Here is a 57671-nt window from a genome sequence, read left to right on the forward strand (position 1 = left end):
GGTTATCACAGACCATTTCCCAGCGATGTTATTATCAGCGGCCGAACCACCAATAATTGGAATTAGAGTTCCAAATCTTTCATCTATAGACGCAATGATTGATTCCTCTTGCCCTGGTGTAGCATGAAGTAGAATTAAGTTTGGTACTTCTCCTACACGGTTTGCGTTCTCAAGGGCCATATCCAAAGCCTTGGTGACGCTGTCACCTGAGTTGTGATTAGAAATACCAGTACCATAAGCATGAGGACCTGTATCATAAACAGCAAGTGCCGCAATTACTGGGCCTGTATGAAAGCCCTGATCTGTCATTACGGCTTGACATGAACTGGCGCCATGAAAAGGCACACCAGGAAAATGCGCAAGAAACGCTTCTCGAATCAACTCAAAATTGTATTCTTCCGTGTAGTAACACATCACGTAAGACAAGCTCTGTTGTGTCAATTCGGACCTGAGCGTTCTTATCGCTGAGTCTTCATCTTTAATATGAGTAAAAACTGATTGGCAATGCATACGATTTTATAATTGGATATCACTCTGCTGTTATACCATTCCAACCAATTTTCTCTAGGTAAGAAGGTGTTAATTTCATTAATAAGTTACGATTATCTCGTGATAGATCGTATTTATAATTGAACTACAACAATGTTTTCACCTTTTTTAAAGGTGATTTTTTTCGATTCAGGCATGATGTCCCATTCTACTAATGACTTATGCTTCTCGTTGAGATTGATAAAATTACCAGATTGATTTAGATCAATTTTTAGAGTGCTACTTTCTGTCGTTTCGAGCGAAATTCCCATTGAATCACGATTAATCGTGATTATTTCTCCTTCAATTGTTACATCGCATCGTTCTTTTTGTGAACAGTCAACGCTATTAACACTCTCGTGTGTAAAGGTACGCCAGAAAAATGCGCCTATTAAAACACTGAGCATGATTAAGATTTGTGCAAGTCGCGCCTTTGTTAACTTTTGTGCAGGCATAATTACTAATATCCTTGTTACAAACTTCAAACTTTTTAAATAAAAAATGATTTCCAGAGGTCCAGTAAGGTTACTACCCTGTCATTGAATTGTTAATTCAAGTATAGTGTCACGCTGAAAATGCCACTTTTTATTAAAGTCAGCAATGGAAATAAGGTGATGATAACACTTGAATTCTAGAGTTTACTTGGGTGGTGTTACGACGCAAGTCGTGTTGGAAGTAAAAGTGTAGTTAATTAGAAATTGGAAGCATGCAAATGAGCCAAGTAAAGCAGCTTGAACAAAACTACAACTATACAGTCGTTCGCCAATTTACCCTTGTGACCATTTTATGGGGCATAGTTGGTATGGCTGTTGGTGTTTTGATTGCCGCTCAATTAGTTTGGCCACAGCTAAACTTTGATACGCCGTGGTTGACGTACAGTCGCTTACGTCCACTGCATACTAATGCGGTAATTTTTGCGTTTGGTACCAGTGCTCTGTTCGCAACGTCTTATTATGTTGTACAGCGCACATGTCAAACACGTCTTTTTGGTGGCCCACTCGTTGCCTTCACCTTTTGGGGTTGGCAAGCAATCATCCTGGCAGCAGCCATTACTTTGCCTCTCGGTTTAACATCGGGTAAAGAGTATGCTGAGCTAGAATGGCCTATTGATATCGCAATTGCGCTAGTATGGGTATCATATGCGGTGGTGTTCTTCGGCACACTAGTGAAGCGAAACACGTCACATATTTATGTGGCAAACTGGTTCTTCGGTGCCTTTATTATCACAGTAGCAGTACTTCACATCGTGAACAGCATGGCTATTCCTGTGTCACTTGGTAAATCTTACTCGATTTACTCGGGCGCAGTGGATGCGATGGTTCAGTGGTGGTATGGACACAATGCGGTAGGTTTCCTACTGACCGCTGGTTTCCTAGGTATGATGTACTACTTCGTTCCTAAACAAGCTGAACGTCCTGTTTATTCTTACCGTCTATCTATCGTTCACTTCTGGGCACTTATTTCTCTATATATTTGGGCAGGCCCTCACCACCTTCATTATACAGCGCTGCCAGACTGGACTCAGTCTCTAGGTATGGTTATGTCGCTGGTTCTATTTGCTCCTTCTTGGGGTGGTATGATCAACGGTATTATGACGTTATCTGGTGCATGGCATAAGCTTCGTTATGACCCTATCCTACGTTTCCTAATCGTTTCACTGTCGTTCTACGGTATGTCTACCTTTGAAGGCCCGATGATGTCGATTAAGACGGTTAACGCACTTTCTCACTACACAGACTGGACCATTGGTCACGTTCACTCTGGTGCGTTAGGTTGGGTTGCGATGGTCTCTATCGGCTCTGTATATCACTTGGTACCTCGCCTATTTGGCCAAGAGCGTATGTACTCTGTTGGTCTAGTTAATGTGCATTTCTGGCTAGCAACAATCGGTACCGTTCTTTACATCGTTGCGATGTGGATCTCTGGTGTAATGCAAGGTCTTATGTGGCGCGCGGTTAACTCTGACGGTACGCTAACTTACAGCTTTGTTGAATCTGTAGAAGCGTCTTATCCTTTCTACTTTGTACGTTTCCTAGGCGGATTTATCTTCCTATCAGGTATGTTCCTAATGGCATACAACACGTACAAAACGGTAAGTGCACCTAAAGAAAGCCTAAAAGCTATCCCACATCCGGCATAAGGAGATTTAAGAATGAGTAATAATTCTAATAATCGCCATGAAATCTTAGAACGTAATGTCGGTTTGTTGGCTATTTTTATCGTGTTTGCTATCAGTTGGGGTGCTCTTGTAGAGATCACTCCTCTGATTTTCCAAAAGCAAACGACTGAACCTGTAGAAAATCTGCGCGCTTACACTCCTTTGGAGATGGAAGGTCGTGATATCTACATCCGTGAAGGTTGTAACGTTTGTCACAGCCAGATGGTTCGTCCTTTCCGCTCAGAGACTGAACGTTACGGTCACTACTCTGTTGCTGGTGAGAGTGTTTGGGAACACCCATTCCTTTGGGGCTCTAAGCGTACAGGCCCGGATTTAGCTCGTGTTGGTGGTCGTTATTCTGACGAATGGCACCGTGTTCACCTGTTAGATCCTCGTGAGCTTGTACCTGAGTCAAACATGCCAGGTTTCCCGTGGCTAGCTGAAAACGTTTTAGACGGTAAGCTAACTCAGAAGAAACTTGAGCTATTTCGTGATCAGTTCGGCGTTCCATACACTGATGAAGAGATCGCGAATTCGGCTAAAGAAGTAGAAGGTAAAACAGAGATGGATGCAATCATCGCTTACCTTCAGTCTCTTGGTCATGCAATGAAGTAAGGGGATCATATGGATTTCGGTACAATTCATAGTATTTATACCGTTGTACTCTTCGCTAGTTTTATTGGCATCGTATGGTGGGCATTTAGTAAAAAGCGTAAAGCACGCTTTGAAGAAGATGCCAACTTGGTGTTTGCTGACGAAGAACAAAAGACCCCTAATAACCAAGGAGTGAAGAAGTAATGACTACATTCTGGAGTCTCTGGATTATCGTGATTACTGTCGGTACGCTAGTAGGCTGTGCGATTCTCCTGACTTGGTGCGCTAAAGATAAAATGGGCGTCGAGGAAGGGGAAGACATGGGCCACGAGTACGATGGTATTCGCGAGCTAAACAACCCTCTACCAAAGTGGTGGACTTACCTGTTTGTAAGCACATTTGTGTTCTCAGCAGTTTACCTTGCCCTATTCCCAGGTCTAGGTAGCTTCAAGGGCTTTTTAAACTGGCAGAGTTCGGCTCAAACCGTTCGCTCACTAGAAGAGTCAAAAGAAGCCATCGCTGCAGCACAAGAGAACAAGCAACTAAACCAATATGCAAAAGAACTGGATGATGCCGACGCTTACTTCGGCGAAGCATTCCGTAAACTTGCGCACAATGACAGTGGTCTACGCCCAATTCCTGAAATTGCGCAAGATCCTGAAGCATTAAAAGTTGGTCAGCGTTTGTTTTTGCAAAACTGTTCTCAATGCCATGGCTCTGATGCACGTGGTCAGAAAGGCTTCCCTAACCTGACTGATGATGCATGGCTATATGGTGGCGAGCCAGCAGCGATCGTTACAACCATCATGCACGGCCGTATTGGTCAAATGCCAGCATGGAAAGATGCCCTTGGTGAGCAAGGTGTTCAAGAAGTTGTAAGTTACACACTTAGTTTATCTGGTCGTAAAGTAAATGCTCGTGAAGCCGCGGCAGGTAAAGCACGCTTCGTAGTGTGTGCTGCTTGTCATGGTACCGATGGTAAGGGTAACCCTGCAGTCGGTGCGCCTGACCTTACAGACCAAGACTGGTTATTTGGTGACTCTCGTGCAGCTGTAACAGAAACCGTAATGAACGGACGCTCAGGCGTAATGCCTGCGTGGAAAGACATTTTGGGTGAAGATAAAGTTCAGCTCGTTGCCTCATATGTCTGGAGTTTAAGTAACTCAGAGAGTAAGTAACTGAGATATTACGTAACATAGCAATAACAGCCCCTTTCATAGGGGCTGTCTTTCCTTTAAATTTAACGCCTTACATTTTTTCATTTAGCTGTTGAGAACTTTTTTATGGTAAAGCCTTGGTATAAACAATTTTGGCCGTGGTTCCTAATCATCCTTCCTCTTACTGTCGTAGTTTGGACTGTGATTACTGTGGTCGTTTTCTCGAACAACTCTGTTTCTTTAGTCGCCGAGGATTACTATAAAAAAGGCAAAGGCATTAATATCGACATTAGTAAAATGAATGTCGCTCGTGACCTAGGTCTTAACGCTGAGATTTCCTCTGAAAATAACAATGTTGTGATTGTTTTCGCTAAAGGGAAGCTACCTCATTACCCTGCTCTAACGGCCACTTTCACTCATCGTACTCTTCCTGATCGTGACTTCACAAAGCTTGTAACAGCGGATGCATCTGGTAATTACCGACTAAAAGCTGAGGAATCTATTCAAGGACCATGGTTTGTTGAACTACAACCACACGACAAGCAATGGATGATCCAAGGTAAAGTTGAGTTTCCTGCCTCTTCAACACCGTTAATGAAGTAAGCATATGTGTAAATCCTGTTATCACTGCGGTGAAGATGTACCAGCCAACACGGATTTCAAAGTAGAAATATTGGGTGAAATTCGCGACATGTGTTGTCCGGGCTGCGAAACTGTGGCGCAGACTATTGTCGATAGTGGTCTTGTATCATATTACCAATACCGCACTGCGCCTGCAGAAAAGGCAGATCTAGTACCAGAGCAACTCCAAGCTTTAATTCATTATGACAATGCGGATGTACAATCTGAATTCGTACGAAATCGCGAAAATGTTTCTGAAGTAACCCTTTCTTTGGAAGGCGTTTCATGTGCCGCTTGTGCGTGGTTAATCGAAAAGCAAGTTTCTAATACGGCCGGGTTGGTATCTATCCGTGTTAATACAACCACCAATCGAGCGTTACTAGCATGGGATAAAACTCAGGTACGGTTAAGCGAGCTCCTTTCCGTTATTCATAAACTTGGTTACAAAGCTGCACCTTTTGAAGCAGATAAGCAAGAAGCCTCTTACCATCGAATGATGAAGCAATATCTATATCGGCTAGGTATTGCAGGTTTAGCAACCATGCAGGTCATGATGCTCGCCGTTGCACTGTATCTCGAAGTCTTTGGTGATTTAGAGCCAGAGTTTAAAAGTTACTTTCGTTGGGTAAGTTTGATTTTTGCTACTCCTGTTTTGCTTTATTCCGCTCTTCCATTTTACTTAAACGCATGGCGCAGTATCAAAGGCCGAACCCTTGGTATGGATGTCCCGGTTTCTATTGCGTTGATCTTTGCCTATGTTGCAAGTTTAGTTGCAACAGTAACTGAACAAGGCGAAGTCTTCTTTGAATCTATCTCGATGTTTACCTTCTTTTTGTTAGTAGGTCGATTCTTAGAGATGCGCGCTCGTCGCAAAGCTGCTGCAGCGAGTGGTAACCTTCTTAAGTTGATTCCGGCAATTGCTACAACGCTGGACGGTGATCAGATACCCGTGAAGACGCTAAAAGTTGGCGTTCGTATTCGCGTTCTACCTGGTGAACATATCCCCGCTGACGGTAAAGTTATTTCAGGCCGTATTCATATTGATGAATCCATGCTAACGGGTGAGTCAGTGCATGTTGTGAAACGAGAAGGCGATATTGTTTATGCGGGAACGCTAAACGGAGACGAATCATTTGAACTTGAGGTAGTAAGCTCAAAGGCCGATTCAATGATTTCTAACATCGTGCGTTTACAAGATGAAGCTCAACACTCCAAACCTAAAATTGCGGAAATTGCAGACATTGTCGCCCGTTACTTTGTTGGTGTGATTCTTATTATCTCTGCTGGTACTTGGTTTTACTGGCATCAAACAAAACCAGATGATGCGTTTTGGATCATGCTGTCTGTGCTAGTCGCTACGTGTCCATGTGCGCTATCTCTGGCCACACCGACCGCACTCACTTGTGCTACCTCTAGAATGGGTAATTTTGGCATTTTACTTCGTAAAGGCCATGTGTTTGAGACACTATGTAAGATCAACCACTTAGTTGTAGATAAAACAGGCACTCTAACGAAAGGTGATATTGAGATCTGTGAAACAAAGATACTTAGTGATCTCCCACAGAAAGATTGTCTATCACTAGCTGCAGCTTTAGAGGCTCATGCAAACCACCCTATCGCTCGTTCTTTTGCAACTTACACCAATGATGACTTTATCGTGTCTGACGTGCAAAACGTGATTGGTTCAGGGATTGAGGGTATGTGGAATGGCAAAATCGTTAAGATAGGTAGTGCTGCTTTTGTTCAAGGCAAAGAAAGTGGTGAAAGCCAGGCGGTCTATCTGTCGGTTGATGGCAAGCATGTCGCTAGCTTTTACTACCGCGACCCTATCCGAAAAGAAAGCAAAGCCTTTATTCAACGTTTTGCTGACGCTGGAATTAAGACAACCCTGCTAACTGGTGATTCTCTCTCAAACGCCCAACCAGTGGCGAATGAAATTGGTATCGATCACATCGTCGCGTCAGCAAAGCCAGAAGATAAGCTTGCATACCTTAAGAGCTTGGACGAAAACAGTATCACTATGATGGTTGGTGATGGAATCAATGACGCGCCGACTCTCGCCGGAGCTCACCTTTCTGTCGCAATGGGCGGTGGTACAGATGTCGCTAAAGCTTCTGCAGATATGACGTTACTTGGGGATAATCTCGAAAAGCTACTAGAAGCACGTTTGCTTGCACTGCGTACAAGAAAGATTATTCGAGAAAACTTGGCTTGGTCTTTGGGTTACAACCTGTTAATTTTGCCTTTGGCGGTCGCAGGTTTAGTGGCTCCCTACATTGCAGTAGTTGGCATGTCTGCAAGCTCAATTATCGTTGTATCTAACTCTTTGCGCCTGCTCAAAGAGAAATAAGTAGAGAAAGCAAACATGGAAAGTCTTTATATATTGATTCCCATCGCTATCGTTCTCGTTTGTGTTGCTGTCGCCGTTTTTCTTTGGGCGGTAAGAAGCGATCAGTTTGAAGATCTTGAACGGCAAGGGCACAACATTCTTCTCGACGAAGAAGACCAATCTAATAGTGATAAAAAGTAGCGACCTTTATGACTCCTGATTTTATCGGTGCGTTGATGATCGGCTTAGTAGGAGCCGGTCATTGTATGGGTATGTGTGGTGGTATCGCGTCTCTACTTACCATGGGCTCTTCTGCTAAAAATAAAACTACCCCTCTTATCCCCCTCTTCTACAACCTCGGACGATTGATCAGTTATACCTTAATAGGTGCATTAGTGGGTGGTGCTATATCAGGTTTATCTGAGCTTAGTGGGTTAACGCACTCTCTTGCTTGGTTAAGGCTGATTGCTGCGTTATTCATGTTCCTGGTCGCGCTGTATATTGCTAAATGGTGGCAAGGCTTACTTTTAATAGAAAAGCTAGGGCAGTATATCTGGCGCTTTATCTCGCCGGCAGGGAAGAATCTGTTGCCACTAAAGCATCCTCTTCACGCGTTGCCATTTGGCTTTATTTGGGGTTGGTTACCATGTGGCTTAGTTTATTCAGCGCTTACTTGGTCGGCGGTTTCTGGTAGTGCGATGAACGGCGGCCTAATTATGCTTGCGTTTGGGCTCGGAACGCTACCTGCAATGCTTATTATTGGATACGGTGCCAATCATTTTCAGAAATTACAAAAATCATTAATATTTAGAAATATTTCAGCATTAATCCTTATTGGCTATGGTACGTATACCGCTGTAGGAGCCTTAGCGTTACTCGGTTTCATATAACGTTAAACTCTATTGAGGTGACATTTTTGCTACCCTTTAGGATTAAGCGATGCTAAAATATTGATGTATATCAAATAGTGAAAGGTTGTTATGATTTCTGAAAAACCTGCAACAAAGCGTATCCAATCAGGCGGTTGCGCCATTCATTGCCAAGATTGTAGCATTAGTCAACTGTGTATCCCGTTCACTCTAAATGAGGCAGAACTTGATCAGCTTGACCAAATCATCGAACGTAAGAAGCCTATTCAAAAAGGACAAGAGCTTTTTAAGGCCGGTGATGAGCTAAAATCGCTATACGCTATCCGCTCTGGTACCATCAAGAGCTATACGATCACAGAGCAAGGTGATGAGCAAATCACAGCGTTTCACTTAGCTGGAGACTTAGTCGGTTTCGATGCTATCACTGGTGACTCCCACCCTAGCTTTGCTCAAGCACTCGAAACGTCGATGGTATGTGAAATCCCATACGAAATTTTAGACGATCTATCGGGTAAAATGCCTAAGCTTCGCCAGCAAATCATGCGTTTGATGAGTAACGAAATTAAAGGTGATCAGGAAATGATTTTGCTTCTTTCTAAAAAGAACGCAGAAGAGCGACTAGCTGCTTTCCTTTACAACCTATCAACGCGTTTTTCTCAGCGTGGCTTCAGCCCTAGAGAGTTTCGTTTAACTATGACTCGTGGTGATATTGGCAACTACCTTGGTCTTACAGTCGAAACGATCAGTCGTTTGTTAGGTCGTTTCCAGAAATCTGAGATCCTAAGCGTAAAAGGTAAATATATCACTATCTTAGACCACGATGCATTGATGGAACTTGCTGGTGTAACTAAAGAATAATACACCCTAATTATTGATGTAGCTCGAAAATGAGCTACATCATATTTCTCATAAATTCCTTTCGAAAGTCCTCAAAAAGTTCTCCAAACTAAGCTACAGTAAAAATGTACGGTGAGTACTCCAAAATACTGATTTAATTTACATTCAGTATCTGGTTTTGCAATAGAAGTGGGCTTAGTTATGAGTATATACAGTAAGATCCTTGTTGTAGCTGACATCAATAATGATGAGCAGCCCGCACTTGCAAGAGCTGTTCAATTAGCTCAGAAAAGTGTATCTAGAAGCCGAATCACTTTCTTTTTATCCATTTACGATTTCTCGTATGACATGACGTCAATGCTATCAGTGGATGAAAGAGATGCTATGCGTCGAGGTGTCATTCATCAGCGTGAGCAGTGGATGCGTAAAATTGCTCAACCATACCTAAACGATGGCTTCGACTTTGATGTTTGTGTTGTCTGGCACAACCGCCCTTATGAGGCGATTATTGCTGAAGTCTATGCAGGCAATCATGACCTAGTCATCAAAGGCACACGTAAGCATGATGTTTTAGAGTCTGTCATTTTCACACCGACAGATTGGCACTTGTTGCGAAAATGCCCTATTCCAGTGCTTCTTATTAAGAATGCTGCTTGGCCGGAACAAGCAAGTATCCTTGCCTCAGTACATGTGGGCTCAGAAAACCCGACTCATATTGATCTCAACGATACGATGGTCGAGCGATTAAAAGAAATCACCACTCGGCTTGAGGCCAAGCCATATCTTGTTAACGCCTACCCCGTTACACCGGCGAACATTACGATTGAACTTCCTGAATTTGACCCAACGACTTATACCGATGCAGTGCGAGGTCATCATTTAACGGCTATGAAAGCACTACGCCAAAAACATGGTCTTGATGAAGAACAAACGATAGTTGAGCAAGGTTTACCTGAAGATGTCATTCCGGCAGCTGCAGAGCGCTTGAACGCAGCAATGGTTATTTTAGGTACCACAGGGCGAACAGGGCTTTCTGCTGTCTTTATTGGTAATACAGCGGAGCACGTAATTGATAAAATAAATTGCGACGTGTTGGCTCTAAAACCAAAAGGCTACATTAGCCCTCTCGACCCAAATACAGCAACCTAATCTCTCTTTAGTATTGCTATGTATTGAGCGCTTTCAAATAAGCGCTAATAAATCCCCCGAATACAGGGGGATTTTTGTTTGGGAACAGTTAAAGCGTTGGGTACAAAAAAGGAGGTCTAATTAACCTCCTTTTTTACGAGTTAGATGTTCGTAACATCGATGAACATCGATTCATCAATATTCGTCGAAGAAACGACAGCCTCATTAAATTCATACTCTTCGCGGTTACCTTCACGATCTAGCGGTAAGTTAACAAAGTCGAACAATTCGCGGTCTGCTAGTTGGCTTGGGCTTACGTTTTGAATTGATTTAAAAATTGCTTCCACACGCCCTGGCGTCTTCTTATCCCATTCAATCAACATTGCTTTTATAGATTGACGCTGAAGGTTCTCTTGAGAGCCACAAAGGTTACACGGAATTATTGGGAAATCCTTGTGCTCAGCGTATTTGATCAAATCTTTTTCACGACAGTAAGTCAATGGACGAATGACCACGTTACGGCCATCATCAGAGCGTAGCTTTGGTGGCATCGCTTTAAGGCGAGAGCCGTGGAACATATTCAAGAACATTGTTTCGACGATGTCATCCATGTGATGACCTAGCGCAAGCTTAGTTGCACCAATCTTCTCTGCAAATGAATACAGCGTACCACGTCGCAGGCGTGAACACAGACCACAAGTGGTTTTGCCTTCTGGTACCTTCTCTTTTACGACGGAATACGTGTCCTTATCGACGATATAGTAAGGGATATTCAGTGTTTCGAAATACTCTGGCAGAATGTGCTCAGGGAAGCCCGGTTGTTTTTGGTCTAGGTTTACCGCAACCACTTCAAATTTGATCGGTGCGGCTTTTTGAAGATTCAGCAGGATATCAAGCATCGCGAATGAATCTTTACCACCGCTAATACATGCCATTACAACATCGCCTTCTTCGATCATGTTGTAATCAGTAATGGCATTTCCAACATGTCTTCTTAGGCGTTTCTGAAGCTTGTTGAATTCTAGGGTTTCTTTTCTTGTATCTATTTGGTTCATTGCGGGCTCTCACATCGCCGATAAATCGACTAGGACTTCCTAACATGGGTTTCTTTGGGGCGTGGATTATACGAGCTTTTTACGCAGGATTAAATGCTTGTCTTATTGAGTCTTTAAGAAAAGAGTGTGAAAGATACTTTAGTTACGGTCAAAATTAAAAAAGAGCTGCGATTGCAGCCCTTTCTAAACGTTCAGTGTTCATTTCTTTGCGTTAGGTAGATAAGGTAACACTCGCATCGTCGGTTCTGGTAGTGTCATTGTGCCACCTTGCCCTATTTCACTTAGTGCGACTTGTATCTTGCCATTGACAATTGGCTTTTCGGTTCCGTTTGAGAAAATCACTTTATCATTCAGTTGATTTGCAAACTCCATCGTCACACCTTGAACTTCCGGTGTAAACCAACCCGCAAACATACCGCCTAAATCTTCCAGCATCGTCTGCATTTGAGGTAGAAGAGGCTTAAGTTGCTCGTAAGAAACGTTACCCTGTAATGGTTCTTTGGTCATCACGACAAGTGAGTAATCGCAACGTGTATCTTTTGGGGTATCGATAAAAACCAACGGATTCGCTGACTTTAAGTTTTTATCAACAGGTAAAGGCAACTCTTGTGAAGCAGGGATAACAAACTCTTCATAGTGCTCTTCTTTTTCCATCCAAGCTTTTTCTATCGTACAAATTTGTTTAGTTTTTGCGTCCACAAAAAAGACACCAACTTTCACATCGTCATGCCCTTCTTTATTGTTGTTTTTTAGTTGAGTGTATAACTTTGAGTACGTGAACATGTACTCTTGAGCTTGGGTTATCGGCGATACAAGAATTAGCGCCGCACTTCCCAATAGACTTAGGCTTAACTTTTTCATTTTATCCGTTATTTTATTGCGTCCAGTAGGCGTTGTTATGACGAATCATAGCGCGAAGATCGTGTACATAGGCGATGCCACGTTCAGAATAGGCTAGCAACCCATGCGTTAACTCTGACGCGGTTGCAACCGTTAACAAGCCCTTGTTCTTTTCAGCCAGAGATGTTCTGATTTCACGCAGGTCTGCATACGCTGGGTTTCGATTAACATTCATAAAGTAGCCATGAACAGACTGTTGTACAGAATCGAATTTTTCAACTTCATGAACTTTGTTAGCGCCACGTTGCGCTGGAACAATTCCACAGCCCTTTTTATAACACCATTGGCCGAACAAGTTGTTTGCTTGAGTAGCAAAACGAGAAGTGCCCCACGCAGATTCATTTGCCGCTTGAGTTAGAACCAAGGCTTCAGGTAAGACGTTCACTCGCACAAGCATCTCGTCTAGCCATGCTTGATCAATCTTATCGTTACTCAAGGGCAACGAATACAGAGATGATAACCGCTGAGCATACTCTTGTTGTTCTTGCGTCACTTGTCCCACCTTTAAAGAGGTAAGAAAGGCCCGCTCATGACGAATTCGTTGATTCTCAAGAGCAATTTTAGGCCTTAAAAAATCAAAAAAAGCAGCTTTTTTCTCTTTCGTATCTTTTATTGAATTGAAGTCTGGGATATCACCGATGTATGGCAAGTGTGATAAATCGACATGCTTAATCTTGCCAGAGAGTACGTCAGGATTTTCCACATATTTAAACTGTTTCTCGTAGTGTAAATATGGGCCTATAGAAATAAAAGTGGCGGCTATACAGGTTGCCGCCACTCGTAAACTTATTGATTTCAAAGAATTAGGCATCAAACACCTGTGAGTTACCATCGTGATCATTATCGTTTTTCTGTGTTGTAACGATCTTAAGCTTAATTCCAAACATTTCGCGGTAGAGTATGCCTTTCAAATGGAAGAAGAATGGCAGCACAAAAATCAAGCCAATACCGTAGAACATTGCTGCAATAATAAACATTAACATCACGCCTAAGTAAAGCCCCGCGACCACAAAAATCTTCTTGTTGATTGCGCGAAGTGATAACAGCAACGCTTGCATTGGTGGCACCCTTTTCTCACAAATCAACAAAATAGAGTGACTAAATGCCAAGGAAAGATACAGCGACAGTAAAGGAAAAATCATACCAACCACACCTTGTAGCATTAAGCTCATGAGCGTTGCTAGAATAACAGGAATGGTGAACTGCAACCCCTTTCCAACATGGCGCAACTTAGTCTTCAGGCCGGCGACATGGCTCATAGCCATCAAGCTGATCCCCGCATAAATTGGTGCGCTAATCACCTCATAACTGAAATTCGCGACATAAATAGAAGACACAATATCGTTTGTGAACGACTCTGGGTTCTCAAATGCATCAAGAATAACGCTCAAATCGCCCAACTGCAGTTTTAATGCAATATAGAAAATACCTAACTGGACAAAAAGCAATACAATAATGGCAGGAGAAAATGATAAAAAGTGCTGGATGGTTGCTCGCCAAGCTTCGTTAAAAACCGCGCCAGCTTTAAGCTCGTAGTTGCCAGACAAAGCTCGCTCTACACTCCCCCCAAGATTGAAATCTTTCTCAAAATCGTCGTTCATAGTTTATCCAAGACTAACTTGTAAAATTTTGACTGGAATTCCAGTCAATTAATGTAATCGTCATTATAAAGAAATCTTTCCACATCTAACATCACAACTCACCTACAATCCTTGCAATCTCAACTGTATGGTTGATAATTAACCACTTTCAAGGTCATGAAATTGAAACAATTGTTGAACAAAGTTTAGTGCTATCAAACTGTGTCTAGATGCCAATTAATCTCATAAAAACAGTATGGTAAGGAATGATGGCTTTTTCCTGCAAAATTATTTCTGTTTCAAGATAAGAAAATGCTTTAATTTCACACTTTTGGTGATTATGATGCGCGCCTCAAAAGTGAATGGTTAGTGTCACATCAGCTGGGATAATCCCGGCTTGAACGTGGGGGAAATACAGACGTTGAACGCAAAACCGCAAGCAGGAAAGCCAGTTATTCGTTTATCTGGTATTAGTAAAAGTTTCGATGGTAAGGAAATCATCGGTAATTTAAATCTGGATGTTAATCATGGTGAATTTCTGACGATTCTCGGGCCTTCTGGTTGTGGTAAGACAACAGTTTTACGCATGATTGCAGGTTTTGAAACGGCAGATAACGGTCAAATTATTTTGGATGACCAGGATGTAACACAGGTTCCTGCAGAGCAAAGGCACGTCAACACGGTATTTCAAAGTTACGCATTGTTTCCACACATGACCGTATATGAGAATGTCGCTTTTGGTCTTCGTATGCAGAAAACGCCTACTGCGGACATTGAACCACGAGTAATGGAAGCACTGCGCATGGTGCGCCTAGAAAAAATGGCACAGCGTAAGCCTCATCAGCTTTCTGGTGGTCAGCAACAACGTATCGCCATTGCGCGTGCGGTTGTTAACAAACCAAAAGTACTGCTGCTAGATGAATCTCTATCGGCACTTGATTACAAACTGCGTAAGCAAATGCAAATCGAGCTTAAACAGCTTCAGCGTCAACTTGGTATTACCTTTATCTTCGTTACGCACGATCAGGAAGAAGCCCTATCGATGTCTGACCGCATTATTGTAATGCGCGATGGTGTTATCGAGCAGGATGGTTCTCCACGTGAGATTTACGAAGAGCCGAAGAACCTATTTGTTGCTCGCTTTATCGGTGAGATCAACGTATTCAACGCAACCATGCTAGAGCGTATCGACGAGAAACGTATCCGTGCAGAAATCGAAGGTGTCGAATCTGTTGTTTACTACGATCAGGAAGCGCAAGCAGGTGAAAAACTGCAAGTACTACTTCGCCCAGAAGACTTACGTATCGAAGAGATCAAAGAGTCTGAAGAAAAAGGCATCGTAGGTCACGTAACAGAGCGTACCTATAAAGGTATGACGCTTGATTCAGTTATCCAATTGGATTCGGGCATGCGTGTAATGGTTAGCGAATTCTTTAACGAAGATGATCCTGATGTGGACCACTCACTTGGCCAGAAAGTCGCTATCACTTGGGTTGAGAGCTGGGAGGTAGTCCTCAATGATAAGCAAGAAGATTAATCTTCAAAACGCGATCATTACCTTAATCGTCGGTTGGTTAACACTTTTCGTGTTGGTACCAAATGTGATGATTATCGGTACGAGTTTCTTAACGCGTGATGAAGCAAACTTAATCGAAATGACATTTACTTTCGACAACTACTTACGTCTACTCGACCCCTTGTATGCGAAAGTGCTGATGCACTCGTTCTACATGGCGATCGTGGCGACGTTGTTGTGTTTAGTAATTGGTTACCCATTTGCTTACATCATAGCGAAAATGCCAGAGAAATGGCGCCCATTCATGTTGTTCTTAGTTATCGTACCTTTTTGGACAAACTCTCTTATCCGTACTTACGGCCTGAAGATTGTTCTGGGTACACAAGGTATTTTGAACAAATCATTAATGGCGATGGAAATCATCGATAAGCCATTACGTATTATGTACACCGAAACAGCAGTAATGATTGGTCTTGTGTACATCCTGCTTCCATTTATGATTCTGCCGCTTTACTCGGCAATCGAGAAGTTGGACAACACTTATATCGAGGCGGCGAAAGATCTTGGTGCGAACAAGTTCCAAACCATTACGAAAGTGATTCTACCTCTGACAATGCCTGGCATTATCGGTGGTTGTTTGTTGGTTCTGCTACCAGCACTAGGTATGTTCTACATCTCTGACCTTCTTGGTGGTGCGAAGAACCTACTGATTGGTAACGTTATTAAGAGCCAAGTATTGAACGCTCGTGACTGGCCATTTGGTGCTGCGACCAGTATCGCCCTCACCTTCGCAATGGCTGTGATGCTTTACGCTTACTACAGAGCAGGCAAACTATTGAATAAGAAAGTGGAGCTAGACTAATGGGACGCACAGTTAGATTTAGCTTTATGGCGCTGGTGTATGCATTTTTGTATCTGCCAATCATCGTCTTAATTGTTAACTCATTTAATGCCAACAAATTTGGTATGAAATGGGGTGGTTTCACCACGAAATGGTACGAAACCTTAGTAAATAACGACAGCCTAATGCAAGCTGCATGGCATTCATTGAACGTAGCGGTATTCTCAGCGACAGCAGCAACCATCATTGGTAGCTTAACGGCCGTTGCCCTATTCCGTTACTCGTTCAAAGGTAAAGGTGCGGTAAACGGCATGCTGTTTGTCGTGATGATGTCTCCCGATATTGTAATGGCGATTTCATTACTTGCTCTGTTCCTAGTATTAGGCGCACAGCTTGGCTTCTTTACACTATTGATTGCTCACATCACCTTTTGTCTACCATTCGTTGTGGTAACTGTATACAGTCGCTTAAATGGCTTTGATGTGAAAATGTTGGAAGCAGCAAAAGACCTTGGTGCAAGCGAGTGGGTTATCTTGAAACAGATCATCCTTCCTCTCGCTAAACCAGCGGTTGCCGCAGGTTGGTTATTGAGCTTTACCCTGTCTTTGGACGATGTGATCATCAGCTCGTTTGTAACGGGTCCAACATACGAAATCTTGCCATTGAAGATTTACTCCATGGTTAAGGTGGGCATTTCACCGGAAGTGAACGCCCTAGCAACGGTGATGTTGATTGTTTCTTTGGTCTTGGTAGTAATTTCTCAGTTGCTAGCAAGAGAAAAAGTGAAGTAGAATCCGCACCTGTTAACATCACGAAACAGAATGGTTACATGCCATTCTGTTTTTCTATCTATCGTCCAAAATTGGACAACGTTTGGTTTGGAGCTAACGTCAATGAAAAAATGGGCTACTCTATTAGCTGGTAGTGCATGTGCGCTTTCTCTGTTCTCTGGTACAGCGGCAGCGGATGATAAAGAACTAGTATTTATGAACTGGGGTCCTTACATCAACAGTAATATCCTAGAGCAATTTACTAAAGAAACTGGCATCAAAGTGATCTACTCGACTTACGAGTCGAACGAAACTTTGTATGCAAAGCTAAAAACTCATAACCAAGGTTATGACCTAGTAGTACCTTCAACGTACTTCGTGGCGAAGATGCGTGACGAGGGCATGCTACAAAAGATCGATAAGACTAAGCTGAAAAACTTCGGCAACCTAGATAAAAACTACCTAGACAAGCCTTACGATCCAAGTAACGACTACTCTATTCCACACGTTGTTGCGATTACAGGCCTAGCGGTTAACGCAGACATGTACGACCCAAAAGACTTCCAAAGCTGGGCTGACCTATGGAAGCCTGAGCTTGAAGGTCAAGTAATGTTGATGGACGACACTCGTGAAGTATTCCATATCGCTCTGCGTAAACTTGGCTACTCAGGTAACTCAAAAGACCCTAAGCAAATCGATGAAGCGTACGCTGAGCTACAAAAGTTGATGCCAAACGTTCTAGTTTTCAACTCTGACAACCCAGGCGCACCTTACATGTCTGGCGAAGTGGGCGTTGGTATGCTTTGGAACGGTAGCGCCGCAGCGGCACAAAGTGAAGGCCTAAACCTTAAACTCGTTTTTCCTAAAGAAGGCGGTATCGGCTGGGTTGATAACTTCGCTATCTCTTCCGGTGCGAAGAACGTAGAAGCCGCTCACAAGATGATCGACTTCCTACTGCGCCCAGAAATCGCAGAGCAAATCTCTCGTGATACTGGCTACCTAACGGCGGTGGAAGAATCGAATGCTAAGTTTAAAGACGTTGCCCCGCTGTTCCCTTCTCAAGAAGACCTTGACCGCGTTGAATGGCAAGATGCGGTTGGTGATCTAACCGTTAAATACGAAGATTACTTCCTAAAGCTGAAAGCGGGACAATAATCTAGCTTGTGTAACAAGCCATCAACCATAGGAAAATAGGCAGCAATACGCTGCCTATTTTTGTCTTAGGCTGATATAATCGCGCGTTGCTAGGTTTATTTGTCTTGGTATCATAGATTTATCGTCTCATAACAAGGAGACAACGATATTCAAGCTAAATAAACAGATTTGTGCTTACTGCGATTTGGCTCAACTTGATAACTCCAGCTAGTATTGACTTGTCCAATCGCGAAACAAAACGGAAAACAAATGAAAAGTAAATTCTACGCAAGCGCTCTATGTGCAGCGACGCTCATCGCTACCCCTGCAATGGCTGCTGATCAAGAACTGTATTTCTACAACTGGTCGGAATACATTCCAAACGAAGTTCTTGAAGACTTTACAAAAGAAACCGGAATCAAAGTTATTTACTCTACATACGAATCTAACGAGAGTATGTACGCAAAACTAAAAACTCAAGGTTCTGGTTACGACTTGGTAGTACCGTCTACCTATTTCGTCTCTAAAATGCGTAAAGAAGGCATGCTACAACAGATCGACAAAGAGAAATTATCTCATTTTGCCGATCTTGATACTAACTTCCTAAACAAACCGTTCGATCCGAACAACAACTACTCTATCCCATACATTTGGGGTGCGACCGGTATTGGTATCAATGCTGACATGCTAGACAAGTCATCGGTTTCTACATGGGATGATTTCTGGGATAGCAAGTGGGAAGGTCAACTAATGCTGATGGATGATTCTCGCGAAGTATTCCACATTGCATTGACTAAGCTTGGTTACTCACCAAACACGACTAACCCAGAAGAAATCAAAGCCGCTTACGAAGAACTGAAAAAGCTAATGCCAAACGTATTAGTATTTAACTCAGACTTTCCTGCAAACCCTTACCTTGCGGGTGAAGTTTCACTAGGCATGCTTTGGAACGGTTCTGCATACATGGCTCGTCAAGAAGGCGCGAACATCGACATCATCTGGCCAGAAAAAGGCACTATCTTCTGGATGGACAGCCTAGCAATTCCAGCTGGTGCGAAGAACGTTGACGCAGCTCATAAGATGATCGATTTCCTACTACGTCCTGAGAACGCAGCTAAGATTGCACTTGAGATTGGTTATCCTACGCCAGTTAAAACGGCACACGATCTGCTACCGAAAGAATTTGCTAATGATCCAAGCATCTTCCCACCACAAGAAGTGATGGACAGCGGTACTTGGCAAGATGAAGTTGGCGAAGCGAGCGTAATGTACGATGAGTACTTCCAAAAGCTAAAAGTGAACAACTAATTCGTTAGTTTTAAAGATATGAAAAAGCGGCTCATGAGCCGCTTTTTTGTTCTTAATGACAAGAAAAAAACTCTTCCTGTTGAAGTTATTACGCTCTTTCTTTTCCTTCTAGAGCCAGTATCTCGTCAACTAATTTTGGAACCTCAACGCTTGCTTTTCCGTAGCGTTTTTCCTCAAATTCACTTTCTACCGCACTAGGTTCTAGGTTAATTTCAATGGTATGTGCGCCGTGCATTTTTGCATCATGAACAAAACCTGCTGCGGGATACACAACGCCAGAAGTCCCAATAGAAATAAACAAATCTGCTTCTTCTAATGACGCGTAGATATCACCCATTCGCAGTGGCATTTCACCAAACCAAACAATATGTGGTCGCATTTGTGAAGGGATCTGACAACAGTGACAAAGCTCGCCGGTCTTAATGTCCTCATTGTGCTCTACTACTTGGTTAGATTCACTACAGCGGGCTTTGAGCAACTCACCATGCATGTGAATCACATTCTGACTGCCGCCTCTTTCGTGAAGGTTGTCTATATTTTGAGTGATGACCGTCACTTTACCTTCTAACTCAGCCTCTAAACGACCCAATGCTTCATGCGCTGCATTAGGCTTTATCGCATTATCTTGAAGTTTCTTGCGGCGTTGGTTGTAAAAATCTTGAACAAGGTCCGGATCGCGAGCAAACCCTTCAGGCGTTGCTACATCTTCGATACGGTGATTCTCCCATAGGCCATCTTGCGCACGAAATGTTTGAATACCAGATTCGGCCGAGATACCTGCACCAGTAAGTACTACAATATTTCTATAAGGGAAATTCATAACTCATCCTTGCTGTTTTTTCATTAGCTTAACACTGAAAGAATAGCAACAGTAGTAATATGGATTAGACCATAGTCGTAATGGTCACTATTAGAATTACAATTTAAGAGGAACAGCAATGAGACAAGTATCTCTAGCGTTTATATTGCTTATGACTTTGGCAGGCTGTCAACTTACCAATGTTGAAGGCGAAGTCGATGATGTAAAGGTAAGAGTCAGCACCAGTGATGATGACCATCGAGGTAATGGTAATTTCTGTCCTCCTGGCCAAGCCAAGAAAGGCAATTGCTAAAAGAGCGGCTTTATGCCGCTCCCATATTGGCCTCAATCCTCGTTGGTCGAAGATATTTTATGAATGGCTAGGTCAGCGCCATTGAATTCGTCTTCTTCTGAAAGCCTCAGTCCCATACTGGTATTAATCGCACCGTAGACTACAAGTGCACCAAGCACTGCGATGGAAAGGCCCAAAAGCGTTCCTAGAAGCTGAACGATAATGCTCACGCCACCTAGCCCACCCAATGCGCTTTGACCAAAAATCCCAGCGGCAATACCACCCCAAGCGCCACATACACCGTGTAAAGGCCAGACACCTAGCACATCATCAATCTTGGTTTTGTTTTGTAGGTGGGTAAAAAGATAAACAAATAGCACGCCAGCAATCGCACCTGTTACTAAAGCACCGATAGGATGCATTAAGTCTGAGCCCGCACATACAGCAACCAAGCCAGCTAGTGGGCCGTTATGAATAAAGCCAGGGTCATTCTTACCAGCCAACAGTGACGCGACAATGCCCCCGACCATTGCCATCAATGAGTTCATAGCCACCAAGCCACTTATGCCTGACACAGTTTGAGCTGACATGACGTTGAAGCCAAACCACCCCACACATAAGATCCAAGCTCCCAAAGCCAAAAACGGAATATTCGAAGGTGCAAAGTTGGTATGCTTTCCTGCTCGAACTCTGCCTTTTCTCATGCCCAAAAACACAACGGCAACCAGCGCTATCCAGCCGCCAACACCATGTACAACGACTGAACCTGCAAAATCGTGGAAGCCATAACCAAAGGTATTTTCAAACCAAGCTTGAACACCAAAGTTTCCGTTCCAGATCATTCCCTCAAATAACGGGTATACGATGCCGACAGTGAAAAATGTTGCGATAAGAATCGGATAAAAACGAGCTCGCTCTGCGATACCACCAGAAACAATAGCAGGAATCGCTGCAGCGAAGGTCAGCAAGAAAAAGAACTTCACCAACTCGTAACCATTGCCTTGAGATAATGTCTCTGCATCAGCAAAGAAGGTGCCGCCATAAGCGACCCAGTATCCAATGAAAAAATACGCAATGGCGGAAATACCGAAATCGGCCAAGATTTTAACTAAAGCATTAACTTGGTTCTTTTGGCGCACGGTTCCTACTTCAAGAAAAGCAAAACCAGCATGCATCAAAAAGACCATGATTGCGCCAAGTAGTAAGAAAAGTGTGTCGGAACTTTGCGCGAGAGTTTGTACAGCGCCGTGTACCTGATTGGCAGTTACACTCATTATGATTGTCTCCGTTGATCTGTAGCGCACTTATCCTGTGCATCAAAGTTAGGCTCATCACCAATTTGGTGAACTTGGTTTATAGAGCGTCTAACAGAGCAATTCTCATTCCATAATTTACATTTCTAACACTTACACTTTAATTTATTGTTTTGTATGAACTTTAATAAAATTACGCATTCTTGAAATGGTGCTTAACATGCTAATAAATGCACCAATATGGTTTTAGTGCACCAACACAATGCGCACTATATGGTTCAACAAACAGCAAACTCTCTACCATAAACGTAAAAGCCACCCCATGAGAGGTGGCTCATATACGGAATTGCTAACTAAAGGGGTTTATCGAGTGATCTTCCCTGCTTTTACATCTTCTAACCAACGTCCTTCGACAAGATAGGGTGGAAGCCAACCGGTTTCAACAGATAGACGGTTGCCTTTGTCGTACCATATTAACTTCTACTAAGCGTGCCTATTGTGCTCTTTAATCATTTCTGCGATTTCCTTGCGTCCCCACTCATAAGTAAACGCTATAGCGTCCATGTCTTTCATAGAGTTACCAGTATATTTAACCTTTGTATCTATACCAGCTTTTAGTAATAGCTCCACAATATTTTTATGACCTGCATGGATCGCAGCAAACAATGGGTTGCGGTCTGGTTCAGATATATCCATCACTGCATTTCTTTCTAGAAAATAGGTAAGTAAGTCTAAATGACCTTCATATGCAGCTGTATTTAAAGGAGTTACACCTGAAGGCCCCCCCTTAACATTTACATCAATACCTAGATTCACCAGAAGCTCTACAATTTTATCTTGCCCTTGCTCCGTTGCGATATGCAACCAAGAACCCAGAGGCGTAATTAGATGAAGTAATTTGTCATCTCCTGAGAGAATTTTTTCAACCTCACTCACGTCACCGGATCTAATCGCGGCCATTACATCTTTTGCGCTATGCTCACCTGCCATCTTTATCTCCTCAGCTGCGGTTTTAACCAGTAATTTTAAAGCATTAACTATATCACCGCGTTTACCCAACATTTATCTGTCACTTTAAGAGTATCAACAACCTGCCGCAACGCATAAATATCATACTGACCTTGAATCCGATTTGGAGCCCACACTAAGTTCTCGTGGTCAAATATTGGATCAATGCCATATTTCCTCAAAAGAATTTGGCCCTCAGTAACGAGAGCTTGTTGCTCTGCCCCCAAGCCCTTCTTAAAGAGTATGTGGATCCGGCATGTCTTTAGGAGGAGGCCCCACGACAGACCTTAAATATGCTCCAAAATCAAAGGCTTCATCAGAGTTCTTCGTCTCCAATAACAATCCTTGTAAAATTCGCAAACTGTCACTTTGCTCCAAAGATGTTTTCGTCCTTGATTTTCTGCGATAGCGTGTGCGTTAACAAAATCCTCTATCTTGAAGACATAATGGACTTAGGCCTACTATCCTCTGAACAATTGATATAGCGATAAAAATAATTTTGTTCTCTCGCAATCAATATGGTTTAAATCGTGCTCATATCGAATATGATTTTTAACTTTGAGTTTTCGGATAATGCCACCAATGATGGGTCGTTCGACAAACAACAATCTCCCCACCTTAAACGTAAAAACCACCTCAAGATAGAGATGGCTTATATGCTGAATTGCTAACTAAAGGAGTTTATCGAGAGACCTTCCCGGCTTTTACTTCTTCTAGCCAACGTCCTTCAACGAGATAGGGAGGAAGCCAACCAGTTTCAATAGATAGATGGTTGCCTTTGTCGTACCACATACAAACCATGCCAAGCAGAGGGAAATTAATGAGCGTGCGGATCCCCAATCTTTCTGGTCCTAGCTCTCGGAGATGATATTTCTCTTGGAACTGTAGATTTTTGACTAACACTTCCTCAAAATCATAACCAATGTCGGTGGTAAGCGCTGCAAAGGTTTCTAAAACCCCCATCGCAATTTCCAACGCCCAATCATCACCCTGAGCAACTGCCGCGCCCATCGCGGCCACCAGTTTATCAGTGTAGTCCGATGTGCGGTGATGGAACGATTGAATGACATCTACTAACATGTAAGACAGCTCACCCGCTTTGGTAGAGCTCTGTCTCATCAAAGAAATCGAAAAGTTCGCTAACACATCCATGTTAGCTTTGTCACGAACGATGACAGAGGTAAAATACGCATCTAGCCACATTGAGGGGCAAATGAAGCCTGTTTTTAAAATACCTTCGCCTTTCCATGTTACTTCTGGATAATCAGGTAATTTAATGCTTTGAGGCTCGCTTGGCTTGATGGCAAGTTGATGGTAAAAAGCACGCATCAATGATGCCTCATAAAGGCAAAGTGTTCCGATTTGTTCAGTTTCTATTGAAGATGGAAAGCAACTATACCACCTCACTTGTTCTGAAACATCGTCGCTAAGAGCGACTAAGTTCTCCCTGCGGATTGCTATTAGCTCTTTGCGCTCATCTAAATCTTCATTGATATACATTTGGTAGTCAGCGACATCATTTGGTGTCAATTGAGGTTCCGCCTTTCTCTTCATGCTAACTTTATTTTTATTATCAGACATTTAATCCAGTCCTAATTCTACGTTAAATTCTTTTACATTAACTGAAGAAACCTCTCCAGCATCAGAAATAGCCGCTGCGGTGTGAATATATCTAACAGGAGTTTTTTTTCTCAATGCTTTTTATACTTCTGGCCGCTTTCCATTCGGTTGTATCTTTGTCCTTTTGAGCCATTAGAACAGTAATTGCAGTTGCATATTCAGTTGTCCCTTGCTGATATGCCATGTTACCTATCTTACGGCTGCGCAGCGGGCTGCTCCCTCCTTTGGCCTCAACAATTATAATTTCACCTAGTGGCGGCTCTGCCACCTAGTAAACCATATCAAAATCGCCCGGCTTCTAAATTTACCTTAGGGATGAAGCAGCTTAGCATTAGGACGTTTACTCCGGACAAAGTCATCCGCGGCTAACTCACCAATTTTTGCAGATTTCTGATTAATCTTGGCGATTTGAGCGTTATATCCATCTTCGCCAGTTCGAGCCTTCCTAGCCTCTTAACGCTCTTTCAAACACTCTTCAATTTTTGCTTTGTTTCGTTCTATTAGCTCATAATCACTCATATAGAGCTCTGAGTTTTCTTTATACTCTGCTTTATTCAGCACAAGATCTTCAGTGAAGATCGTGCAACCTTCTTCCCCGCCAACTTTCTCAGAGTCAAAAACATGCGCATTGACAAATTCCTCAATCCCAACAACATACTGCACTTCGTGTCTGCTGCCATCTTCTCCGACGGATGACTCTTTTACAGCGTTTAAAATCTGATCGCAAACCTCTTGGGGGGCATCGCTTTGGGCCTGATACTCTGCCAACATTTGACCCAAGCGTTTTAGCCCTTCTTCACACAAGAAGCCTGTTGGGTCAATCCACTGGATAGGATTGACTGCATATTGGTAATGCCACTATTGACAGTTCAACTAACAAGCTCCCAATCATAAATATAAAAGCCACCTCGTAAGAGATGGCTAAAAAATACCCGAGGAGCTCTAAAAAGGACGCCATTCACTTTCTGACTTAAATACCACTCCTGAAAAATCTTTGTTCTCGATTAATTCAGCCAGTTTTTCATCGACACATAATAACCACTCGATAGCATCCAGTTGAAATATAGTTTTCTGCATTTCAATATCTTTCTTAAGGACAACTCGATCAATTGAATCAACCTCTCCATCAAACTCACTAAATATTGAATGATTTCTATCCAGTAAATCGCAAATCGCAAGAACATTTAAAAAATAGTATTCACCAAAACTTTTACCTTGGTAATTAACCTCAACCGGTAGGAATTCAACTTCACTCGTTTGTGTGTGCTTAGAAATTAAATCAGATAACCGTCGACTCACGATTAATAAAGGACCACTAAGAAAACTATCCGCAGGCTTGTCATCTGATATGACATCAATAGTAACTTTTGGCCATTTGTCTCCTAGGGCAACGCCTCCCGTCAGCTTCAATCCTATTAATACACTAGACTGCGTTACTTTGCCTTGAGTAAAATCGGAATCTCTATCTACCTTGTTGGTCCAAATTTTAAGTGTCATTACTACTTCCTACTTTTCCATTGCGGATCATCCAATTGCGATCGAGCTTCATTCTTTTCCAGAGCATTCCTAATGTTACTTTCTGTTTTTCCAATTTCATCTACAAAAATCATATCATCGATCAAACCACGACCATACTTAGTTTACAACGCTCTCATTTCTCGTCGAACTAAAGCACCTGAGAACCTTGGTGCCTTGCACTTAGATGTCTACCCACGTGTAAGGGAAGGCCTATTTCGACAGATGTTTTAATATTAGTTGGAAGTGCAATCCCATTTGCACCTCTGTTAATGTTGTAATCAAGTTCGGTAGCTCTATGCATGACCGGATATTCCTGAGCAATATTGATACTAATTTGGTGATTTCCAGCATGGTTTTCAGGTAATCCGCCAACTATTTCGTTATTTAACTTGAGCCCACAACCTCTTCTTAAAGAACCGCCATAATAATTCGCAACACTCCCCTCCTTTGAGTTTTATTTAAGGGGATGATTTGGACAATTTCCTCTATACCTACAACATATTGAACTTTGCGTTTACTACCATCTGAATGATTGATATAACGATGAAAAGTAACTTCGTTCTTCTCGCAATCAATATGGTCTAAATCGTATTCATATCGAATATGATTTTTAACTTTGGGTTTTCTGATAATGCCACAAATGATGGGTCGTTCGGCAAACAACAAACTCCCCACCATAAATATAAAGCCATTTCAAGAGAAAGATGGCTTATAGACTGAATTGCTAACTAAAGGGTGTTATCGAGTGATCTTCCCTGCTTTTACATCTTCTAGCCAACGTCCTTCAACAAGATAGGGTGGAAGCCAACCGGTTTCAACAGATAAACGGTTGCCTTTGTCGTACCACATGCAAGCCATGCCAAGCAGAGGGAAATTAATGAACGTGCGGAGCCCTATTCTATCTGGTCCTAATTCTCTAAGATGATATTTCTCTTGGAACTGTAGGTTTTTAACGAGCACTTCCTCAAAATCATAACCAATGTCGGTGGTAAGCGCTGCGAAGGTTTCTAGGATCCCCATCGCAATTTCCAACGCCCAATTATCCCCTTGAGCTACCGCTGCGTCCATTGCTGCAACCAGCTTATTAGGATAATCCGATGTGCGGTTGTGGAACGACTGAATGACGTCTACTAGCATATAAGACAGCTCACCCGCTTTGGTAGAGCTCTGTCTCATCAAAGAAATCGGAAAGTTCGCCAATACATCCATACTAGCTTTGTCACGGACGATGACAGACGTAAAATAGGCATCTAACCATCGATTAGGGTGTAAACATCCAGTTTTCAAAATACCTTCACCTTTCCAGGTCACTTCTGAATAATCAGGTAATTTAATGCTTTGAGGCTCGCTTGGTTTGATGGCCAGTTGATGGTAAAAAGCACGCATCAATGATGATTCATATAGACATAGCGTGCCGATTCTCTCATCATCGTCTAATGGAGGTAACCATGTATACAGACGGAGCTGATAAGAAATACCATCGCTCAAGTAAACCAAGTTTTCTCTTTTTATAGATATGCGCCTTTTCCTTTTGTCTAAACTCTCTTTTATTTCTTCTCGATAAGCTTCTCTTTCAAAATCACTTAGTTCAACATGAGCTACTCGTTCAACCTTTTTTACCTCTGAGCTATCAACCACTTCTGAACTCTCCTATATCTATATCAAACTCTTTTGCTTTGAACTTGGAAACCTTACCGCTAGAGGGTATTTCTGCTTGTGTATGTAATTTCAGTTGGTGCCTCGTAAATCATATCAAAGTCGCCTGGCTTCGAAATTGAGGCTCTATGTAACAACAGTTCAAAGGCTGAGCATATATTCCAAAAATGCCTCAAATGTTGTCCATGATTGGGCTTCTTTACCAAACAATTCATCTATGAAAAGGGCTACTTGCCCCGCTCTTTCTGATTCATTTGAAAATAAAAAGTAGTAGCCACCTCCGGCATAGCGCTCTAATACGCAACCGTTTTGTGGTATTTTCTCAAAATCACTCGGTATCTCATCCTCGCGAAGTTCAAGAGTGCGCTCAACTGTAAGATAGTCCTCATCTTCAGAGTATCCATAAATCGTATGACCAAACCACTCAACGTAACCATATTTTCTTAGAAAAACTTTATATGGCTCCGGAAAGGATAATCCTAGCTGATTTTCCATTTCATGAATTGATACGTCATTCAACTCTCCAAAGCACTCAAACCCTTCTTTTTCGGTGAATTGATCGAGCATTACGTCTAAGCTTCTCATATTTAAAACTCTATTTTTGATATATATTTTGCCTTCATCGTACCAGTGCAATCGCTTATTGTACTTCTGATGAGGCTTGGAATTCATTACCCTGAAGTTATTGAACGAGTTATCCCCTTTCCGAAATAAAAGAGGTCTTATGGTGAATGATTAAATCCGTCGAGAAGTCTTCCTGATTTAATCATTTTGAACAACTGCTTTGAAGTAAAACGCTTCGCTGCCTCTTTTGTAATCGCGTAACAACGAACCCCTCACCATAAACTTATAAGCCACCTGGTATAAGTAAAGAGAATTTATCTAGTGATCTTCCCTGCTTTTACATCTTCTAGCCAACGTCCTTCAACAAGATAGGGTGGAAGCCAACCAGTTTCAACAGATAGACGGTTGCCTTTGTCATACCACATACATGCCATACCAAGCAGAGGGAAAGATATGAAGGTTTCTATAGAAATTAAGCCCTCTGGCTTATCGAGCCTCATTTGGTATTGCTCTTGGAACTGTAGGTTCTTAATGAGTACTTCTTCAAAGTCATAACCGATGTCAGTTGTCAGGGCCGCAAAAGTTTCCAAAATACCCATGGCGATTTCTAATGCCCAATCATCACCCTGAGAAACTGCCGCGTCCATCGCGGCCACCAGTTTATCAGGGTAGTCCGACGTGCGGTTATGGAACGACTGAATGACATCTACTAGCATATAAGACAGCTCACCCGCTTTGGTAGAGCTCTGTCTCATCAAAGAAATCGGAAAGTTCGCCAATACACCCATGCTAGGTTTATCACGCACAATCACCGAAGTAAAATAAGCATCAAGCCACATTGAAGGACAAATAAAGCCTGTTTTAAAAATACCTTCACCATCCCATGTCACTTCTGGATAGCCGAGTATCTGGATACTTAATTCTTCATTGGGATTCATAGCAAGTTGATGATAACAGGCTCCCATTAAAGAAGTTTCATAAAGGCGTAATGTACAAATTTGTTCGTCTTCATGAGAGGCTTGAAACCAGGTATACCAGCGAACCTGGTCAATGGCAAAATCACCAAGACTAACCAAGTTTTCTCGCCTGACTTTAAGACCTTCTTTTCTGTTATCTAAAACCCGGTTTATAAATTTTTTCCGATTCACAATGGCTTGTGTGTCAAGTTCAGGATTTGCTTTGCGCTCTACAATCTTGATCGATTCTTTACTTTGCATTTTGACTTAATCTTTTTGAATCAATTTTAAACTCTACTACTTCTACTACTACGTCTGAGGGCTTCAAGCTATTCGAGTAAAAGGGCTTAGGTATCTTTAAAAAGGACACATAATGCCAAGTGTAACACAACAAAACGTCAGAAATGATGACCTAGCTCCCTTTGAATCTTAGCGAATTATATTTCCGGCTTTTACATCCTCTAACCAACACCCTTCGACGAGATAGGGAGGAAGCCAACCAGTTTCGACAGATAAACGGTTGCCTTTGTCGTACCACATACTAGCCATGCCAAGCAGAGGGAAGTTGATAAAAGTTCTGATGCCTATCCTATCTGGTCCTAATTCTCTAAGATGATATTTCTCTTGAAACTGTAGGTTTTTAACGAGCATTTCCTCAAAATCATAACCAATGTTAGTAGTGAGCGCTGCGAAGGTTTCTAGGATCCCCATCGCAATTTCCAACGCCCAGTTATTCCCTTGAGCTACCGCTGCGTCCATTGCTGCAACCAGCTTATCAGGATAATCCGATGTGCGGTTGTGGAACGACTGAATGACGTCTACTAGCATATAAGACAGCTCACCCGCTTTGGTAGAGCTCTGTCTCATCAAAGAAATCGGAAAGTTCGCCAATACGTCCATGCTAGGTTTATCACGAACGATGACAGAGGTGAAATAGGCATCTAACCACATTGAAGGACAAATGAAGCCTGTTTTTAAAATACCTTCGCCTTTCCATGTTACTTCAGGATAGTCGAGGATCTTTATGGTTAATTTATCATTGGGATGCATTGCAAGGCTATGATAACAAGCACTCATCAACGAAGTTTCATAAAGGCGTAATGTACAAATTTTTTCGTCTTCACATGAAGCTTGATACCACGTAAACCAGCGCACTTGCTCGAATGCATAATCTCCAAAGCTAATCAAGTTCTCTCGCCTAATTTTGAGCCCTTCTTTTCTTTTATCTAAGATTCGATTGATATAATCTTTCTCACAAGCAATGCTATTATCATCTAACCTGGGCCTTGCTGTACGCTCTATAATTTTGGCTGGCTTTTTACCTTGCATTGTTGAACTAACCCTTCTTAATCAATTTTAAACTCAGCTATTCCTAGTTTTATATCTGATGCATCTCTGATTTTTTTCGCAGCTATTTTTTCTGTCGTTTCATCTTCGTTTTCAGACATTAGCTTAGTGGTTTCTTCAGCATATTTGCTAGATCCTTGCTGATACGCTTCGTTTCCAATCTTACGGCTGCCCATCGGGCAGCTACCCCCCTTTGGCCTCAACAATTATAATTTCACCTGGTGGCGGCTCTTCCACCTCGTAAACCATATCAAAATCGCCCGGCTTCGAAATTGAGGTTCCAATATCTTTGGGATGAAGCAGCTCAGCATTAGGACGTTTACTCCGAACAAAGTCATCCGCGGCTAACTCACCAATTTTTGCAGATTGCTGATTAATCTTGGCGATTTGAACGTTATTATACTGAATTGCTAACTAAAGGGTTTTATCGTGTGATCTTCCCTGCTTTTACTTCTTCTAACCAACATCCTTCGACGAGATAGGGAGGAAGCCAACTGGTTTCAATAGATAGACGGTTGCCTTTGTCGTACCACATACAAGCCATGCCAAGCAGTGGGAAGTTAATAAAAGTGCGGATGCCTATCCTATCTGGTCCTAATTCTCGAAGATGATATTTTTCTTGGAATTGTAGGTTTTTGACTAGCACTTCCTCAAAGTCATAACCAATGTTAGTAGTGAGCGCTGCGAAGGTTTCTAGGATCCCCATCGCAATTTCCGACGCCCAGTTATCCCTTTGAGTTACCGCTGCGTCCATTGCTGCAACCAGCTTATCAGGATAATCCGATGTGCGATTGTGGAACGACTGAATGACGTCTACTAGCATATAAGACAGCTCACCCGCTTTGGTAGAGCTCTGTCTCATCAAAGAAATCGGAAAGTTCGCCAATACGTCCATGCTAGGTTTATCACGAACGATGACAGAGGTAAAATACGCATCTAGCCACATTGAAGGACAAATGAAACCTGTTTTTAAAATACCTTCGCCTTTCCAAGTTATTTCAGGATGATCAGGTACCTTAACCGTCAAAGGGCTTTCAGGTTTTTGAGCCAGTCGATGATAGCTAGCTTGCATTATCGAGGCTTCAAATAGACGCAGCGTTCCTATTCGGTCATTTAGTTCAGACACTGGAAACAAAGTATATAACCTAACTTGCTCCCAAACCCCGTCTGTTAGATATATCAAGTTTTCGCGCTTTATTGTGATACGATGTTTTCTTTTCTCTAAGTTTTTTTCTATTTGTTTTGTATAGTAATTAAGTTCCTCAGTATTCAACTCGTAGGCTGCTTTTCTATTTATCTTTTTCATACTAACTTTACTTCCCTTAACCTAATTCTTCGAGGCTAATATCAAACTCTTTTACATTCACTTTAGATACGCCATCTGAAGCATCAATTTCTGTTGTACCAGCTTTTTGTTCAGACATTAATTTAACGATTTCCGCCGCATATTTGCTTGTCCCTTGCTGATATGCTTCATTGCCAATTTTACGACTGCTGAGCGGCCTGCTGCCACCCTTAGCCTCGACGATGATGATTTCTTCGATGATTTCTTCGATGATTTCTTCAGTATCATCTGAGAGGTACACCATATTGAAATCACCTGGTTTCGATCCCTAAGTTGCAAGGTCTTTGGGGTGGCTCAACTTAGCATTAGGGCGTATATTCCGAATAAAGTCATCCGCGACCAACTCACCAATTTTTGCAGACTGCTGGTTAATATTACCAATTTGAGCGTGATATCCCTCTTTGCTAGCTCGAGCGTCCATTGCCTCTTGACGCTCTTTCAAGCATTCATCAATTTTTGCTTTGTTTCTTTCTGTTAGCTCATAATCACTCATATTGAGTTCAGACTTTTTTATACTATGCCAGTATTGGCTGCCCCAAACCTGTTGGGTCAATCCACTGGATATGGTGGACTGCATATTGGTAATGCCACCAATGATGGAGCGTTCAACAAACAACAAGCTCCCCACCTCAAACATAAAAGCCACCCCATGAGAGATGGCTTGTATATTGATTTGCTAAAGGAGTTTATCGAATGATCTTCCCTGCTTTTACATCTTCTAGCCAACGTCCTTCGACGAGATAAGCTGGAAGCCAACCAGTTTCAACTGACAAACGGTTGCCTTTGTCGTACCACATACAGGCCATGCCAAGAAGAGGGAAAGATATGAAAGTTTCTATAGAAATCAAGTCCTTTGGCTTATCGAGCCTCATTTGGTATTTCTCTTGGAAATGTAGGTTTTTAACGAGCACTTCCTCAAAATCATAACCAATATTAGTAGTGAGCGCTGCGAAGGTTTCTAGGACCCCCATCGCAATTTCCAACGCCCAGTTATCCCCTTGAGCTACCGCTGCGTCCATTGCTGCAACCAGCTTATCAGGATAATCCGATGTGCGGTTGTGGAACGACTGAATGACGTCTACTAGCATATAAGACAGCTCACCCGCTTTGGTAGAGCTCTGTCTCATCAAAGAAATCGGAAAGTTCGCCAATACGTCTAAACTTGGCCTGTCACGCACAATTGCCGATATAAAATACATATCAATCCATCTATTAGGATTTATGCACCCCTTTTTTAAAATACCTTCCCCGTCCCACTTTACTTCAGGATAGTCGAGAATCTTGATAGTTAATTCATCATTGGGATTCCTAGCAAGTCGATGATAACAAGCGCCCATTAGAGAAGTTTCGTAAAGACGTAATGTACAAATTTGTTCGTCTTCATGCGAGGCTTGAAACCAGGTATACCAGCGAACCTGGTCAATGGCAAAATCACCAAAACTAACCAAGTTTTCTCGCCTGACTTTAAGGCCTTCTTTTCTGTTATCTAAAACCCGGTTTATAAATTTTTTCCGATTCACAATGGCTTGTGTGTCAAGTTCAGGATTTGCTTTTCGCTCTAAAAATTTGACCGATTCTTTACTTTGCATTTTGACTTAATCCTTTTGAATCAATTTTAAACTCTGCTACTACTACTACGTCTGAGGGCTTCAAGCTATTCGAGTAAAAGGGCTTAGGTATCTTTAAAAAGGACACATAATGCCAAGTGTAACGCAACAAAACGTCAGAAATGATGACCTAGCTCCCTTTGAATCTTAGCGAATTATATTTCCGGCTTTTACATCCTCTAACCAACACCCTTCGACGAGATAGGGAGGAAGCCAACCAGTTTCGACAGATAAACGGTTGCCTTTGTCGTACCACATACTAGCCATGCCAAGCAGAGGGAAATTAATGAACGTGCGGATGCCTATCCTATCTGGTCCTAATTCTCTAAGATGATATTTCTCTTGAAACTGTAGGTTTTTAACGAGCACTTCCTCAAAATCATAACCAATGTCAGTAGAGAGCGCTGCGAAGGTTTCTAGGATCCCCATCGCAATTTCCAACGCCCAGTTATCCCCTTGAGCTACCGCTGCGTCCATTGCTGCAACCAGCTTATCAGGATAATCCGATGTGCGATTGTGGAACGACTGAATGACGTCTACTAGCATATAAGACAGCTCACCCGCTTTGGTAGAGCTCTGCCTCATCAAAGAAATTGGAAAGTTCGCCAATATGTCCATACTTGGCCTGTCACGCACAATTGTCGATATGAAATACATATCAAGCCATCTATTAGGATTTATGCACCCCGTTTTTAAAATGCCTTCCCCGTCCCACTTTACTTCAGGATAGTCGAGAATCTTGATAGTTAATTCATCATTGGGATTCATAGCAAGCATATGATAACCAGCACTCATCAGCGAAGTTTCGTAAAGACGTAATGTACAAATTTGCTCGTCTTCATGAGAGGCTTGAAACCATGTGTACCAGCGAACCTGCTCAATGGCGAAATCACCAAGACTGACTAGGTTTTCACGCCTGATTTTAAGGCCTTCTTTTCTGTTATCTAAGACCCGGTTTATAAATTTTTTCCGATTCACAATGGCTTGTGTGTCAAGTTCAGGATTTGCTTTTCGCTCTAAAAATTTGACCGATTCTTTACTTTGCATTTTGACTTAATCCTTTTGAATCAATTTTAAACTCTGCCACTTCTAGTTTTACATCTGAGGCCTTACCACTTTCAGGGATATTCGCTTGAGTATGTATATATCGAATAGTTCTGCCGGATAAAGCGGCGTATTGAATTTCGTCGGCAGCTAATTTTTCAGTCGTTCCTTCCTTTTTTTCAGACATTAGGTTGGTGATTTCGGCAGTGTATTCCGTTGTCCCTTGCTGATATGCCATATTTCCAATTTTTCTGCTACCCAGCGGGCTGCTACCCCTTTGGCCTCAACAATTATAATTTCACCTGGTGGCGGCTCTTCCACCTCGTAAACCATATCAAAATCGCCCGGCTTCGAAATTGAGGTTCCAATATCTTTGGGATGAAGCAGCTTAGCATTAGGACGTTTACTCCGGACAAAGTCATCCGCGGCTAACTCACCAATTTTTGCAGACTGTTGGTTAATATTGCCAATTTGAGCATTATATCCCTCTTCGCCAGTTCGAGCGTCCATTGCCTCTTGACGCTCTTTCAAGCATTCATCAATTTTTGCTTTGTTTTTTTCTGTTAGCTCATAATCACTCATATTGAGTTCTGAGTTTTCTTTATACTCTGCTTTATTCAGCACAAGATCTTCAGTGAAGATCGTGCAACCTTTCTCCCCACCAACTTTCTCAGAGTCAAAAACATGCGCATTGACAAACTCCTCAATCCCAACAACATACTGCACTTCGTGTCTGGTGCCATCTGAATGATTAATATGACGATAAAAAGTAATCTCGTTTCTCTCGCAATCGATATGGTCTAAATCGTATTCATATCGGATATGATTTTTAGCTTTTGGGGAACGTTATTTGCGCCTGATACTCAGCCAGCATTTTCTGCAAGCGTTTTAGCCCTTCTTCACAAAGAAAACCTGTTGGGTCAATCCACTGGATGGGGTTGATTGAATATCGGTAAACATATAAGCCACCTCGTGAAAGGTGGCTTATATACTGAATTTCTATATAAATGATAATTTATCGTGTGATCTTCCCTACTTTTACATCTTCTAGCCAACGCCCTTCAACGAGATAAGGAGGAAGCCAACCGGTTTCAACAGATAAACAGTTACCTTTGTCGTACCACATACAAGCCATGCCAAGCAGAGGGAAAGAGATGAAGGTTTCGATTGAAATCAATTTTTTAGGAGCATCCAAGCGCATTTGATATTGCTCCTGGAACTGCAGGTTCTTAATGAGTACCTCTTCAAAGTCATAATCAATATCGGTTGTCAGGGCGGCAAAGGTTTCTAAAATGCCCATGGCGATTTCTAATGCCCAGTCATCACCCTGAGCAACTGCAGCGTCCATTGCTGCGACTAGCTTATCGGGGTAATCCGATGTGCGGTTGTGGAATGACTGAATCACATCCACCAGCATGTAAGAAAGCTCACCAGCCTTCGTAGAACTTTGTTTCATCAGAGAAATCGGAAAGCTCGCCAATACGTCCATACTTGGCCTGTCACGCACGATCACCGAAGTGAAATAAGCATCAAGCCATCGGTTAGGGTGTAAACACCCCGTTTTTAAAATACCTTCACCTTTCCAGGTTACTTCCGGGTATCCAGGTAATTGAATACTTTGAGGCTCGTCAGGTCTCATGGCGAGCTGATGATAAAATGCACGCATTAATGATGCTTCATATAGACATAGTGTGCCGGTTCTCTCATCATCATTTAATGGAGGTAGCCATGTATACAGGCGAATTTGCTCAGACACATCATCACTCAAATAAACCAAGTTTTCTCTTTTTATCGCAATGCGCCTTTTTCGTTTATCTAAGTTCTCTTTTACTTCTTCTCTGTAAGCATCTATTGCCGCTTGAGTTAGACTAATATGAGCCAATCGCTCAATCTTTTTTAATTCCTTGGCATCAAACATTTCCAAATTCTCCCATGTCTATATCAAATTCTTTCGCTTTAATTTTCGAGACTTTACCATCTGAAGATATTTCTGCTTGTGTATGAATATAACGAATCGGAATATCATCTTTGATAGCGGATTTGATGTGATTTGCAGCAATCTTTTCCGTTGTACCTTGTTCTTGCTTAGACATCTCACCAATAATTGCTGCTGTATATTCAGTTGTCCCTTGCTGATATGCCATATTTCCAATTTTACGACTGCCGAGCGGGCTGCTGCCACCCTTAGCCTCGACGATGATGATTTCTTCAGGATCATCTGAGAGGTACACCATATCGAAATCACCTGGTTTCGATCCCGAAGTTGCAAGGTCTTTGGGATGGATCAACTTAGCATTAGGGCGTATATTCCGAACAAAGTCATCCGCGACCAACTCACCAATTTTTGCTGACTGCTGGTTAATTTTAGCAATTTGGGCGTTATGCCCTTCTTCGCCGCTACGCGCATCCATTGCCTTTTGACGTTCTGCTAAACACTCATCAACCTTTTGTTTGCATTCTTCAGAAAGTTTGTATTTCTCATCCTCATCCTTATTATTGAATTCGAATTCTGAGTTATCCTTGTAATCCGCTTTATTCAGCACTAGGTCCTCGGTGAAGATGGTGCAGGTCTTATCGCCACCGACCTTCTCTGAATCAAACACGTGAGCATTAACAAACTCTTCTATCCCGACTACGTACTGCACTTCATGTTTGCTTCCGTCAGAATGATTAATGTGGCGATAAAAAGTAATCTCGTTCTTCTCGCAATCAATATGGTCTAAATCGTATTCATATCGAATATGATTTTTACCTTTGGGTTTTCGGATTTTGACTTGCGAGCGAACGCCATCTTCTCCGACGGATGATTCTTTTGCAGCTTCTAAAATCTGATCGCAAACCTCTTGGGGGACATCGCTTTGCGCCTGATACGCTGCCAACATTTGACCCAAGCGTTTTAGCCCTTCTTCACAAAGGAAACCTGTTGGATCAATCCACTGGATAGGATTGACTGCATATTGGTAATGGTTAATGCCACCAGCAATAGATATCGGATCTTGTTGGATAAAGCGTCCTAGCTTAGGATCGTAATACCGAGCGAGGTTGTAGTGTAAGTTGGTTTCTTGATCGAAGTACTGCCCTTGAAAACGCAGTGGATTTACTACTTTTTCAATATGTACATGAGCAAAGCCATGAGCATCGTAGCTGGCACTCCATACAACATTCCCCTCGCAATCGATCAGTCGCTCTGGTTTACCAACTTGATCGCACTGGTACCAATAAATAACGTCATTTTCTAGCAGTGCCACTGGCGTGTAGGTTTCCGGTTGATATAGGTACCAGCGGAAAGCACATGAAGAGCGTTCACCAATTAAACGTTCCCCTTCCCACAAGAACTCCGTAACACCTTGTTGTGTAATTTTCTTCGTCCTGCGCCCTAATGCATCATATTCATATTGACTGATGCCATCGTCGGTGTGAACTTCAATGAGCTGATTTAACGCATCAAACACTCGAGTCTGAACTTGTCCTTGCCCCTCACGTTTTGTCTGGTTTCCTTGCGCGTCATATTTGAACCGGACACCATCGTGTACTTCAATACGATCAGCGAATACCTCTGAAGTTGGCAAAGTAGGATTGCCAAAACTATCGTATTCAAACTTAGTCACTTCTCCGGAAGCATTGACTCGTTTCAGTTGCCCTAAGGCATCGTACTGATAGTGCGTTGCTCCTGCCGTATTATCAATGATTGATGAAATACGGTTTTGCGCATTGTAAACGTACTTTTTCTCTCTATCAGGCCAATGTTGTTCGACCAAACGACCAACACCATCATAAATGATGCGCTCATTAAAATGTGCCGTTTCAATTTGGGAAACTCGTCCCATTTCATCGTAATGAAATTTGATTTGAGGTAAATCTAGGTTTCCAAATCGAATCGCTGAAAAACGCCCATATCGATCATAAGAGAAGCTCAGCTCCGTATTATCTGGCAGTACCTGAGATACGCGTTGGCCAACTCTGTTAAACTCCTGCGCTATCTCAAACTGACCTTGAATGCGCTTTGTTAAATGCCCGAATGAAGAGTATTGGTATTGCAATGTTTGATGGCGATTGGATGCGAAAGTAAGTCGACCACCAAGCGTATAATTGAAGTGGTTCTCTACAATACTGCTACCATTTCCTGCTTTGACGTGCTTGAGATAACCCGCAGCGTCATAGCGATACAGCACAGTCCTATCGGCGACTTGCTTACGATGGATCCGCCCCATATCGTCATAATCAAATTGGCTTTGTAGATTATCAAACCCAACAGTTCCTGATAGCTGGCCTTCATCGTCATACATAAATTCGAATTCTAAGCCGTCACTCCGAACTAATTTAGTCAGGTTACGTTGTTGATCGTATTCGTAAGAAATATGGCTGCCATCGGGAAAGATGACTGCTTCTTGTTGCGCGAGTGCTCCCCATTGATACGAGGTAATGCCTGCTGGCGTTCGAATCTGAGCAACACGGCTGTGCTCATCGTAAGAATATTCTTCGCTATAACCGACTTTGTCTTCGTCGTTAAAATAACGAACTGATGTACGCCTGCCAAATTGATCATAAGCGAGTTGAGCAATACACCCATCGGGATAAGCAACGCCATTCACCAGATCTTCTTCGTTGTAGCTGTAACGAAGTAATGTACCGTCTATTTCATTCGCGATAAGTCTTTGTTGTTCATCCCACCACCATTGACTTTTCTTACCATCTTCAGACTCTTTTTTGACGACTTGACCGTGTTTATCGTAATCATATTCCGTGACACAGCCGAACTGATCGGTATCCCAAACTCTTTGACCGAGGCTATTGTAGTAAGCCTTCTCGATATCCCCATCAGGTGAAACCGTTTTAACTAACTTACCTAAGCCGTCATAACCATATTGAATTTCTTTTCCAGAGGAATGAAACTTAGAGACTAATTGACCATGCTGATTATATTGATAATTGACCGTTGACTGATCAGGATAGATAGCTTGTGCTTTTCGTCCTAGTTCATCATATTGCCATCGCCAAGTTTTACCTGTGGGGCTTATTTTCTCGAGTAAGTTACCCTGCTCGTCATGCAAGAAAGACCATTGATGATCTAACGAGTCAGAATAAGAAGAATGATTTCCCTGATAATGGAAGCGATAGTCATAAATTCCTGCGTCCCCAACGTTTCTGATGCACTTCGCTTTTGCACCTTCGCCATCCCATTCAAAATAATGAGTAAAGCCAGTTGGTCGTACACGCTTAATAACTAAATGGCCGAGGTATTGATACTGTTCCTTTAGGCCCAAATGATTAGTTGCACTGACCAAATCATCGTGCTCATCATAGGTATAAGTTGCCAGAACTTTTTGGGACTTTGCATTAAGCAGTTCTACAAGGCGTCCTTGCTTATCATATTGACATTCAAGAACCGGACGCTTGTTATATGCGATCTCGATCAATCGATGGTTTCGAGAATACTGCAATTGAAACGTTGAAAACGTGCCATTTCTAACTTGTTTAACAAGCCAGCGATCATCTTTTTGCTCAAACCGATATTGATGCCCATTAGCGAGCGTTACAATCCGAGTTGTTGAGCTCAGGAAATAACAGCTCGCACCAGCGTATATTTGATAACTTGTTGCTCCAATATCTACTGGCTCAAATTCTGTGATATCTGCCTTATCGTCAACAAACTCCCAAGCGATAACATTGTCTTTCTCGTTCGTCTTTTCGCGTAATTCAAACTGAAATGCATGTCGCCAACCAAAGCCCACTCCATGATTTACATCCGACTGCGAAGAGCGGTAAGTACGCTGCCAAGTAGTACCTTGTTGTAGCTCGATATCATAGAGTTCGAGAATTTCTTCACCCGTCACAAGTGATACAGGATCACCGGCTTTCTCATGTTTTTCGCTGCTTTGTTGCTGAGGCTTGGCGGATGCGGCACTTCTGCCACTCTTTTTATTCGACTTCCCCTTTCCCTTCGATGGTTTTGCATTGACGGTATTTTGAGTCGGTGGAGGCGTAACCGCTGACGAGAGTGCGTAGTTTTCGCCGGTAGGTACAATTCGAGCGACACGCAAGTCACCGTTCACCAAAGCATTGGCAAACGTTGAATTATAGTGTTGGGAAGTAAGCTCACCGTCAGGTATGTTTGGCTTGAATTGACCAATCGTATAGAACAAGTCCTCGACAGAGCGAAGGTCAAGCTCACCAAAGCTCTCAAGAAACTCTATTGCCTCTTGTTTGGTCACGAATGTTTTAGGTTCGCCGCTAGTAAGTAACTGACCAGAAAAGTGATAACTTTCACCAAAGCGATTCGTGATAGGAATGACGAATTGAGGGATCATAGCCGTAACGTGTTTGTCCTTTTCTTACCTTGCCGCATCATTTAATGCTCGTTTCGCTCTTTTTATTTGTGAGAGCAAGATGCCTTAATCAAACATCCTCCGATAGAGATTCCTCTGTATGCGTAGACTGAATGTATTGATGGCAATTTTCACGTATGCAACTCTTTGAATTTCTGAGCGCAGCGTACTTTAACGGGACGATGAATCCTGAGTAAATGAACAATAGCGTGAGTGAGACTAATGTCTCATCGTGACGCGATTTTTTTACATGTTTCTTACTTAACTATGATTTTCTGCCCAGTTACGTAAATTCACTCAATAAGTTGCATCAAGTATCACCACTGCGACTCAGCGCTTCATATTTGAGACAAAACAGCAACAAAAAAACCGCCTATTACGGCGGTTTTGCTTAAAGAATACTGATTAAAGGTTTGGACCTGTCGATGGTCTGTGTGGTTGGTTATTGAGCAGTTGCTGCATCCCTTGAAACATTCGCATAAACCACACCAAAATGGCTAATGCAGCAAACACCATCCCTACCCAAGGAATAAAGTAAGCGATGGTTTCAAGCAAAGTACTATGCAACCAATAATCACTCACGCCAACGAGTACACCGTTAGAAGTCGCGACGGTGACGATCAACACAACAAAAAACGTCAGGTAGAGAAAGAAGGTGCGAATTAAACCGTAGTAATGAGAAATCACTACGTCGCTGTCTTCTCCCTTATCTAATCGGTAACCCGCATAGATAATTGCGATAACGCCTGAGATCAGAAACGTAAACGGGGTCAGACAGCTCAGGATGTACGCAACCCAAATCCCGTTATGAGGTTTGTTCATTCGCTTTCGCTCCTTTTACTTCCGTTTGTGCCGTATCTGTTTCGCCCATTGCTTCTTTGGACTTCACTTCCTCATACCAAAGATCGTGGTGTTCTTTCGCCCATGTCTCGTCAACTTCACCAGTCACCATGCCTTCTAACGCACCTTCCATACCGAATAGACCAATATAGATGTGGAAGATAAAGCCACAGATTAGAATCAGTGCCGAAATCGCATGAACTAAGTTAGAAAGCTCCATGTCACGGCGAGTTTGGCCAAAGATAGGAAAGTCCAGAACTAAGCCACTCACTGCCGCGATAGCACCAAAGAAGATTAACAACCAATAGATTGCCTTCTCACCACCGTTTGAGAAACCAGCTGACGGATGTGTGCCTTTGTGTTTACCAACCATGCCGCCCATTTTCATAAACCAACGAACATCTGTCATGTTTGGAATCGACTTGCGCCACCATTTAAAGAGCACGAGCATCAGTAAAATGAAGAACAATGGTCCCATGTAATTGTGGTACTGCTTCGCCAACATGACGATAAAGCCCCAGAACTCAGTAGGAACGTACGGTTTTAAGAAGTGCTTACCGTAAACCAGCATCAAACCACTGAATGCCAGCGTTAAGAATGTAAACGCCATACTCCAGTGAAGCGCGCGGTCTAAACGAGACCAACGCTTCATTTTTTTACCAGTACGCGGCTTGCTAAGCATCAAAGGACCAACGAATACGTAAGCCATGATTACCATTGCAATACTGCCGAAAATCGCGACAGCACCCGCTGGAGACATCCATTTCTCTTTTAGAATGTACCAAGTCTCACCAGGTTTACTGATCAATACGCCATGTTCTGGCGATTGAGACGTGGTGTAGCCTTCTTGCCCCTCTCTGACTTCGCGCCAATAGTCTGCCCCGGCGAGTTGCGTGATCTCCTGTTGAATAACTTTAGAAGATTGTTCCTCTGCTGAAGCAGGCATTGCGAAAGTCAGCAGCAATGCTGTCATCATTGACAGCATTGCTAGAGATGCACGTTTAAGCGTGTTTAACATGTGCCTCTCCTTACTTAGCTTTTCGTCGCATCGTAAGAAAGATCGTTTCCGTCTGTCCAACCTGCGTTTTTCGCGCCGCGTTCTACCACACGTTGACGGAAAATGTCAGAGACTTTCTCTGCGTCACCCGCAAGCAGCGCTTTGGTTGAACAAAGCGATGCACACATCGGTAACTTGCCTTCTGCGATACGGTTCGCACCGTATTTTTGACGTTCTTCCTCAGAGCCAGGCTCTGTTTCTGGGCCGCCCGCGCAGAAAGTACATTTATCCATTTTGCCACGTTCACCAAACGCCTCTTGTTTAGGAAATTGAGGTGCGCCAAACGGACAAGCAAACAAACAGTAACCACAACCGATACACAGATCTTTATTGTGAAGAACGATGCCGTCTTCGGTATGTTCGAAACAATCAGCTGGACAAACTGCCATACAAGGCGCATCGGTACAGTGCATACAAGCAACAGAGATAGAGTTTTCACCAGCTTCACCGTCGTTTAGTGTTACCACGCGGCGACGTTGAATGCCCCATTCAAGCGCATCGTCGTTTTCGTTCTTACATGCAGTAACACAGCCGTTACACTCGATACAGCGTTTGGTGTCACATAGAAATTTCATTCGTGCCATTGTCAGACTCCTTACGCTTTACGAATGTTACATAGGGTTACTTTGGTTTCCTGCATCAAGGTAACCGGGTCGTAACCGTAAGTGGTTGCCGTGTTAGCCGATTCGCCAACAACGTAAGGTTGTGTACCTTCTGGGTATTTAGGGCGTAGGTCTTCACCTTCGAACTTACCGCCAAAGTGGAACGGAATGAACGCCAAACCAGGTTTCACACGACGTGTTACCATCGCTTTCACCTTGATTCGTCCTTTCTCTGCACCTTCAACCCAAACATCATCACCATCTCTAAAGCCAAGATCGTTCGCGTCTTTCGGGTTCACTTCAACAAACATTTCTTGTTGAAGCTCGGCAAGCCAAGGGTTTGAACGCGTCTCTTCACCACCACCTTCGTATTCAACCAGACGGCCAGAAGTCAGAACGATTGGGTACTCGCCCGATTTGTCTTGCTCTTGAATGGATTTATACAACGTAGGAACACGGAAGATTGCATCTTTGTCTTCCCAAGTTGGGTAATCCGTTACAAGGTCACGACGTGGTGTGTAAAGTGGTTCACGATGCAGTGGCACACGGTCTGGGAACGTCCAAACAATCGCACGCGCTTTCGCGTTACCAAATGGAATACAACCGTGCTTGATCGCGACACGCTGAATACCGCCAGAAAGGTCAGTCTTCCAGTTTTTACCCTCTGCTGCCACTTTCTCTTCAGCCGTTAGATCGTCCCACCAACCAAGTTGTTTCAACAACTTGTCAGTGAATTCTGGGTAACCGTCTTTGATTTCACAGCCTTTCGAGTAACTGTCTTCTGCAAGAAGGCTCTTGCCTTCGAATTCCACACCAAAGCGCGTACGGAAGTTACCGCCACCTTCTGCAACCGTCTTAGACGTATCGTATAGAATGTGTGTGCCTGGGTGTTTCATTTCCGGTGTACCCCAACATGGCCAAGGTAGACCGTAGGTTTCACCGTTGACAGGGCCACCTTCCGCTTCCAATGTGGTTTTGTGGAACGTATGCCAGTTTTGTTGGTGCGCTTTCAAACGCTCTGGGCTTTGGCCTGTGTAACCAATCGTCCACATGCCTTTGTTGAATTCACGCGTTAGGTCTTCAATCACCGGCTGGTTGTTTTCAACACGGATATTTTTGAACAGAAGATCGGAATAGCCCAGTTTCTTCGAAAGCAGGTACATGATTTCGTGGTCTGGTTTTGATTCAAACAAAGGTTCAATCACCTGATCACGCCATTGTAGAGAACGGTTAGATGCGGTAACGCTGCCGTGTGTTTCAAACTGTGTTGTTGCAGGAAGCAGGTAAACCCCGTCGGTACGGTCGTTCATTACCGCAGCAACCGTTGGGTATGGGTCCACAATCACCATCATGTCCAACTTCTGCATCGCTTTTTTCATCTCAACACCACGTGTTTGAGAGTTCACTGCGTGTCCCCAGTAGAACATTGCACGGATGTTTTCGCGTTGACGAATGTTGTCTTTGTTTTCCAGTACACCATCAACCCAACGAGATACAGGAATACCTGCACTGTGCATTGGTTTCTGACCGCTGTAAGCGTTGTCATCGAAACGACCTTTGATCCATTCGTAATCGATTTCCCACACTTTTGACCAATGACGCCAAGCGCCTTCAGAAAGGCCGTAGTAGCCAGGTAGCGTGTCAGAAAGTACGCCAAGGTCGGTTGCGCCTTGTACGTTATCGTGACCACGGAAGATGTTTGCACCGCCGCCTGATTTACCAATGTTACCAAGCGCTAGCTCAAGCACACAGTAAGCACGTGTGTTGTTGTTACCAGTAGTATGCTGAGTACCACCCATACACCAAACAATGCAGCCTGGGCGATTTTCAGAAAGCAGTTTTGCTGTTTGGTAAACGTCTTCTTCGCTTACGCCTGTTACGCGCTCAACTTCTGCTGGCGTCCATTTCGCCACTTCAGCACGGATCTCATCCATACCGAATACACGTTGACGGATGAACTCTTTATCTTCCCATTGGTTTTCGAAGATTTGCCACAACACACCCCAAATGAATGCTACGTCAGAACCAGGACGAAGTGATACATAGTGATCCGATTTTGCTGCCGTACGTGTACGACGAGGATCCGCTACGACGATCTTACAGTTGTTCTTCTCTTTTGCGATCAGAATGTGCTGCATCGCTACTGGGTGTGCTTCAGCTGGGTTTGAACCAATGAATAGCATCGACTTACAGTTGTGCATGTCATTGAAAGAGTTGGTCATCGCACCGTAACCCCAAGTGTTCGCTACACCCGCCACGGTTGTTGAGTGACAAATACGCGCTTGGTGGTCAACGTTGTTCGTACCCCAAAGTGATGCCATTTTGCGGAACAAGTACGCTTGTTCGTTGCTGTGCTTTGCGCTTCCCAAGAAGTAAACCGAATCAGGGCCAGACTCTTTGCGGATGTCCATCACCTTGTTACCGATTTCTTCGATCGCTTGATCCCAAGAAAGCTTTTTCCACTTACCGTTTTCAAGCTTCATTGGGTATTTAAGACGGCGCTCACCGTGACCATGTTCACGCAGTGCTGCGCCTTTTGCACAGTGACCACCCGCGTTAAATGGGTGGTCGAATGCAGGCTCTTGACCCGTCCAAACACCATTTTGAACTTCTGCGTAAATACCACAACCGACTGAACAGTGAGAACAGATAGTACGTTTTACTTCTGTTTTCGCTTCTGGCTCGACTGATTTTGCTTGCGCTTTTTTCATCATTCCCGGTGCGAATAGACTAGCACCAACCACTGCGCCACCAGCGGCAAGCGAAGTGTTTTTCATGAATGCACGACGAGATACGCCAAGCTGGTTCGTTTCTTTGCTCACACTGTCGGAGCGTTTGACAAGTTTCATCCGTTATCTCCTAAAGTGTGTCGTAGTAATCGCGAATGTGTTGAGTTTCACGATACCCTTTCTTCTTCACGTCGTTTTCAGAAGGCTCAACCGTTTCTGAAGCAACGGCCACTTTCGTGGTTCCCGCAACAACAGCACCGGCAACGGCAGCGGTTGTGAAGCCTTTTAGGAGATCCCTACGGCTTGTGTTTATTTCTTTATTATCTTTCATCATTGCTTCCTTACCTTACGGTAGATCTTTGGAGACTCATGCCTCTCTATCGATATGACCAAGTACTGCTCGATTACTCGTAATCAGTGACGTTTTTCACATCAATTTTTAATTTGTTCTTACTGCTTTTGGTGTTCACGCTAAAGCGGACTTGCTCTAACGTTAAAAATGCATCGCAAAGCTGTGCAGCTGGCTTGTAGAAGTTCACGCTTTCGGCGCTCTCTAGTTGGCGCGTAAAAGATTGGAACCAAGGGGCAATGTGTTTGTTAAACACCGCTTGTTGAAGTTCTTTCTCTTCACCTGTCAGCATTGCCATAACTTCGCACAGTGCAGAAATATGGTCTTCAGGCTCTTTCACGTTCTCTTCTCGTTCGATGCCTAAAAGATCCAAATCGCGACGAATTTCCGCTAACGGTTTTTCCATCATCGAGCCAGTGCGATGCCAAGATCCGAATGGCACAACTTCACCACGTCCAATGCCAATAAACAGATCTTGATATTCTTCTTCTAACGCTTCTCGCTGCGCTTCGTTCGCGGCTTGTTGCAGTGCGAGCCAAGCTTTTTGCATCGCGCTCTCAGACGGCTCAATTTCTAGCGATTTCAGGAACGCCAGCATTTCATCACTAGGCGCACTACGAAAAAGTGCGGATAAAACGAGATAAATGTCTGTTCTCAGTGTTTGTTCTTGTTGTGTGTCCACTGCGAGCTCCTAGTATTTCAGTTGTTTCATTGGGTCTTCTGCCATCGACTCAAACATGTCGATCACACGGCAGTCTTCACACATCGCGATACGATTGATCGCCGCTTCATCAGAGAAATGAGAGTGACCGCGTAACTTATTTTGTAGCATGTCGATCATCGATTGCGGAGCAAAAGGCTTGTGACAACGAATGCACTCGGCTGCCTTTTCTTCGTGAATCACAACCGCTTTTTGGCGCTCTTTTTTCACCCAGTTCATACGAGGCGTAAGCGTCAGCACTTTCTCTGGACACGCTTTCTCGCACAGCCCACATTGAATGCAGTCTTGCTCGACGAATTTAAGCGACGGAGATTGACCATCGGTATGAAGTGCACGTGTAGGACAAACTGCCACACAGCTCATACACAACGTACAATCTTTGCTCTCACAAGAAACATTGCCGTAAGGCGCGTTTGCTGGCAGCTCAACAATGTTCTCGACTGGAATACGAGAAGACGACAACGCATCCAACGCCGTAAATAGACGCTGACGTTTGTTGCCTTGCAAGTCTCCTAATGCCAAATCAAAAGACTCGGTACAAAGTGTCGGAGCACCTTCACGTAGTGACTCTAGATACAGAATGTCGATGGTTTCTTTGGCGATACCAAGCTGACCGAGCAGCTCTTGAGCAATACCTACTTCGCTATTAAGCACACGAATAATGGTTTGAGGCATAAAACGTGAAGCCGTAAACAGCACCTGAGTAGCACCATTCACAAGCGCGGCGAACCAAGTATCAATACCAACCGAAGGCAGTTCTTCCACCACAATTGGAATCACATTATCTGGCAGTGCTTTTAGTGCCATCACGTTGTAGCTCTCGTGGCGAGAACTACAAATCAATACGATAGGATCTAAACCACCCGCTTGCTCATAGTTGGCGAGCGTACGTTCAATAAACTTTTGCGTATCTTCAGGGTTTGGCAGTGCGTAATGAATCGCTTCTGTCGGACACGCTGTAGCACAAGTACCCACGCCTTGACATAGGTATGGATTGATCTCGATGCGATGGCCCGTTCTGTCGCTGCCTTCACTCGATAGTGCCCCTGCCGGACAAGCATCCACACACCGTTCGCAACCTTTTACGCCACGAGAGCTGTGTGCACATAAATCGGTATCTAAACGGAAGAATTTCGGTTTATCGAACGTCCCCATTAAGGTTGGAATCTCTTCCAACGCTTCAGCCAGTTTCGGATAGCCACGACCTACTGGGTAGTAGCCCGGTACTGGGACTTCTTCCGACATGCAGCTGTTAAGGCAAAGATCGAGTACGATATCGAAACAATCGCTATTGATCGCGACCTTGGCAAGATTGTTGGTCGAACCATGATTTTCAATCAGAACTTCAAACGTACCTAAGAACCCTGAAACCTGAACCGAATTGGCGTAATAAAGCTCGGGATTTGTGCCCTTTTCGCCATCGGTAGAAAGCAGCGTTAGGCTGTTCATTTGCGACAATTGCGCTGCCGCACTTTCGATGATTGCTGTTGGGCCCACAATCAAAGTATTACCGCCGCTTTCATAGCTTACGGTTGGTGGAATAAGATTGGTCAACTCTACGGTATTTTCGAAAGCGTACAGCCTCGCTTTACCGTTATTGGAAGTTGCTTGTTCTAATAATTGTTTCAGCATTGCTCAATTCCATTTATGAACATGGATAGTCTTTTCCATCTCTTAGTGTAGTTAGCGCCGGAGATTCTGCTGATTAACTTATCAATGAGAATTCTTATTCCGCCGTCTATAGGCGATGAATACTACGCAGTGCGTCCGTACTAACTTCAACCAGATTGGTATTGAGCAACAAATAGCAAGTGTCATGCCAATAAAATATCAACTGAAAATCAATAGGTTATCAATTTTACTGACAAATAGTAGGGATAAAAAAACCGGTTGAGACATTTTGTCTCAGCCGGCTCATTGAGTGTTTAGTCAAAATGTACCTATTATTTGTGTGGTACATTTTGTCTCACCTCGTTAGGCTGTGATTCTTCAGCAAAAGTATCACTTTCGCCAGATACTGTATTTATATACAGTTCATTTTCATCTTGAGTAATTTGGCCACTTTTGTCGGTGTTTGACTCTGCGTCTTCAACTACCTCAGATGCGATATCGTTAGCGTTAAGCTCAGACCCTTGCGCAGTTTCAGCGTCTGGTTCGTCTTCCACTTTATCTTTAACCCAATCACGCAGCGTCTCAGCGACGTCTTGAGAAAGTGACTTTAAGTTACTGTAATCATCATCGTAATCGTCTAGGCCGTCACGCACGTTAAATTCTTCGGACAAGAACATTTTGCGCAGCGCAGCTTTCTTAACGCTTTCTGAAGCTTCAGAAACCAGCAGTTGCGCCACAGACATTTCTTCGGTTTTTTCAGTCTCTACACTCGCGGTAATGTCTGGAGCCTGACTATCCTCATTGACGTTCAAAGTATCTAAGCTTTCGTCAGCGTTTGAAAGCGCTGTGACACTATCTTCGGATTGTTCCGTCTCTGCTATCGGCGTGATCTCTTCAGCATGTTGGGAAGATTCTTCTAGTTTACGTTTCGACCAACGGCTTAAAAAACTAGTTGCCATTTGCTCTGCCTGCTCCTTTGCGTTTCTTGCGTCTTACTTCTAACAACTCACCATGACGACCAATAAAGGCTTCCATCCAAGCCTGAACGGCTAACGGCATATCGTTAGATAGTACAAGGTTATCACCATCCATATATTGCGCCGCAACAGATTGTGAAGCCGTCAGTAACTGTATCGCTGGTTTTTCACCAGACTCGACGTTATCCATAACTAAAAAGAGTTTAGGTTGCTGAGAGCTTAAGTTAAAGCGGTAGTCTGTACGCTCGTCTTTATGTAATTGCAACAGACAAACATCTGGAGTCTCTTCCGTCGGATTCAGCGCAAATCCTGTCAACTGCCATTGGGTTGTCACCCAAATCCCTGTACTGATCTCATGCTCAACAAGCTCTACGCCGATTGGCCATGTATCCTCAGTCTTTTCGTAATTTTTTTCGAAATCTTTCTTATCCGACATAACTCACCCAGTCTTTCTATTTTTGGTCTGAAAACACACAGGACATTTTGCCCCCGTTTTCGACCATTTTTATTGTCTTCGAAGCAATAAACGCGCCAAGCTGATATAACTTAGTCTATATACACCCTCAGGCTATAAGTACCAAACTAGACGAAACTCAAATGTATTGATGTGTCATTACTGCGAACTCGCAGTTTTAATGCATTGTTGACATAAAACCTCGCAATTTCTGTGGAAACCGCTATTTTGGAATGAGATTTGCTAGCCACTTAAAAAGCTAAAATGCGTAGCAACCTAACGCTCTTAATCACTAGGACACGACTGTGCTGAAACCAAATATTATTAAAACCAGTGAAAATCCCCTGCAAACCATTGAAGTCGATGTGTACGACGAGTACGGCGAAAAGCTCACGAAGCAAATCGCTTGCGAGCGTCCTCTTACGGTCATGCTGAACTGGAAAGAAGTGGTCACGCTCATGACGCTAGGTTCGCGCCCAGAAGCACTAGTACTCGGTTATTTAAAAAACCAAAGCTTCCTGTCCGATCCAGCCGCGATCGAATCCGTTATTATTGACTGGGAAACGCATTCCGCAGCGGTGATTACTAAAGAAAACACTGAACACTTAGAAGGCGCCCTGAAAAAGAAAACCGTCACCTCAGGTTGTGGCCAAGGCACTATGTATGGCAACGTGATGAAGCAGCTTGAAAATTATCAAGTGCCTCAAGTTTCTCTTAAGCAGTCAGAAATTTATTCTGCGCTGGAAGCGTTAACCCATTACAACGACACCTACAAAAAAGCGGGCGCAGTACACGGCTGTGCGGTTTGCAAAGGAAATGAGGTGTTGTCATTTGTGGAAGATGTCGGCCGTCACAACGCAGTGGATACACTTGCAGGTGAGATGTGGCTCAAAGAAGAAACAGGTGAAGATAAAATTTTCTACACAACTGGTCGCCTTACATCAGAGATGGTGATTAAAGTGGCTCAAATGGGCATTCCTGTTCTGCTTTCTCGCTCTGGCGTTACTCAAATGGGGTTAGATCTAGCGAAGCAATTTGGTATTACGACCATTGCGCGTGCGAAAGGTTTGCGCTTCCAAGTCTTTACAGGAGCCGACAAGGTTGAATTTGATGTAAAAGGCAACCAATAACACCTTTTCAGTGTAAACTAAAACCAATAATGCGGATTCACAGAGGATGTGGACTATGAATAATGACCAATTGTGGAATTTTCTGCTTACGCCCAGCGGTATCATGCTTTCTATGATTATTACCTTTGGCGTAGTCGGAATCTATGCGTATATAACAGGTCAGTTTAAGGATTAAGGCCAAATATTAAAAAAGCCTCGCTAAATAGCGAGGCTTTTGCTTTTTAAACGCTTTGCGAGTAATTACGCGTCAACGCCACGAGATTTTAGGAACTCAGAGTAAGTGCCTTTAAAGTCTGTGATTTTACCATCGCGGATTTCGATAATACGCGTTGCTAGTGAGTCTACGAATACACGGTCGTGAGAGACGAAGAACAACGTGCCTTTGTATTGCTCAAGCGCCGTGTTCAAAGATTCGATCGATTCCATGTCCATGTGGTTGGTTGGTTCGTCCATTAGCAGCATGTTTGGCTTGTGCATCATTAGCTTACCAAGCAGCATACGACCTTGCTCACCACCAGACAGTACTTTTACTGACTTCTTAATGTCATCTTGACCAAATAGCATACGACCAAGGAAACCACGAACGACTTGCTCGTCATCACCTTCTTGACGCCATTGACCCATCCAATCCGTTAGGTTCATGTCTTCTGCAAAGTCATGCGCGTGGTCTTGCGCGTAGTAACCGATGTTTGCATTTTCAGACCATTTGAACTCACCAGCACGCGGTTCAAGTACACCAGCAAGCGTGTTTAGAAGTGTTGTTTTACCCACACCATTTTCACCGATGATCGCAACGCGCTCTCCCACTTCAAAAATTGCATTGAAGTCTGAGAACAAGTCCTCTTCAAAACCTTGGCTCAGGTTTTCTACAATCAGAGCGTTACGGAACAGCTCTTTAGACTGTTCAAAACGAATGAATGGGTTTTGACGGCTAGACGCTTTCACTTCGTCCAATTTGATCTTGTCGATTTGCTTCGCACGAGATGTCGCTTGTTTTGCTTTCGATGCGTTTGCAGAGAAACGCGCAACGAACGTTTGTAGCTCAGCGATTTGTGCTTTCTTCTTCGCGTTGTCGTTTAGTAGACGTTCGCGAGCTTGAGAAGCCGCCGTCATGTACTCGTCGTAGTTACCAGGGTAAACGCGTAGTTCACCGTAGTCCAAGTCAGCCATGTGTGTACATACTGAGTTTAGGAAGTGACGGTCGTGCGAAATGATGATCATTGTGCAGTTACGCGCGTTTAGCGTGTCTTCCAACCAACGGATTGTGTCCATGTCCAAGTTGTTGGTAGGTTCGTCAAGAAGCATCACATCTGGGTCTGCGAATAGAACCTGCGCTAGAAGTACACGAAGTTTCCAACCTGGTGCTACTTCACTCATTAGACCGAAGTGTTGCTCCATTGGGATACCTACAGCAAGAAGAAGCTCGCCCGCTTTGGCTTCTGCCATGTAGCCGTCCATTTCAGCAAACTGAACTTCTAAGTCAGCCACTTTCATGCCGTCTTCTTCGCTCATCTCAGCAAGTGAGTAGATGCGGTCACGCTCTTTCTTCACTTCCCATAGCTCTTTATGCCCCATGATAACGGTATCGATTACAGTAAATTCTTCGTAAGCGAACTGGTCCTGGTTCAGTTTTGCAACGCGCTCGTTTGGATCGTAGCTTACGTTACCGCTGGTTTGCTCAAGCTCGCCGCTGAGGATCTTCATAAAGGTTGATTTACCACAACCGTTAGCTCCAATTAAGCCGTAGCGATTGCCTTCGCCGAACTTAACTGAAATGTTTTCGAATAGCGGCTTAGCGCCGAATTGTTGAGTAATATTCGCTGTGGAGATCAAAACCTTTACCTTAGCAATTGGGGTGTATTTAGAAAAACCGGGCAACGGTACTTGTTCATGCTACATACTGCAAGTGTTGTTTTTATTAATTCACTCCAAGTGAAATCATTGTAAGGTTTCTAAGAAGCAAAAGCGTAAACATAAATGCGTCATTAAATACAAAAAAGAGCCACTATCGTCAGTGGCTCTTTTTCCATTAATACTTCAAAAAAGTGACTAAGCGATGTTCGTCACCTCTAGGATCAGTTCGGCTTTTTTAGGTAAATAAATACTGAATTTACTGCCTGTTCCCCATTCAGACTCTGCTTTTAACTCACCACCCGTTTGGCTGAGAATACTTTGGGAGACCGATAGCCCTAACCCTGTGCCTTCTCGTTTAGTTGTGTAAAATGGCGAGAAGATTCGACTCAAGTTTTCTGGTTTAATACCGCAGCCCTCATCGATAACATGAATCGCGGCTCCTTTCACTTCGCCCTCTTCAATCCAGTCTTCACTGACTACTGTTAATGTTCCTTTACCGCTCATTGCGTGAATGGCGTTCATTTGCAAATTAACTAAGATTTGTAGCAAGTGGTGACGGTTTATCTCAACGGACGTATGCGCTTGTAGGTCAGTCACAAACTCAACGTCGCGTTTCTTGGTGCCAGTTTTAACCAAGGTGATGCTTTCATCAATGATAGGATTGACATGTTGCCAAGTGATTTCATCTTGAACACCGCCTTGGCGACTGTATTGCAATAAACTGCGTGTGATATTGCGGATACGATCAATTTGCGCGTGAATCGCATCAATTTCTTCTTGTACTCGACTTGCATCGTCACCCAATTCAAAATGGATCAATTCTACGTTGCCAAGAATCACGGCGGTTGGGTTATTAATTTCGTGAGCAATCCCCGCGGTGAGTTCTCCCAGCGCTGCCAGTTTTTCATGAACAACGAGTTTGTCGCGGGTTTGGTTGAGCAATTGAATATGCAGTTCAAGATCTTGGGTTTTTTCTCTCAGGCTTGCCGTACGCTCTTGAACTTTGCATTCAAGTTGAGCTGCGGAGTTTTTCAGTTCAATTTTGCGCTCTTCTAGCGCGTCTAACATATCATCAAACTGTCTGGCTAACTGCGCAAGTTCATGATCGGCATCTAATCCTAACGGGCCAATCCGTTTTTCTTTACCTTGTTGGACCTGCTTCACCACTTTATGAATGCGTTCGATCGGTCGAAACAGATCATAAGAACCGCGATATACCATCACGCCAGAAACCAGCAATAACATAACCGTAATCAAGCTGATTTCGGCAATGTTGGTCATGTAGGCTTTAACGAATGGCCACATTAGGTAACCGGTATAAAGCATACCAATAACATTGTCGTATTGGTCTTTGATTGGTTGATACGCCGTAATATACCAAGCGTCATACACATAAGCGCGATCAACCCACTGTTCACCCTTAGAAAGTACTTGGTTATACACTTCTGCGCTCACGCGAGTTCCTATGGCGCGCCCTAGCCTGTGATCGCTGTCTAAAGGAACGTTGGTGCTCACACGCAAATCATCGAGAAACACAGTCAACGTACCCACAGGGCGAAGGCGGTCATTATCACTTAAGTATATGAGATCGCGGATTTGATCCACCAGCACTGTACTATTGTTAAGGAGCAAACCACCATCCAGAAAGCCGATCAAATCGTTCGCTTGGCTGTATACCGGAATCACGGTTCGACTGACTAACCCACGCGCCTCCCTGTCACCATCAGCAAGAATAGGCACTTCTGCTCGTTTGGCGAGTTCAGGATCGAGGCGTTCGAGTTCTTCTTTATTAAGTACATCAAAAAACGATTCGCGCTTGGTGAGATCCATAAAGCGGAATTTGTTTTCCATGGAATTAACGCGTTGGAAAGAGAGAAAATCTAAAGCATATCTTTTCTTCTGCTCTGTGACCCACTTTTGCAGGTCACCTTGTGGCGTTCCTTGATTAATGCGAATACGGAAATCGTACGAATCGGCAAACGCCCGCACGTAATTGGCTTGCTTTTGCTGTAACAACGTTACACTGTTATTTGCAACACCAAGACGTTCCGAGACATCAAGCAGCGCATTTTGCCACGTGTAATGAATAGACCAATAAATGGTAATGCCGATCAGAGCTAACAACGTGAGGAAAATCGGCGCAGAGGTTAAGAATAACAAACGATAACGCACCATGGTTTTAAAACGGTGCGTCCATTTTGACAATCCTTTGTGCTGTGGGCCGTTAGTCGGCATATTCCTCATCTTCAGAATCCCATTCTTTGTATTTACGTTCTAAGGTCTTGCGAGCTACGCCCAAGTCGCGAGCAGCGGCTGATTTGTTGCCTTCGTGCAAGTTAACGACTTGTTTAATATGTGCTTTCTCGACTTCTTTTAACGTCCAGCTGTTTGGATAGCCCTCGCCAGTAAATTCTTTGCCTTCTTTAAAGGTTGGTAACTCAGCTGAGTGAGAAACAGTAATCGATACATTAGGCAGTGAATGCCCGCCATTCAGCTCTCGCCAATAGTGTGCAGGTGGTTTGCCAAGCAAGATACAACGCTCAATCAAGTTTTTCAGCTCACGAATGTTTCCCGGCCAATCGTACTCACTCATGGCTTCCATGTCCTCGTGCGCCCATTTTGGCGCAGGCATACCGAGCTCGCGCGTCAGCATGTTGCTGAAAAATGGCACCAACTCAAATAAGTCGGTTTTGCGCTCTCGCAGCGGACACACTTCAATTTTCAGAACGTTTAAACGGTAATAGAGGTCACTGCGGAAATTACCTTGATTGACCTCTTCTTGCAGGTTTCGGTTGGTTGCCGCTACGATACGGACATCAATACTGATCTCTCTTTCTGAACCGACAGGGCGAATCGTACGCTGCTCTAACACACGTAATAATGATGCCTGCATTGCAAGTGGCATCTCCCCGATTTCGTCAAGAAATAAGGTGCCACCGTTCGCAACACGGAACAAACCTTCACGCGATTTTTTTGCACCGGTAAACGCGCCCGATGTATGACCAAACAACTCACTTTCTAAAAGCTCTGGTGCAATCGCGCCGCAGTTGATTGGCACAAACGGGCCCGTTCGCCCACTCGCCTGGTGGATACCTCGTGCAACTAGTTCTTTACCCGTACCCGACTCACCTTCCACCAAAACAGAAGCGCGTGATGGTGCAAATTGGTTAATAAGTTGCTTAAGCAGACGCGTTTTTTCTGAGCCGCCGATGATCTCTGAGGTATTGTGACGTTGGTAATCGCGTGTCATGGCGTACTGCATGCGTTCGTTCAAACGGCGATCCATACAGCGACTGACCGCTTTTAACATCTGCTCAAGGTTGAATGGTTTGAGGATAAAGTCGGAAGCACCGAGCTGTAGCGCTCGAATGGCAATTTCTAAATCCGCATAACCCGTCATAAAAATCACATCGGCACGTTTGTCATCATCTTCAAACGCTTCTTCCCACTCAATTCCAGAACGCCCTGGCAGATTAATATCCAGTAAGATCAGATCATAATGTCGAGAATTACGCAGTTGTTCTGCTTCTTCGATGCTACCAGCTGTATCGACATGTGAAAAAAGCTTACCCAATGCCTTTTTCAAGATGGCTTGCATGCCTAATTCATCATCGACGACCAGTACGGAAAAGGCGCTATATTGTTGGTTTGTACTAAGATGGGATTGAGTAGACATATTTACCCCAGATGGATTTCGATGGGACAGAGTGTACCAAGTTTAAACAGAGATACCCTACAAAAAGTGCGACATTTTGTACCAACGCAAACTTTTATGCAAATAACCCCATGATTTAGTGCATAAACCAAGCACTTTAAGCTTGTAAAAGGTTGGCATCTTGTTTGCTATAAGGTGGATACGGAGCGCATTTAAGTGATCTCAGGATGTTGATGTTTGCTTATTCCAACACCCTAAGACAACTTGCGTATTACGCTAATCGCTCTCGTCCAAAAAGGCTTCTCCCTAAAACCTGGAGAGATTCCAAAGAATCATTGGAAAGGAACACATAAAAATGAAAAAAATTGCGCTAACTCTGGCTGCAACGTCAATCACGCTTGTAAGTTACTCTGCGTTTTCTGCTCAAGACGGAGAACACATTCGCCTTGCAACCACAACCAGTACCTACCATTCAGGTTTACTTGATTACCTGCTTCCACAATTTGAAAAAGACACGGGCTACAAAGTCGATGTTATTGCTGCAGGTACGGGTAAAGCCTTAAAAATGGGCGAAAACGGTGACGTAGATTTGGTGATGACACATGCACCAAAAGCTGAAGGCGCATTTGTTGAGAAAGGCTACGGCGTTTTACCTCGCAAGCTAATGTACAACGACTTTGTGATTGTTGGCCCTAAAGCAGATCCAGCAAAAATCAAAGATGACGAAAGCGTGTTAGATGTGTTCAAAGAGATCGCGAACAAAAACGCAACGTTCATCTCTCGCGGCGATGATTCTGGTACGCACAAAAAAGAAATGGGCTTTTGGGCTCAAACTAAAATCGAACCAAACTTTGGCGGTTACCGCAGCGTAGGTCAAGGTATGGGCCCAACTCTGAACATGGCGTCTGAAATGCAAGGCTACACAATGTCAGACCGCGGTACATGGTTGGCTTACCAAAACAAATTGGATCTAGAAATTCTGTTCCAAGGCGATGAAAAACTGTTTAACCCATACCAAGTTATTCTTGTTAA

The 57671-nt window shown here is 43.4% G+C and carries 52 protein-coding genes and 4 pseudogenes (2 of these 56 running past the window's edge); 18 read left to right on the top strand and 38 right to left on the bottom strand.

All coding sequences use genetic code 11. The features are described from left to right. Positions 1-510, bottom strand: partial view of an FIST signal transduction protein gene (locus J4N43_RS07660; protein WP_062730607.1) — the 5' end (the start) only. Its footprint begins 672 nt before the window's first position; only the first 510 of its 1182 coding nucleotides appear in the window; the start codon lies at positions 508-510; the stop codon falls past the left edge of the window. 113 nt (positions 511-623) lie between these two features. Continuing rightward, positions 624-983 (bottom strand): hypothetical protein, encoded by a 360-nt coding sequence (locus J4N43_RS07665; protein WP_062730608.1) that lies wholly within the window; start codon positions 981-983, stop codon positions 624-626. 257 nt (positions 984-1240) lie between these two features. Here J4N43_RS07665 and ccoN point away from each other — a divergent pair, with 257 nt between their 5' ends. The 10 genes from ccoN to uspE all read left to right on the top strand — a co-directional run bounded on the left by ccoN (position 1241) and on the right by uspE (position 10242). Continuing rightward, the gene (gene ccoN / locus J4N43_RS07670; RefSeq protein WP_005396488.1) at positions 1241-2668 is read left to right on the top strand and encodes a cytochrome-c oxidase, cbb3-type subunit I; all 1428 of its coding nucleotides are present in this window, start codon (positions 1241-1243) and stop codon (positions 2666-2668) included. 12 nt (positions 2669-2680) lie between these two features. Continuing rightward, complete coding sequence (gene ccoO / locus J4N43_RS07675) at positions 2681-3301, top strand: cytochrome-c oxidase, cbb3-type subunit II (RefSeq protein ID WP_005377475.1); 621 nt, start codon at positions 2681-2683, stop codon at positions 3299-3301. A gap of 9 nt (positions 3302-3310) precedes the next feature. Continuing rightward, the gene (locus J4N43_RS07680) at positions 3311-3484 is read left to right on the top strand and encodes a cbb3-type cytochrome oxidase subunit 3 (RefSeq protein WP_005377485.1); all 174 of its coding nucleotides are present in this window, start codon (positions 3311-3313) and stop codon (positions 3482-3484) included. After that, entirely contained in the window at positions 3484-4458 is a 975-nt protein-coding gene (ccoP, locus tag J4N43_RS07685; protein WP_062730609.1) for a cytochrome-c oxidase, cbb3-type subunit III, read from the top strand. The genes J4N43_RS07680 and ccoP overlap by 1 nt, the downstream gene beginning before the upstream one ends. A 105-nt stretch (positions 4459-4563) precedes the next feature. After that, on the top strand, positions 4564-5040 hold the full coding sequence (locus tag J4N43_RS07690) for a FixH family protein (protein ID WP_005377489.1): 477 nt from the start codon (positions 4564-4566) through the stop codon (positions 5038-5040). Positions 5041-5044: 4 nt separating this feature from the next. Next, a complete protein-coding gene (locus J4N43_RS07695; RefSeq protein WP_042522977.1) occupies positions 5045-7408 on the top strand; it encodes a heavy metal translocating P-type ATPase in 2364 nt (787 codons plus the stop codon). Positions 7409-7423: 15 nt separating this feature from the next. Further along, positions 7424-7588, top strand: coding sequence for a cbb3-type cytochrome oxidase assembly protein CcoS (gene ccoS / locus J4N43_RS07700; RefSeq protein WP_005377493.1), 165 nt, complete (start codon positions 7424-7426; stop codon positions 7586-7588). An 8-nt stretch (positions 7589-7596) separates the two neighbouring features. Next, positions 7597-8277 carry a sulfite exporter TauE/SafE family protein gene (locus J4N43_RS07705; protein WP_062730610.1) on the top strand — a complete coding sequence of 227 codons (681 nt, stop codon included), beginning with the start codon at positions 7597-7599 and terminating at the stop codon, positions 8275-8277. 90 nt (positions 8278-8367) lie between these two features. After that, positions 8368-9114 (top strand): fumarate/nitrate reduction transcriptional regulator Fnr, encoded by a 747-nt coding sequence (fnr, locus tag J4N43_RS07710; RefSeq protein WP_005377497.1) that lies wholly within the window; start codon positions 8368-8370, stop codon positions 9112-9114. 180 nt (positions 9115-9294) lie between these two features. Beyond that, the gene (gene uspE / locus J4N43_RS07715) at positions 9295-10242 is read left to right on the top strand and encodes a universal stress protein UspE (protein WP_005377500.1); all 948 of its coding nucleotides are present in this window, start codon (positions 9295-9297) and stop codon (positions 10240-10242) included. 140 nt (positions 10243-10382) lie between these two features. On the opposite strand, the gene ttcA is transcribed toward uspE, so the two are convergent. The 4 genes from ttcA to J4N43_RS07735 all read right to left on the bottom strand — a co-directional run bounded on the left by ttcA (position 10383) and on the right by J4N43_RS07735 (position 13777). Continuing rightward, entirely contained in the window at positions 10383-11276 is an 894-nt protein-coding gene (gene ttcA / locus J4N43_RS07720) for a tRNA 2-thiocytidine(32) synthetase TtcA (RefSeq protein ID WP_005377502.1), read from the bottom strand. 198 nt (positions 11277-11474) lie between these two features. Beyond that, positions 11475-12137, bottom strand: coding sequence for a DUF2987 domain-containing protein (locus J4N43_RS07725; protein ID WP_042522976.1), 663 nt, complete (start codon positions 12135-12137; stop codon positions 11475-11477). A 13-nt stretch (positions 12138-12150) separates the two neighbouring features. Then, positions 12151-12987, bottom strand: a complete 837-nt coding sequence (locus tag J4N43_RS07730) for a glucosaminidase domain-containing protein (protein WP_017634900.1) — start codon at positions 12985-12987, stop codon at positions 12151-12153. Beyond that, positions 12980-13777 (bottom strand): DUF2189 domain-containing protein, encoded by a 798-nt coding sequence (locus J4N43_RS07735; protein ID WP_005389175.1) that lies wholly within the window; start codon positions 13775-13777, stop codon positions 12980-12982. Before J4N43_RS07735 ends, J4N43_RS07730 begins: the two co-directional genes overlap by 8 nt. 400 nt (positions 13778-14177) lie before the next feature. Here J4N43_RS07735 and potA point away from each other — a divergent pair, with 400 nt between their 5' ends. The 5 genes from potA to J4N43_RS07760 all read left to right on the top strand — a co-directional run bounded on the left by potA (position 14178) and on the right by J4N43_RS07760 (position 19325). After that, positions 14178-15293, top strand: coding sequence for a spermidine/putrescine ABC transporter ATP-binding protein PotA (potA, locus tag J4N43_RS07740; protein WP_017634901.1), 1116 nt, complete (start codon positions 14178-14180; stop codon positions 15291-15293). Beyond that, the gene (gene potB, locus J4N43_RS07745; protein ID WP_005377512.1) at positions 15274-16134 is read left to right on the top strand and encodes a spermidine/putrescine ABC transporter permease PotB; all 861 of its coding nucleotides are present in this window, start codon (positions 15274-15276) and stop codon (positions 16132-16134) included. Before potA ends, potB begins: the two co-directional genes overlap by 20 nt. Beyond that, positions 16134-16904 carry a spermidine/putrescine ABC transporter permease PotC gene (gene potC, locus J4N43_RS07750; RefSeq protein WP_005389180.1) on the top strand — a complete coding sequence of 257 codons (771 nt, stop codon included), beginning with the start codon at positions 16134-16136 and terminating at the stop codon, positions 16902-16904. Before potB ends, potC begins: the two co-directional genes overlap by 1 nt. 102 nt (positions 16905-17006) lie before the next feature. Then, positions 17007-18038: an extracellular solute-binding protein gene (locus J4N43_RS07755; RefSeq protein WP_053350754.1), complete on the top strand. Its 1032-nt coding sequence runs from the start codon at positions 17007-17009 to the stop codon at positions 18036-18038. 249 nt (positions 18039-18287) lie between these two features. Continuing rightward, complete coding sequence (locus tag J4N43_RS07760; RefSeq protein WP_053350753.1) at positions 18288-19325, top strand: extracellular solute-binding protein; 1038 nt, start codon at positions 18288-18290, stop codon at positions 19323-19325. 88 nt (positions 19326-19413) lie between these two features. Here J4N43_RS07760 and cobB read toward each other — a convergent pair whose 3' ends face one another. Then, positions 19414-20145, bottom strand: a complete 732-nt coding sequence (gene cobB, locus J4N43_RS07765; protein WP_005377522.1) for a Sir2 family NAD+-dependent deacetylase — start codon at positions 20143-20145, stop codon at positions 19414-19416. A 118-nt stretch (positions 20146-20263) separates the two neighbouring features. On the opposite strand from cobB, the gene J4N43_RS07770 reads away from it, so the two are divergent. Continuing rightward, positions 20264-20437 carry a hypothetical protein gene (locus J4N43_RS07770; protein ID WP_170960418.1) on the top strand — a complete coding sequence of 58 codons (174 nt, stop codon included), beginning with the start codon at positions 20264-20266 and terminating at the stop codon, positions 20435-20437. Between the two features lie 32 nt (positions 20438-20469). On the opposite strand, the gene J4N43_RS07775 is transcribed toward J4N43_RS07770, so the two are convergent. The 28 genes and pseudogenes from J4N43_RS07775 to J4N43_RS07905 all read right to left on the bottom strand — a co-directional run bounded on the left by J4N43_RS07775 (position 20470) and on the right by J4N43_RS07905 (position 49982). Continuing rightward, positions 20470-21690, bottom strand: a complete 1221-nt coding sequence (locus tag J4N43_RS07775) for an ammonium transporter (protein WP_062730611.1) — start codon at positions 21688-21690, stop codon at positions 20470-20472. 342 nt (positions 21691-22032) lie between these two features. Then, positions 22033-22143 (bottom strand): annotated as a pseudogene (locus tag J4N43_RS24630) (immunity 49 family protein); the annotation flags it as partial. 9 nt (positions 22144-22152) lie between these two features. After that, the gene (locus tag J4N43_RS07780; RefSeq protein WP_242013340.1) at positions 22153-22731 is read right to left on the bottom strand and encodes an ankyrin repeat domain-containing protein; all 579 of its coding nucleotides are present in this window, start codon (positions 22729-22731) and stop codon (positions 22153-22155) included. A gap of 627 nt (positions 22732-23358) precedes the next feature. Next, on the bottom strand, positions 23359-24258 hold the full coding sequence (locus tag J4N43_RS07785; RefSeq protein WP_053350751.1) for an immunity 49 family protein: 900 nt from the start codon (positions 24256-24258) through the stop codon (positions 23359-23361). Continuing rightward, a pseudogene (locus J4N43_RS07790) lies at positions 24259-25152 on the bottom strand (RHS repeat-associated core domain-containing protein); the annotation flags it as partial. A gap of 87 nt (positions 25153-25239) precedes the next feature. Next, positions 25240-25794 carry an imm11 family protein gene (locus J4N43_RS07795; protein ID WP_053350748.1) on the bottom strand — a complete coding sequence of 185 codons (555 nt, stop codon included), beginning with the start codon at positions 25792-25794 and terminating at the stop codon, positions 25240-25242. Positions 25795-26553: 759 nt separating this feature from the next. Further along, the gene (locus tag J4N43_RS07805) at positions 26554-27453 is read right to left on the bottom strand and encodes an immunity 49 family protein (RefSeq protein ID WP_062730612.1); all 900 of its coding nucleotides are present in this window, start codon (positions 27451-27453) and stop codon (positions 26554-26556) included. 159 nt (positions 27454-27612) lie between these two features. Further along, the gene (locus J4N43_RS07810; RefSeq protein ID WP_158159651.1) at positions 27613-28056 is read right to left on the bottom strand and encodes an SMI1/KNR4 family protein; all 444 of its coding nucleotides are present in this window, start codon (positions 28054-28056) and stop codon (positions 27613-27615) included. Positions 28057-28349: 293 nt separating this feature from the next. After that, entirely contained in the window at positions 28350-29252 is a 903-nt protein-coding gene (locus J4N43_RS07815; RefSeq protein ID WP_062730613.1) for an immunity 49 family protein, read from the bottom strand. A 168-nt stretch (positions 29253-29420) separates the two neighbouring features. Continuing rightward, on the bottom strand, positions 29421-30320 hold the full coding sequence (locus tag J4N43_RS07820) for an immunity 49 family protein (protein ID WP_053350743.1): 900 nt from the start codon (positions 30318-30320) through the stop codon (positions 29421-29423). A gap of 17 nt (positions 30321-30337) precedes the next feature. Further along, positions 30338-30734 (bottom strand): annotated as a pseudogene (locus J4N43_RS24635) (hypothetical protein); the annotation flags it as partial. 28 nt (positions 30735-30762) lie between these two features. Further along, the gene (locus J4N43_RS07830; RefSeq protein ID WP_053350742.1) at positions 30763-31644 is read right to left on the bottom strand and encodes an immunity 49 family protein; all 882 of its coding nucleotides are present in this window, start codon (positions 31642-31644) and stop codon (positions 30763-30765) included. A gap of 16 nt (positions 31645-31660) precedes the next feature. After that, positions 31661-31927, bottom strand: coding sequence for a hypothetical protein (locus tag J4N43_RS24590; protein ID WP_053350741.1), 267 nt, complete (start codon positions 31925-31927; stop codon positions 31661-31663). Positions 31928-31951: 24 nt separating this feature from the next. Continuing rightward, entirely contained in the window at positions 31952-32320 is a 369-nt protein-coding gene (locus J4N43_RS24595) for a hypothetical protein (RefSeq protein WP_053350740.1), read from the bottom strand. A 49-nt stretch (positions 32321-32369) separates the two neighbouring features. Beyond that, positions 32370-33272 (bottom strand): immunity 49 family protein, encoded by a 903-nt coding sequence (locus J4N43_RS07840; protein ID WP_158159650.1) that lies wholly within the window; start codon positions 33270-33272, stop codon positions 32370-32372. 165 nt (positions 33273-33437) lie between these two features. After that, the gene (locus tag J4N43_RS07845) at positions 33438-34337 is read right to left on the bottom strand and encodes an immunity 49 family protein (RefSeq protein WP_062730615.1); all 900 of its coding nucleotides are present in this window, start codon (positions 34335-34337) and stop codon (positions 33438-33440) included. Beyond that, positions 34327-35283: pseudogene (locus tag J4N43_RS07850) on the bottom strand (RHS repeat-associated core domain-containing protein); the annotation flags it as partial. The pseudogene J4N43_RS07850 and the gene J4N43_RS07845, both read right to left, overlap by 11 nt. A 66-nt stretch (positions 35284-35349) precedes the next feature. Beyond that, positions 35350-36252: an immunity 49 family protein gene (locus tag J4N43_RS07855; RefSeq protein WP_053350543.1), complete on the bottom strand. Its 903-nt coding sequence runs from the start codon at positions 36250-36252 to the stop codon at positions 35350-35352. Further along, on the bottom strand, positions 36245-40642 hold the full coding sequence (locus J4N43_RS07860) for an RHS repeat-associated core domain-containing protein (protein ID WP_252094163.1): 4398 nt from the start codon (positions 40640-40642) through the stop codon (positions 36245-36247). Before J4N43_RS07860 ends, J4N43_RS07855 begins: the two co-directional genes overlap by 8 nt. A gap of 423 nt (positions 40643-41065) precedes the next feature. Then, positions 41066-41482 (bottom strand): membrane protein, encoded by a 417-nt coding sequence (locus tag J4N43_RS07865; RefSeq protein ID WP_005377532.1) that lies wholly within the window; start codon positions 41480-41482, stop codon positions 41066-41068. After that, complete coding sequence (locus tag J4N43_RS07870; RefSeq protein ID WP_005377534.1) at positions 41466-42518, bottom strand: formate dehydrogenase subunit gamma; 1053 nt, start codon at positions 42516-42518, stop codon at positions 41466-41468. Before J4N43_RS07870 ends, J4N43_RS07865 begins: the two co-directional genes overlap by 17 nt. Positions 42519-42532: 14 nt before the next feature. Continuing rightward, the gene (fdh3B, locus tag J4N43_RS07875; RefSeq protein WP_005377536.1) at positions 42533-43141 is read right to left on the bottom strand and encodes a formate dehydrogenase FDH3 subunit beta; all 609 of its coding nucleotides are present in this window, start codon (positions 43139-43141) and stop codon (positions 42533-42535) included. A gap of 11 nt (positions 43142-43152) precedes the next feature. Then, the gene (locus tag J4N43_RS07880) at positions 43153-46008 is read right to left on the bottom strand and encodes a formate dehydrogenase subunit alpha (protein WP_053350545.1); all 2856 of its coding nucleotides are present in this window, start codon (positions 46006-46008) and stop codon (positions 43153-43155) included. A gap of 10 nt (positions 46009-46018) precedes the next feature. Beyond that, positions 46019-46219, bottom strand: coding sequence for a twin-arginine translocation signal domain-containing protein (locus J4N43_RS07885; protein ID WP_005377542.1), 201 nt, complete (start codon positions 46217-46219; stop codon positions 46019-46021). 73 nt (positions 46220-46292) lie between these two features. Continuing rightward, positions 46293-46919 carry a TorD/DmsD family molecular chaperone gene (locus J4N43_RS07890; RefSeq protein WP_053350546.1) on the bottom strand — a complete coding sequence of 209 codons (627 nt, stop codon included), beginning with the start codon at positions 46917-46919 and terminating at the stop codon, positions 46293-46295. 9 nt (positions 46920-46928) lie between these two features. Next, on the bottom strand, positions 46929-48590 hold the full coding sequence (locus J4N43_RS07895; protein WP_053350547.1) for a 4Fe-4S dicluster domain-containing protein: 1662 nt from the start codon (positions 48588-48590) through the stop codon (positions 46929-46931). A gap of 311 nt (positions 48591-48901) precedes the next feature. Continuing rightward, positions 48902-49528, bottom strand: a complete 627-nt coding sequence (locus J4N43_RS07900; protein WP_252094164.1) for a DUF3306 domain-containing protein — start codon at positions 49526-49528, stop codon at positions 48902-48904. Continuing rightward, complete coding sequence (locus J4N43_RS07905) at positions 49518-49982, bottom strand: DUF3305 domain-containing protein (RefSeq protein ID WP_005389514.1); 465 nt, start codon at positions 49980-49982, stop codon at positions 49518-49520. The genes J4N43_RS07900 and J4N43_RS07905 overlap by 11 nt, the downstream gene beginning before the upstream one ends. Positions 49983-50305: 323 nt before the next feature. Between J4N43_RS07905 and J4N43_RS07910 the strand changes: the two genes are divergently transcribed. Then, complete coding sequence (locus J4N43_RS07910) at positions 50306-51130, top strand: formate dehydrogenase accessory sulfurtransferase FdhD (protein WP_005377552.1); 825 nt, start codon at positions 50306-50308, stop codon at positions 51128-51130. 240 nt (positions 51131-51370) lie between these two features. Here the strand turns inward: J4N43_RS07910 and J4N43_RS07915 are convergent, their stop codons facing one another. The 3 genes from J4N43_RS07915 to J4N43_RS07925 all read right to left on the bottom strand — a co-directional run bounded on the left by J4N43_RS07915 (position 51371) and on the right by J4N43_RS07925 (position 56660). Continuing rightward, positions 51371-52963 carry an ABC-F family ATPase gene (locus tag J4N43_RS07915; RefSeq protein WP_025766654.1) on the bottom strand — a complete coding sequence of 531 codons (1593 nt, stop codon included), beginning with the start codon at positions 52961-52963 and terminating at the stop codon, positions 51371-51373. Between the two features lie 216 nt (positions 52964-53179). Next, positions 53180-55219, bottom strand: coding sequence for a sensor histidine kinase (locus J4N43_RS07920; RefSeq protein ID WP_025766655.1), 2040 nt, complete (start codon positions 55217-55219; stop codon positions 53180-53182). Further along, complete coding sequence (locus J4N43_RS07925) at positions 55209-56660, bottom strand: sigma-54-dependent transcriptional regulator (RefSeq protein WP_025766656.1); 1452 nt, start codon at positions 56658-56660, stop codon at positions 55209-55211. Before J4N43_RS07925 ends, J4N43_RS07920 begins: the two co-directional genes overlap by 11 nt. A gap of 334 nt (positions 56661-56994) precedes the next feature. Between J4N43_RS07925 and J4N43_RS07930 the strand changes: the two genes are divergently transcribed. Beyond that, positions 56995-57671, top strand: the 5' portion of a protein-coding gene (locus J4N43_RS07930) for an ABC transporter substrate-binding protein (protein ID WP_252094165.1). The gene runs 142 nt beyond the window's last position; the window shows 677 of its 819 coding nt (coding positions 1-677); the start codon lies at positions 56995-56997; its stop codon lies off the right edge, out of view.

The sequence above is a fragment of the Vibrio sp. SCSIO 43009 genome (genome assembly GCF_023716525.1).
In the GTDB taxonomy this organism is placed as follows: Bacteria; Pseudomonadota; Gammaproteobacteria; order Enterobacterales; family Vibrionaceae; genus Vibrio; species Vibrio alginolyticus.

What these genes read in the sequence shown, in the direction of transcription:
- J4N43_RS07665 (WP_062730608.1), bottom strand. Translation starts at nt 983, where the DNA reads ATGCCTGCACAAAAGTTAACAAAGGCGCGACTTGCACAAATCTTAATC.
- ccoN (WP_005396488.1), top strand. Translation starts at nt 1,241, where the DNA reads ATGAGCCAAGTAAAGCAGCTTGAACAAAACTACAACTATACAGTCGTT.
- ccoO (WP_005377475.1), top strand. Translation starts at nt 2,681, where the DNA reads ATGAGTAATAATTCTAATAATCGCCATGAAATCTTAGAACGTAATGTC.
- J4N43_RS07680 (WP_005377485.1), top strand. Translation starts at nt 3,311, where the DNA reads ATGGATTTCGGTACAATTCATAGTATTTATACCGTTGTACTCTTCGCT.
- ccoP (WP_062730609.1), top strand. Translation starts at nt 3,484, where the DNA reads ATGACTACATTCTGGAGTCTCTGGATTATCGTGATTACTGTCGGTACG.
- J4N43_RS07690 (WP_005377489.1), top strand. Translation starts at nt 4,564, where the DNA reads ATGGTAAAGCCTTGGTATAAACAATTTTGGCCGTGGTTCCTAATCATC.
- J4N43_RS07695 (WP_042522977.1), top strand. Translation starts at nt 5,045, where the DNA reads ATGTGTAAATCCTGTTATCACTGCGGTGAAGATGTACCAGCCAACACG.
- ccoS (WP_005377493.1), top strand. Translation starts at nt 7,424, where the DNA reads ATGGAAAGTCTTTATATATTGATTCCCATCGCTATCGTTCTCGTTTGT.
- J4N43_RS07705 (WP_062730610.1), top strand. Translation starts at nt 7,597, where the DNA reads ATGACTCCTGATTTTATCGGTGCGTTGATGATCGGCTTAGTAGGAGCC.
- fnr (WP_005377497.1), top strand. Translation starts at nt 8,368, where the DNA reads ATGATTTCTGAAAAACCTGCAACAAAGCGTATCCAATCAGGCGGTTGC.
- uspE (WP_005377500.1), top strand. Translation starts at nt 9,295, where the DNA reads ATGAGTATATACAGTAAGATCCTTGTTGTAGCTGACATCAATAATGAT.
- ttcA (WP_005377502.1), bottom strand. Translation starts at nt 11,276, where the DNA reads ATGAACCAAATAGATACAAGAAAAGAAACCCTAGAATTCAACAAGCTT.
- J4N43_RS07725 (WP_042522976.1), bottom strand. Translation starts at nt 12,137, where the DNA reads ATGAAAAAGTTAAGCCTAAGTCTATTGGGAAGTGCGGCGCTAATTCTT.
- J4N43_RS07730 (WP_017634900.1), bottom strand. Translation starts at nt 12,987, where the DNA reads ATGCCTAATTCTTTGAAATCAATAAGTTTACGAGTGGCGGCAACCTGT.
- J4N43_RS07735 (WP_005389175.1), bottom strand. Translation starts at nt 13,777, where the DNA reads ATGAACGACGATTTTGAGAAAGATTTCAATCTTGGGGGGAGTGTAGAG.
- potB (WP_005377512.1), top strand. Translation starts at nt 15,274, where the DNA reads ATGATAAGCAAGAAGATTAATCTTCAAAACGCGATCATTACCTTAATC.
- potC (WP_005389180.1), top strand. Translation starts at nt 16,134, where the DNA reads ATGGGACGCACAGTTAGATTTAGCTTTATGGCGCTGGTGTATGCATTT.
- J4N43_RS07755 (WP_053350754.1), top strand. Translation starts at nt 17,007, where the DNA reads ATGAAAAAATGGGCTACTCTATTAGCTGGTAGTGCATGTGCGCTTTCT.
- J4N43_RS07760 (WP_053350753.1), top strand. Translation starts at nt 18,288, where the DNA reads ATGAAAAGTAAATTCTACGCAAGCGCTCTATGTGCAGCGACGCTCATC.
- cobB (WP_005377522.1), bottom strand. Translation starts at nt 20,145, where the DNA reads ATGAATTTCCCTTATAGAAATATTGTAGTACTTACTGGTGCAGGTATC.
- J4N43_RS07770 (WP_170960418.1), top strand. Translation starts at nt 20,264, where the DNA reads ATGAGACAAGTATCTCTAGCGTTTATATTGCTTATGACTTTGGCAGGC.
- J4N43_RS07775 (WP_062730611.1), bottom strand. Translation starts at nt 21,690, where the DNA reads ATGAGTGTAACTGCCAATCAGGTACACGGCGCTGTACAAACTCTCGCG.
- J4N43_RS07780 (WP_242013340.1), bottom strand. Translation starts at nt 22,731, where the DNA reads ATGTTGGGTAAACGCGGTGATATAGTTAATGCTTTAAAATTACTGGTT.
- J4N43_RS07785 (WP_053350751.1), bottom strand. Translation starts at nt 24,258, where the DNA reads ATGTCTGATAATAAAAATAAAGTTAGCATGAAGAGAAAGGCGGAACCT.
- J4N43_RS07795 (WP_053350748.1), bottom strand. Translation starts at nt 25,794, where the DNA reads ATGACACTTAAAATTTGGACCAACAAGGTAGATAGAGATTCCGATTTT.
- J4N43_RS07810 (WP_158159651.1), bottom strand. Translation starts at nt 28,056, where the DNA reads ATGAGAAGCTTAGACGTAATGCTCGATCAATTCACCGAAAAAGAAGGG.
- J4N43_RS07815 (WP_062730613.1), bottom strand. Translation starts at nt 29,252, where the DNA reads ATGCAAAGTAAAGAATCGATCAAGATTGTAGAGCGCAAAGCAAATCCT.
- J4N43_RS07820 (WP_053350743.1), bottom strand. Translation starts at nt 30,320, where the DNA reads ATGCAAGGTAAAAAGCCAGCCAAAATTATAGAGCGTACAGCAAGGCCC.
- J4N43_RS07830 (WP_053350742.1), bottom strand. Translation starts at nt 31,644, where the DNA reads ATGAAAAAGATAAATAGAAAAGCAGCCTACGAGTTGAATACTGAGGAA.
- J4N43_RS24590 (WP_053350741.1), bottom strand. Translation starts at nt 31,927, where the DNA reads ATGGTGTACCTCTCAGATGATACTGAAGAAATCATCGAAGAAATCATC.
- J4N43_RS24595 (WP_053350740.1), bottom strand. Translation starts at nt 32,320, where the DNA reads ATGTTTGAGGTGGGGAGCTTGTTGTTTGTTGAACGCTCCATCATTGGT.
- J4N43_RS07840 (WP_158159650.1), bottom strand. Translation starts at nt 33,272, where the DNA reads ATGCAAAGTAAAGAATCGGTCAAATTTTTAGAGCGAAAAGCAAATCCT.
- J4N43_RS07845 (WP_062730615.1), bottom strand. Translation starts at nt 34,337, where the DNA reads ATGCAAAGTAAAGAATCGGTCAAATTTTTAGAGCGAAAAGCAAATCCT.
- J4N43_RS07855 (WP_053350543.1), bottom strand. Translation starts at nt 36,252, where the DNA reads ATGTTTGATGCCAAGGAATTAAAAAAGATTGAGCGATTGGCTCATATT.
- J4N43_RS07860 (WP_252094163.1), bottom strand. Translation starts at nt 40,642, where the DNA reads ATGATCCCTCAATTCGTCATTCCTATCACGAATCGCTTTGGTGAAAGT.
- J4N43_RS07865 (WP_005377532.1), bottom strand. Translation starts at nt 41,482, where the DNA reads ATGAACAAACCTCATAACGGGATTTGGGTTGCGTACATCCTGAGCTGT.
- J4N43_RS07870 (WP_005377534.1), bottom strand. Translation starts at nt 42,518, where the DNA reads ATGTTAAACACGCTTAAACGTGCATCTCTAGCAATGCTGTCAATGATG.
- fdh3B (WP_005377536.1), bottom strand. Translation starts at nt 43,141, where the DNA reads ATGGCACGAATGAAATTTCTATGTGACACCAAACGCTGTATCGAGTGT.
- J4N43_RS07880 (WP_053350545.1), bottom strand. Translation starts at nt 46,008, where the DNA reads ATGAAACTTGTCAAACGCTCCGACAGTGTGAGCAAAGAAACGAACCAG.
- J4N43_RS07885 (WP_005377542.1), bottom strand. Translation starts at nt 46,219, where the DNA reads ATGAAAGATAATAAAGAAATAAACACAAGCCGTAGGGATCTCCTAAAA.
- J4N43_RS07895 (WP_053350547.1), bottom strand. Translation starts at nt 48,590, where the DNA reads ATGCTGAAACAATTATTAGAACAAGCAACTTCCAATAACGGTAAAGCG.
- J4N43_RS07900 (WP_252094164.1), bottom strand. Translation starts at nt 49,528, where the DNA reads ATGGCAACTAGTTTTTTAAGCCGTTGGTCGAAACGTAAACTAGAAGAA.
- J4N43_RS07905 (WP_005389514.1), bottom strand. Translation starts at nt 49,982, where the DNA reads ATGTCGGATAAGAAAGATTTCGAAAAAAATTACGAAAAGACTGAGGAT.
- J4N43_RS07920 (WP_025766655.1), bottom strand. Translation starts at nt 55,219, where the DNA reads ATGCCGACTAACGGCCCACAGCACAAAGGATTGTCAAAATGGACGCAC.
- J4N43_RS07925 (WP_025766656.1), bottom strand. Translation starts at nt 56,660, where the DNA reads ATGTCTACTCAATCCCATCTTAGTACAAACCAACAATATAGCGCCTTT.